This is a genomic window from Nostoc cf. commune SO-36, from assembly GCF_023734775.1.
GTDB lineage: Bacteria > Cyanobacteriota > Cyanobacteriia > Cyanobacteriales > Nostocaceae > Nostoc > Nostoc commune_A.
Genome location: NZ_AP025732.1, coordinates 4,865,743 through 4,921,799, shown reverse-complemented (window position 1 = coordinate 4,921,799; position 56,057 = coordinate 4,865,743). Strand labels below are relative to the sequence as shown.

At 40.7% G+C, this 56,057-nt stretch carries 57 protein-coding genes, 3 tRNA genes and 3 pseudogenes (2 of these 63 only partly in view); 35 read left to right on the top strand and 28 right to left on the bottom strand.

Annotation, left to right across the window (positions count from 1 at the left end; translation table 11 throughout):
- From ANSO36C_RS22305 to gyrA, 3 genes are all read right to left on the bottom strand, one after another.
- On the bottom strand, window positions 1-85 hold the 5' end (the start) of the coding sequence (locus tag ANSO36C_RS22305; protein WP_012412586.1) for a chlorophyll a/b-binding protein. The gene continues 101 nt to the left of window position 1, outside the view; 85 of the gene's 186 nt are visible here — the first part of the coding sequence; it begins with the start codon at window positions 83-85; its stop codon lies off the left edge, out of view.
- Between the two features lie 297 nt (window positions 86-382).
- On the bottom strand, window positions 383-694 hold the full coding sequence (locus ANSO36C_RS22300; RefSeq protein ID WP_251956285.1) for a GNAT family N-acetyltransferase: 312 nt from the start codon (window positions 692-694) through the stop codon (window positions 383-385).
- A gap of 301 nt (window positions 695-995) precedes the next feature.
- Window positions 996-3,482, bottom strand: coding sequence for a DNA gyrase subunit A (gyrA, locus tag ANSO36C_RS22295; protein WP_251956284.1), 2,487 nt, complete (start codon window positions 3,480-3,482; stop codon window positions 996-998).
- Window positions 3,483-3,770: 288 nt separating this feature from the next.
- On the opposite strand from gyrA, the gene ANSO36C_RS22290 reads away from it, so the two are divergent.
- Complete coding sequence (locus ANSO36C_RS22290) at window positions 3,771-4,169, top strand: response regulator (protein ID WP_251956283.1); 399 nt, start codon at window positions 3,771-3,773, stop codon at window positions 4,167-4,169.
- A 186-nt stretch (window positions 4,170-4,355) separates the two neighbouring features.
- Here the strand turns inward: ANSO36C_RS22290 and ANSO36C_RS22285 are convergent, their stop codons facing one another.
- Window positions 4,356-5,240 carry a tetratricopeptide repeat protein gene (locus ANSO36C_RS22285; protein ID WP_251956282.1) on the bottom strand — a complete coding sequence of 295 codons (885 nt, stop codon included), beginning with the start codon at window positions 5,238-5,240 and terminating at the stop codon, window positions 4,356-4,358.
- Window positions 5,241-5,562: 322 nt separating this feature from the next.
- On the opposite strand from ANSO36C_RS22285, the gene ANSO36C_RS22280 reads away from it, so the two are divergent.
- From ANSO36C_RS22280 to ANSO36C_RS22255, 6 genes and pseudogenes are all read left to right on the top strand, one after another.
- On the top strand, window positions 5,563-6,174 hold the full coding sequence (locus ANSO36C_RS22280) for a hypothetical protein (RefSeq protein WP_251956281.1): 612 nt from the start codon (window positions 5,563-5,565) through the stop codon (window positions 6,172-6,174).
- Window positions 6,175-6,275: 101 nt separating this feature from the next.
- Window positions 6,276-7,837 (top strand): annotated as a pseudogene (locus ANSO36C_RS22275) (efflux RND transporter periplasmic adaptor subunit).
- 23 nt (window positions 7,838-7,860) lie between these two features.
- A complete protein-coding gene (locus tag ANSO36C_RS22270) occupies window positions 7,861-8,226 on the top strand; it encodes a hypothetical protein (protein ID WP_251956280.1) in 366 nt (121 codons plus the stop codon).
- A gap of 31 nt (window positions 8,227-8,257) precedes the next feature.
- Entirely contained in the window at window positions 8,258-9,538 is a 1,281-nt protein-coding gene (locus ANSO36C_RS22265; RefSeq protein ID WP_251956279.1) for an ABC transporter permease, read from the top strand.
- Between the two features lie 65 nt (window positions 9,539-9,603).
- A complete protein-coding gene (locus tag ANSO36C_RS22260; protein ID WP_323374477.1) occupies window positions 9,604-10,275 on the top strand; it encodes an ABC transporter ATP-binding protein in 672 nt (223 codons plus the stop codon).
- A gap of 107 nt (window positions 10,276-10,382) precedes the next feature.
- Window positions 10,383-11,816, top strand: a complete 1,434-nt coding sequence (locus tag ANSO36C_RS22255) for a TolC family protein (RefSeq protein WP_251956278.1) — start codon at window positions 10,383-10,385, stop codon at window positions 11,814-11,816.
- Window positions 11,817-11,824: 8 nt separating this feature from the next.
- Here ANSO36C_RS22255 and ANSO36C_RS22250 read toward each other — a convergent pair whose 3' ends face one another.
- Window positions 11,825-12,643, bottom strand: a complete 819-nt coding sequence (locus ANSO36C_RS22250; RefSeq protein ID WP_251956277.1) for a class I SAM-dependent methyltransferase — start codon at window positions 12,641-12,643, stop codon at window positions 11,825-11,827.
- Between the two features lie 6 nt (window positions 12,644-12,649).
- Here ANSO36C_RS22250 and ANSO36C_RS22245 point away from each other — a divergent pair, with 6 nt between their 5' ends.
- A complete protein-coding gene (locus ANSO36C_RS22245; protein WP_251956276.1) occupies window positions 12,650-13,411 on the top strand; it encodes a class I SAM-dependent methyltransferase in 762 nt (253 codons plus the stop codon).
- Between the two features lie 77 nt (window positions 13,412-13,488).
- On the top strand, window positions 13,489-14,169 hold the full coding sequence (locus ANSO36C_RS22240; RefSeq protein WP_251956275.1) for a Uma2 family endonuclease: 681 nt from the start codon (window positions 13,489-13,491) through the stop codon (window positions 14,167-14,169).
- A gap of 195 nt (window positions 14,170-14,364) precedes the next feature.
- Here ANSO36C_RS22240 and ANSO36C_RS22235 read toward each other — a convergent pair whose 3' ends face one another.
- From ANSO36C_RS22235 to ANSO36C_RS22225, 3 genes are all read right to left on the bottom strand, one after another.
- The gene (locus ANSO36C_RS22235; protein ID WP_251956274.1) at window positions 14,365-14,661 is read right to left on the bottom strand and encodes a hypothetical protein; all 297 of its coding nucleotides are present in this window, start codon (window positions 14,659-14,661) and stop codon (window positions 14,365-14,367) included.
- 96 nt (window positions 14,662-14,757) lie between these two features.
- Entirely contained in the window at window positions 14,758-15,336 is a 579-nt protein-coding gene (locus ANSO36C_RS22230) for a Uma2 family endonuclease (RefSeq protein ID WP_251956273.1), read from the bottom strand.
- Between the two features lie 35 nt (window positions 15,337-15,371).
- Entirely contained in the window at window positions 15,372-15,839 is a 468-nt protein-coding gene (locus ANSO36C_RS22225; RefSeq protein ID WP_251956272.1) for a VOC family protein, read from the bottom strand.
- 75 nt (window positions 15,840-15,914) lie between these two features.
- On the opposite strand from ANSO36C_RS22225, the gene ANSO36C_RS22220 reads away from it, so the two are divergent.
- The gene (locus tag ANSO36C_RS22220) at window positions 15,915-16,388 is read left to right on the top strand and encodes a DUF4385 domain-containing protein (RefSeq protein WP_251956271.1); all 474 of its coding nucleotides are present in this window, start codon (window positions 15,915-15,917) and stop codon (window positions 16,386-16,388) included.
- Between the two features lie 33 nt (window positions 16,389-16,421).
- Here the strand turns inward: ANSO36C_RS22220 and ANSO36C_RS22215 are convergent, their stop codons facing one another.
- A complete protein-coding gene (locus tag ANSO36C_RS22215; protein WP_251956270.1) occupies window positions 16,422-16,676 on the bottom strand; it encodes a hypothetical protein in 255 nt (84 codons plus the stop codon).
- A 165-nt stretch (window positions 16,677-16,841) separates the two neighbouring features.
- Here ANSO36C_RS22215 and ANSO36C_RS22210 point away from each other — a divergent pair, with 165 nt between their 5' ends.
- Window positions 16,842-17,267, top strand: coding sequence for a hypothetical protein (locus tag ANSO36C_RS22210; RefSeq protein ID WP_251956269.1), 426 nt, complete (start codon window positions 16,842-16,844; stop codon window positions 17,265-17,267).
- A gap of 69 nt (window positions 17,268-17,336) precedes the next feature.
- Here the strand turns inward: ANSO36C_RS22210 and ANSO36C_RS22205 are convergent, their stop codons facing one another.
- Both ANSO36C_RS22205 and ANSO36C_RS22200 read right to left on the bottom strand, forming a co-directional pair.
- Window positions 17,337-17,960, bottom strand: coding sequence for a TenA family protein (locus ANSO36C_RS22205; RefSeq protein ID WP_251956268.1), 624 nt, complete (start codon window positions 17,958-17,960; stop codon window positions 17,337-17,339).
- 36 nt (window positions 17,961-17,996) lie between these two features.
- Window positions 17,997-18,767, bottom strand: a complete 771-nt coding sequence (locus ANSO36C_RS22200; protein ID WP_251956267.1) for a pentapeptide repeat-containing protein — start codon at window positions 18,765-18,767, stop codon at window positions 17,997-17,999.
- 261 nt (window positions 18,768-19,028) lie between these two features.
- Here ANSO36C_RS22200 and ANSO36C_RS22195 point away from each other — a divergent pair, with 261 nt between their 5' ends.
- Both ANSO36C_RS22195 and ANSO36C_RS22190 read left to right on the top strand, forming a co-directional pair.
- Window positions 19,029-19,295, top strand: a complete 267-nt coding sequence (locus ANSO36C_RS22195) for a type II toxin-antitoxin system HicA family toxin (RefSeq protein WP_251956266.1) — start codon at window positions 19,029-19,031, stop codon at window positions 19,293-19,295.
- Window positions 19,279-19,491: a type II toxin-antitoxin system HicB family antitoxin gene (locus tag ANSO36C_RS22190; protein ID WP_251956265.1), complete on the top strand. Its 213-nt coding sequence runs from the start codon at window positions 19,279-19,281 to the stop codon at window positions 19,489-19,491. Before ANSO36C_RS22195 ends, ANSO36C_RS22190 begins: the two co-directional genes overlap by 17 nt.
- A 177-nt stretch (window positions 19,492-19,668) precedes the next feature.
- Here the strand turns inward: ANSO36C_RS22190 and ANSO36C_RS22185 are convergent, their stop codons facing one another.
- From ANSO36C_RS22185 to ANSO36C_RS22175, 3 genes are all read right to left on the bottom strand, one after another.
- The gene (locus tag ANSO36C_RS22185) at window positions 19,669-20,262 is read right to left on the bottom strand and encodes a hypothetical protein (protein WP_251956264.1); all 594 of its coding nucleotides are present in this window, start codon (window positions 20,260-20,262) and stop codon (window positions 19,669-19,671) included.
- A 701-nt stretch (window positions 20,263-20,963) separates the two neighbouring features.
- On the bottom strand, window positions 20,964-21,872 hold the full coding sequence (locus ANSO36C_RS22180; RefSeq protein ID WP_251956263.1) for a hypothetical protein: 909 nt from the start codon (window positions 21,870-21,872) through the stop codon (window positions 20,964-20,966).
- A 373-nt stretch (window positions 21,873-22,245) separates the two neighbouring features.
- Complete coding sequence (locus tag ANSO36C_RS22175) at window positions 22,246-23,307, bottom strand: L-histidine N(alpha)-methyltransferase (protein WP_251956262.1); 1,062 nt, start codon at window positions 23,305-23,307, stop codon at window positions 22,246-22,248.
- A 211-nt stretch (window positions 23,308-23,518) separates the two neighbouring features.
- Here ANSO36C_RS22175 and ANSO36C_RS22170 point away from each other — a divergent pair, with 211 nt between their 5' ends.
- The 4 genes from ANSO36C_RS22170 to ANSO36C_RS22155 all read left to right on the top strand — a co-directional run bounded on the left by ANSO36C_RS22170 (window position 23,519) and on the right by ANSO36C_RS22155 (window position 28,047).
- The gene (locus ANSO36C_RS22170; protein WP_251956261.1) at window positions 23,519-25,297 is read left to right on the top strand and encodes an ABC transporter ATP-binding protein; all 1,779 of its coding nucleotides are present in this window, start codon (window positions 23,519-23,521) and stop codon (window positions 25,295-25,297) included.
- Between the two features lie 85 nt (window positions 25,298-25,382).
- Window positions 25,383-27,176: an ABC transporter ATP-binding protein gene (locus ANSO36C_RS22165; RefSeq protein WP_251956260.1), complete on the top strand. Its 1,794-nt coding sequence runs from the start codon at window positions 25,383-25,385 to the stop codon at window positions 27,174-27,176.
- Window positions 27,177-27,223: 47 nt separating this feature from the next.
- On the top strand, window positions 27,224-27,478 hold the full coding sequence (locus tag ANSO36C_RS22160) for a TIGR03643 family protein (protein ID WP_251956259.1): 255 nt from the start codon (window positions 27,224-27,226) through the stop codon (window positions 27,476-27,478).
- A 35-nt stretch (window positions 27,479-27,513) separates the two neighbouring features.
- Window positions 27,514-28,047, top strand: a complete 534-nt coding sequence (locus ANSO36C_RS22155; RefSeq protein WP_251956258.1) for a dihydrofolate reductase family protein — start codon at window positions 27,514-27,516, stop codon at window positions 28,045-28,047.
- Window positions 28,048-28,100: 53 nt separating this feature from the next.
- On the opposite strand, the gene trxA is transcribed toward ANSO36C_RS22155, so the two are convergent.
- Together trxA and ANSO36C_RS22145 are read right to left on the bottom strand one after the other, a co-directional pair.
- Window positions 28,101-28,439, bottom strand: a complete 339-nt coding sequence (gene trxA, locus ANSO36C_RS22150; RefSeq protein WP_251956257.1) for a thioredoxin — start codon at window positions 28,437-28,439, stop codon at window positions 28,101-28,103.
- 233 nt (window positions 28,440-28,672) lie between these two features.
- Window positions 28,673-28,984, bottom strand: a complete 312-nt coding sequence (locus tag ANSO36C_RS22145) for a hypothetical protein (RefSeq protein ID WP_251960409.1) — start codon at window positions 28,982-28,984, stop codon at window positions 28,673-28,675.
- Between the two features lie 360 nt (window positions 28,985-29,344).
- Here ANSO36C_RS22145 and ANSO36C_RS22140 point away from each other — a divergent pair, with 360 nt between their 5' ends.
- Entirely contained in the window at window positions 29,345-29,560 is a 216-nt protein-coding gene (locus ANSO36C_RS22140; RefSeq protein WP_251956256.1) for a hypothetical protein, read from the top strand.
- Between the two features lie 153 nt (window positions 29,561-29,713).
- On the opposite strand, the gene ANSO36C_RS22135 is transcribed toward ANSO36C_RS22140, so the two are convergent.
- The 3 genes from ANSO36C_RS22135 to aroB all read right to left on the bottom strand — a co-directional run bounded on the left by ANSO36C_RS22135 (window position 29,714) and on the right by aroB (window position 32,037).
- On the bottom strand, window positions 29,714-29,992 hold the full coding sequence (locus ANSO36C_RS22135; protein ID WP_251956255.1) for a hypothetical protein: 279 nt from the start codon (window positions 29,990-29,992) through the stop codon (window positions 29,714-29,716).
- A 259-nt stretch (window positions 29,993-30,251) separates the two neighbouring features.
- Entirely contained in the window at window positions 30,252-30,830 is a 579-nt protein-coding gene (locus ANSO36C_RS22130; protein WP_251956254.1) for a Uma2 family endonuclease, read from the bottom strand.
- A gap of 94 nt (window positions 30,831-30,924) precedes the next feature.
- Window positions 30,925-32,037, bottom strand: a complete 1,113-nt coding sequence (aroB, locus tag ANSO36C_RS22125; protein ID WP_251956253.1) for a 3-dehydroquinate synthase — start codon at window positions 32,035-32,037, stop codon at window positions 30,925-30,927.
- Window positions 32,038-32,213: 176 nt separating this feature from the next.
- On the opposite strand from aroB, the gene petL reads away from it, so the two are divergent.
- The gene (gene petL / locus ANSO36C_RS22120) at window positions 32,214-32,309 is read left to right on the top strand and encodes a cytochrome b6-f complex subunit PetL (protein ID WP_109007553.1); all 96 of its coding nucleotides are present in this window, start codon (window positions 32,214-32,216) and stop codon (window positions 32,307-32,309) included.
- Window positions 32,310-32,391: 82 nt separating this feature from the next.
- On the opposite strand, the gene bioB is transcribed toward petL, so the two are convergent.
- Window positions 32,392-33,399, bottom strand: coding sequence for a biotin synthase BioB (bioB, locus tag ANSO36C_RS22115; protein ID WP_251956252.1), 1,008 nt, complete (start codon window positions 33,397-33,399; stop codon window positions 32,392-32,394).
- A gap of 433 nt (window positions 33,400-33,832) precedes the next feature.
- On the opposite strand from bioB, the gene ANSO36C_RS22110 reads away from it, so the two are divergent.
- Window positions 33,833-34,408: a GNAT family N-acetyltransferase gene (locus ANSO36C_RS22110; RefSeq protein ID WP_251956251.1), complete on the top strand. Its 576-nt coding sequence runs from the start codon at window positions 33,833-33,835 to the stop codon at window positions 34,406-34,408.
- A gap of 567 nt (window positions 34,409-34,975) precedes the next feature.
- Here the strand turns inward: ANSO36C_RS22110 and ANSO36C_RS22105 are convergent.
- The 3 genes and pseudogenes from ANSO36C_RS22105 to ANSO36C_RS33955 all read right to left on the bottom strand — a co-directional run bounded on the left by ANSO36C_RS22105 (window position 34,976) and on the right by ANSO36C_RS33955 (window position 39,940).
- Window positions 34,976-35,941: a hypothetical protein gene (locus tag ANSO36C_RS22105; protein WP_251956250.1), complete on the bottom strand. Its 966-nt coding sequence runs from the start codon at window positions 35,939-35,941 to the stop codon at window positions 34,976-34,978.
- 742 nt (window positions 35,942-36,683) lie between these two features.
- Window positions 36,684-39,602 (bottom strand): annotated as a pseudogene (locus ANSO36C_RS22100) (GAF domain-containing protein).
- A 212-nt stretch (window positions 39,603-39,814) separates the two neighbouring features.
- Window positions 39,815-39,940: a hypothetical protein gene (locus ANSO36C_RS33955; RefSeq protein ID WP_267145331.1), complete on the bottom strand. Its 126-nt coding sequence runs from the start codon at window positions 39,938-39,940 to the stop codon at window positions 39,815-39,817.
- Window positions 39,941-39,979: 39 nt separating this feature from the next.
- Between ANSO36C_RS33955 and ANSO36C_RS22095 the strand changes: the two genes are divergently transcribed.
- From ANSO36C_RS22095 to ANSO36C_RS22080, 4 genes are all read left to right on the top strand, one after another.
- Window positions 39,980-40,372, top strand: a complete 393-nt coding sequence (locus ANSO36C_RS22095; protein WP_251956249.1) for a type I restriction enzyme HsdR N-terminal domain-containing protein — start codon at window positions 39,980-39,982, stop codon at window positions 40,370-40,372.
- A gap of 252 nt (window positions 40,373-40,624) precedes the next feature.
- Window positions 40,625-40,843 carry a hypothetical protein gene (locus ANSO36C_RS22090; RefSeq protein WP_251956248.1) on the top strand — a complete coding sequence of 73 codons (219 nt, stop codon included), beginning with the start codon at window positions 40,625-40,627 and terminating at the stop codon, window positions 40,841-40,843.
- A gap of 17 nt (window positions 40,844-40,860) precedes the next feature.
- Entirely contained in the window at window positions 40,861-41,088 is a 228-nt protein-coding gene (locus ANSO36C_RS22085; RefSeq protein ID WP_251956247.1) for a Txe/YoeB family addiction module toxin, read from the top strand.
- Between the two features lie 171 nt (window positions 41,089-41,259).
- A complete protein-coding gene (locus tag ANSO36C_RS22080) occupies window positions 41,260-42,393 on the top strand; it encodes a quinone-dependent dihydroorotate dehydrogenase (RefSeq protein WP_251956246.1) in 1,134 nt (377 codons plus the stop codon).
- A gap of 26 nt (window positions 42,394-42,419) precedes the next feature.
- Here the strand turns inward: ANSO36C_RS22080 and ANSO36C_RS22075 are convergent, their stop codons facing one another.
- On the bottom strand, window positions 42,420-43,148 hold the full coding sequence (locus ANSO36C_RS22075; protein ID WP_251956245.1) for a hypothetical protein: 729 nt from the start codon (window positions 43,146-43,148) through the stop codon (window positions 42,420-42,422).
- 323 nt (window positions 43,149-43,471) lie between these two features.
- Here ANSO36C_RS22075 and ANSO36C_RS22070 point away from each other — a divergent pair.
- From ANSO36C_RS22070 to ANSO36C_RS22050, 5 genes are all read left to right on the top strand, one after another.
- Window positions 43,472-43,601: transfer RNA gene (locus ANSO36C_RS22070), tRNA-OTHER, on the top strand.
- Between the two features lie 56 nt (window positions 43,602-43,657).
- Window positions 43,658-43,786 (top strand) — tRNA-OTHER (locus tag ANSO36C_RS22065).
- 53 nt (window positions 43,787-43,839) lie between these two features.
- A tRNA-OTHER gene (locus ANSO36C_RS22060) sits at window positions 43,840-43,965 on the top strand.
- Window positions 43,966-44,002: 37 nt separating this feature from the next.
- On the top strand, window positions 44,003-45,604 hold the full coding sequence (locus ANSO36C_RS22055; protein ID WP_251956244.1) for a TROVE domain-containing protein: 1,602 nt from the start codon (window positions 44,003-44,005) through the stop codon (window positions 45,602-45,604).
- 20 nt (window positions 45,605-45,624) lie between these two features.
- On the top strand, window positions 45,625-45,840 hold the full coding sequence (locus ANSO36C_RS22050; protein ID WP_251956243.1) for a hypothetical protein: 216 nt from the start codon (window positions 45,625-45,627) through the stop codon (window positions 45,838-45,840).
- Window positions 45,841-45,906: 66 nt separating this feature from the next.
- Here the strand turns inward: ANSO36C_RS22050 and ANSO36C_RS22045 are convergent, their stop codons facing one another.
- Both ANSO36C_RS22045 and ANSO36C_RS22040 read right to left on the bottom strand, forming a co-directional pair.
- Complete coding sequence (locus tag ANSO36C_RS22045) at window positions 45,907-46,560, bottom strand: hypothetical protein (protein ID WP_251956242.1); 654 nt, start codon at window positions 46,558-46,560, stop codon at window positions 45,907-45,909.
- A gap of 101 nt (window positions 46,561-46,661) precedes the next feature.
- Window positions 46,662-47,810, bottom strand: coding sequence for a helix-turn-helix domain-containing protein (locus ANSO36C_RS22040; protein ID WP_251956241.1), 1,149 nt, complete (start codon window positions 47,808-47,810; stop codon window positions 46,662-46,664).
- 151 nt (window positions 47,811-47,961) lie between these two features.
- Between ANSO36C_RS22040 and ANSO36C_RS22035 the strand changes: the two genes are divergently transcribed.
- Complete coding sequence (locus ANSO36C_RS22035; RefSeq protein ID WP_251956240.1) at window positions 47,962-48,621, top strand: exonuclease; 660 nt, start codon at window positions 47,962-47,964, stop codon at window positions 48,619-48,621.
- Between the two features lie 154 nt (window positions 48,622-48,775).
- On the opposite strand, the gene ANSO36C_RS22030 is transcribed toward ANSO36C_RS22035, so the two are convergent.
- A complete protein-coding gene (locus ANSO36C_RS22030) occupies window positions 48,776-51,052 on the bottom strand; it encodes a CHASE2 domain-containing serine/threonine-protein kinase (RefSeq protein ID WP_251956239.1) in 2,277 nt (758 codons plus the stop codon).
- A 697-nt stretch (window positions 51,053-51,749) separates the two neighbouring features.
- On the opposite strand from ANSO36C_RS22030, the gene ANSO36C_RS33950 reads away from it, so the two are divergent.
- The 5 genes and pseudogenes from ANSO36C_RS33950 (at window position 51,750) to ANSO36C_RS22010 (ending at window position 55,770) form a co-directional block, all read left to right on the top strand.
- The gene (locus ANSO36C_RS33950; RefSeq protein WP_267145330.1) at window positions 51,750-51,878 is read left to right on the top strand and encodes a hypothetical protein; all 129 of its coding nucleotides are present in this window, start codon (window positions 51,750-51,752) and stop codon (window positions 51,876-51,878) included.
- A 174-nt stretch (window positions 51,879-52,052) separates the two neighbouring features.
- Window positions 52,053-52,526 carry a LabA-like NYN domain-containing protein gene (locus tag ANSO36C_RS22025; protein ID WP_251960408.1) on the top strand — a complete coding sequence of 158 codons (474 nt, stop codon included), beginning with the start codon at window positions 52,053-52,055 and terminating at the stop codon, window positions 52,524-52,526.
- A 96-nt stretch (window positions 52,527-52,622) separates the two neighbouring features.
- On the top strand, window positions 52,623-54,227 hold the full coding sequence (locus ANSO36C_RS22020; RefSeq protein ID WP_251956238.1) for a 2-isopropylmalate synthase: 1,605 nt from the start codon (window positions 52,623-52,625) through the stop codon (window positions 54,225-54,227).
- A gap of 209 nt (window positions 54,228-54,436) precedes the next feature.
- Window positions 54,437-54,916: a GNAT family N-acetyltransferase gene (locus tag ANSO36C_RS22015; RefSeq protein ID WP_251956237.1), complete on the top strand. Its 480-nt coding sequence runs from the start codon at window positions 54,437-54,439 to the stop codon at window positions 54,914-54,916.
- Between the two features lie 181 nt (window positions 54,917-55,097).
- Window positions 55,098-55,770: pseudogene (locus tag ANSO36C_RS22010) on the top strand (SnoaL-like polyketide cyclase).
- Window positions 55,771-55,943: 173 nt separating this feature from the next.
- Here the strand turns inward: ANSO36C_RS22010 and ANSO36C_RS22005 are convergent.
- Window positions 55,944-56,057, bottom strand: partial view of a GNAT family N-acetyltransferase gene (locus tag ANSO36C_RS22005; RefSeq protein WP_251956236.1) — the 3' end only. It continues 324 nt past the right edge of the window; 114 of the gene's 438 nt are visible here — the last part of the coding sequence; its start codon lies beyond the right edge, outside the window; the stop codon is at window positions 55,944-55,946.

Genomic DNA, 56,057 nt, shown 5'->3' with positions numbered 1-56,057 from the left:
CTGCTTGTGGGGTAAAGCCCCAGCGCCAAGCGTTGCGATCTTCAATTACAGGAGTGGTGACTTTTGTTGTGCTTGCATTTGTCATGATTGAAACTCCAAATTTAATTTTTAAGGTTTATTGCCTTATGTAAACTAATATAACAAATATTTAAAAAAAAGCAACATTATTTATACTTTTGTTTTAACACCTTGACATAAATAGAGATAGCTATTTATACAGATTAAAACATCAGCCTTCGGTGAGATTTACTGAGACAGAAGAAATGTTATCTAGATTTTTTACTTTATAAACAATATAATCTTATTGAAATTAATTATCAAGTAATTGATTGATATTGCTTGACCTTTGTATTTTAAAATAAAAAGATATTGATAATCTAAGTCAGTAGTAGACAATTTCCATTTCTTTTGAAGTCGAGACAAAACCAACCTTCTCGTAGATACGTTTACCATCCTTAGTGGTATGAAGCCAGAGGCGTTTTGCCGCAGTTGCTCTGACAAAGCTGATAATTTCCTTTAATAATGCTGTTGCAATTCCCTGTCCTCGCCACATGGAAATTGTATAAACGTTCATAATATAAGCTTCTAAGCCTGAGAAATTGCCGTTGTAAGGGGGTCTTTGAAAAAATACCAAGCCGCTAGTGGCAACAATTTGATTATCCACTTCAGCTACCCAAGCGAAAAACTCACCCAACGGCATTTTTTCGCTAAGAGTACTCCAAGCAAAAAATGCTCAATTGTCATTGCGAGCGTTCGCGGAGCGTCTCGTAGAGAAGCAATCTTAGCCCTTGCGATTGCTTCGCTTTGCTCGCAATGACGGGTTTTGGATCATTTATTTTTTGGAACACTCTAAGATATTTTCGAGTTGCTTCTGCTAGGTTTGTGGTGTCAGAGTCACCTTTAATATCGCCAACTTGCAGGAGTTAGAGACGCAGTTGGATCAGCGCCTCTAAATCCTGCAAGTTGGCTTGTCGCAAGTTGAACATCACCCTAATTTACGATCGCACTTCAGCCACAGTGATAATTTTTTCATCACGGTTGAGTTGGAGGATGCTTTCACCTTTGACATCTCTACCTAAGAGCGGCACTGTATCCACAGGTATCCGCACTACCCGTTCCTTATTCGTCACTAAGGCTACCTCGCCAGATGCAATCGCTATGACCATACCAGCTAAGTTGTCAGTTTTGCTAGCAAATTTCAGCGCTTGCGTGCCTAAATCGCCACGATTAGCCGCTCTCAACTGACTCGCAGCCATCCGCTTGGCATATCCTTCTTGAGTAACTAGCAGCAGTTGGTCATCTTTACCGACAGTGACACAGCCAACCATTTGCTGATTTTTCAATAACCGAAATGCTTGTAAACCCATCGCTGTGCGACCCATGATCGGTAATTGTTCATCATTGGCTGCAAAGCGCAACATTCGCCCACCTGAACTAGCTAAAATTAGATGCGCCCCTGGAGCGGTGAACTGGGTAAATGACAATTCATCATCGTCTTTGAGCTTCAAAATCGTGATTCCGCGCCGAGTTAAGTTAGTAAATTCTCCCAGAGACAGACGTTTAATTCTTCCCTGTTTTGTTAAGAGAATCATCTGCCTAGTTTCAAGATTTTCCGGCAGCAAAAAGCGGCTGACTACAGCTTCTTGAGCGCTTTGAGCAGTACTACTAAGCATCGTAATCAAAGGTTTTCCCCGTGGAGAACGTCCAGTAGTAGGGGGAATTTCTCCCACATTCACCGGGTAGACTTTGCCGCCACCAGTTAGTATTAGCAAGTCTTTCCCTGTGTCAGTCAACACAGTTTGGATAATGAAGTCATTATCGTGCAGACCATTTTCAGCTTTTGATTTTCTTCCGGATGGCTGGGTGCGGCGGACATAACCCCGTTGGGTAAATTCTAAAACCGCTTCCTCTACTGGTTCAGAAGATTTAAGTTCCTCTTCCTCATCTGCTCTAGACTTCTGCTCCTCTGCCCTAGACTTTTGCTCCTCTCCGATTTTCGTTCGCCGGGGATCGCTGTACTTGCGCTTGAGCGATCGCAAATCTTTTTTCAGCGCCTTCAATAATTCCCGGCGATCGTTGAGTAATTGCTCCAATAAGTTAATTTGTCCACTTATCTGCTCAAATTCCTGCTGCAAGTTTTGCTGTTCTAAACTAGTGAGACGGCGCAACGGCATAGCGAGAATTGCATCTCCTTGTACCTCACTCAAATCTAGCTGGCTACAAAGATTAATTTTTGCCGTACTCCCATCGGGAGCTTGCCGCAAAATTTGAATTACCTCATCCAAATTCGACAGCGCTTTGAGCAAACCTTCCACCAAATGCACACGACTTTGGGCTTTCCCCAACTCGTAATTGTAGCGACGGTTCAGCGTCTCTTCTCGGAATCTCAAAAACTCCTGCAAGAGTTGACGCAAACTTAATTGGCGGGGTTGTCCATCTACGATCGCTAGAAGAATTGCCCCAAAAGTCATTTGTAAAGCAGTTTGGTGATATAAATGCTGGAGAACTTCTTGGGGATTGGTATCGCGTTTGAGTTCAATTACTACCCGCATCCCTTCGCGATCGCTCTCATCCCGAAGATCGGAAATTCCTTGCAAGCGTCCTTGATTTACTAAGTCTGCTACCTTTTCAATCCAGGCAGCCTTATTCACTTGATAAGGCAATTCTGTAATGATAATTGCCGTCCGTCGCTTACTTCCTCTACTGGCTGGAATTTCCTCTAGAGTCGCAACTCCCCGCAGCAGAATCCCACCTTTACCTGTGGTGTAAGCTTCCCGAATTCCCGTCTCACCAACTATTTCTCCACCAGTGGGAAAGTCTGGCCCTGGAATTAACTCGAATAATTTTTCATCTGGCAAATCTGGATTGTCGATTAAGGCAATTAACCCATCGACAACTTCCCCCAAGTTGTGTGGTGGAACATTCGTCGCCATTCCTACGGCGATACCAGAACAGCCATTGAGCAACAGAAATGGCAACTGAGCAGGTAACACCGTTGGTTCTTGCTGAGAATTATCGAAGTTGCCGACAAATTCCACAGTTTCTTCACCAATTTCTGTCAGCATTCCCTCATGGCTGATGGGTGCGAGGCGCGTTTCTGTGTAACGCATTGCTGCTGGCGGGTCATTATCGACACTGCCAAAGTTACCGTGTCCTGCTAGTAAAGGATAGCGGCTAGAAAAATCCTGCACCAGCCTAACTAAAGCATCGTAAACTGATTGGTCGCCGTGGGGATGGTATTTACCCAACACATCACCCACTACACGGGCACATTTTCGATAGGGTCTATCTGGTACTAAACCGAGTTCGTGCATTGCATATAGAATGCGGCGATGCACTGGTTTTAAGCCATCACGCACGTCTGGTAGCGCTCGCCCGACAATCACGCTCATGGCATATTCTAGATAAGACCGTTGCATCTCAGTGTGCAGGGCTGTTGGAATTACCTGTCCCGTTGAGAGAAGGTTTAACTGTTTTGCCATGAGTTTTTTCCCTGAAATTTAACTATATAAAAGCTGATGGAACTCAACACTGCGGCAACCACAGCATAACGGATCAAATAGGATTCATCACAAAATTTTGACAGTCACAGAAGAAAAAGCAGTAGTATCATCCTTGATGACGAGGATCTACATTGACTATTAAAAAGGATGCACACGAGTATAATCTACATAAACTTAGTAGCCATGATACTTATTTACCATGATTGCATTTCTTAATTTTGAATTTTGGAATTCTGGAATTTCCTCACCTCTATAACTAAAATTCTCATGAAAACTGTTTTAATTGTCGAAGACGATCTAATTAATGCTCGTGTTTTTTCCAAAATTTTGTCCAAGCGTGGCGGCTTGGGTGTTAAACACACTGAAAATGTCGAAGAAGTCATAAAAATTGCCCAAGCAGGAGAAGTCGACCTGATTTTGATGGATGTTTCTCTGTCTAGAAGTGTTTATCAAGGTAAGTCTGTTGATGGGATCAAGATTACACAAATGTTAAAATCTGATCCAAAAACAGCAAACTTACCTGTTATTTTAGTAACGGCCCATGCTATGGAAGGCGATCGCGAGAACTTTCTCAAGCAAAGCGGTGCTGATGGCTACATTTCTAAGCCAGTTGTTGACCATCAACAGTTTGTTGACCAAATCATTGCACTTCTACCCACAGACTAACACTGGGAATTAACGACTTAATTTCAGGAATACTTGCCCGCCAATATTTTTCGGCAACTATTTCCCGTACTTAGTTAGTATATATGTACTACGAAAAGATACTTTTAGGCAAGTGGGGAATGGGGAATGGGGAATGGGGAGAATAAAAAACTACCTCTTTGCCCCCTGCTCCCCTGCTCCCCACTCCTATTGAGTAGGCTGTTGCCCTGGGGTTGATGATGATGCTGGTTGCTGTAGGGCTGATTGAATACGGGGTAATTCTAGGAATTTTTTCGTATCAGACAGGAGGCGATCGCCCCAGAGATTTTCTTTGAGGAAATTCAAATTAGCATAGCGTGAATCGATACGGAGTGCAGCTTCTCCCAAAGTTAGTCCTTGTTGGGTATCGCCTTTAGTATACAGTGCCACAGCCAAGGCCAATAAAGGTTCTGCGGCTTTCTTATCAAGGGTTACAGCCGATTGCCATCGCTTAATCGCGTCGGGGATATTACCCTGTTCGTAGTTGATTAAGCCAATATTGTTAAGCGCCGGCCAGAATTTTTTATCTTGAGAGACTGCCTTATCGTACTGTGCGATCGCATCTGGCAATCGACCCAGCATAAAGTAAGCATTACCCAAATCGAATAACCCCTCTGGATCATTGGGTTTTAACTTTAAACCATCTTGATAATTGACAACAGCAGCCTGGTAATTTTTCTGCTGAAAATTAGCTGATCCCAAAGCAAACAAAATATCACCATTTTTGGGGTTGATAGATTGCGCTTTTTTCAGACTAGCGATCGCCCCGTCAAACTCTTTAGTTTGTATTTGCAATCCACCTAAGAGCAACCACACTTTATCATTCCCAGGAGCCAATTGACTAGCCAGCCGCGCTCGTGGCAAAGCTAATTCAACCTGTTGGAACTGAGCTAGTTGAGCCGCCTCTTGTGCCAAGCTCAACCCCTGCTTCTCTAACTTTGTCGCATCTAGTTGCAGTGTATGGGGTATTAATGCCTGCGCGTTAGCGGCTTTTGGCATACTCCACAAACTACAGATCATTAGAAAAGAAATCAAACGAACATGTTTAGGCACACTACCGCCTTTAAGCCACTAATCAAAGAATCTTTCAGCTAGCTTAAACGATCTCTGCTGTTGACGGTAGCAAAATCTCGCCAATCTTGGGGAATGAGCATTGAAAAACTGGTGACTTTGGTCATACATCAGTCTGGAATTACTAATGACTTTGGTCATACATCGGTTTCAACTTTTTGATCAATAATTATTATGTATGAATTTATACGACGAGGTAAATATTAAACACTTTGATTGATGTCAAAACCAAAGTAACTGTCTAAAATTGCTGAATCCAAACCTCAGCAGGGTAGAACTTTAATGTAAATAAGGAGTCAATTTCATGTTGAAACCAAAGCGTGTATCGATAGTTTTAGCTGCTGCTGCTCTAATCATTGTTCCCACTCTCTTGACTGCGCCTGCAAGTGCCCAGACAAAAGTCTACGTTGTTGGCGATCGCGATCAAAATTGGGATCGCGACAACAGACCCTATCCTGTAGAAGTCATAAACCCTGGAGACAGGGGCAATTGGAACCGTAACGGCAGACCCTATCCTAGAGAAGTCAGAAACTCTAGAGACAGGGATAATTGGAACCGTAACGGCAGACCCTATCCTGGAGAAGTCAGAAACTCTAGAGACAGGGACAATTGGAACCGTAACGGCAGACCCTATCCTGGAGAAGTCAGAAACTCTAGAGACAGGGACAATTGGAACCGTAACAACCAACCCTATAGCAGAGTAGTCAGACTTGGCAATGGTGATATCAGATATCCCAATGGGCAAATTATTCCTGCTAGATCCATAGTCAGACTGCGTAATCAAGGTTATTACAGACTTCCTAACGGAGATATTCTTCTTCCTAATCAGGAAGTTGTTCCATCTGGAAGATTAGTGAGAGTGCGTGATGATTACTTCAGACTTCCTAGTGGATTGGTACTGCAAATAAACCTTTAAAACACTAAAAACTCAAAATCATTGTCAGTATAGGGCTACCAGGCTATAGTTTTAGCCGTGAATAACTAGCTCGGTAGCCGTTCCTTATAGAAAAAATGGATATGAAAATTGATACATCAAAAGCCGTAGATTCACCAATTTTAGTTCCAGAGGTAAAGAAAAAAAGGGCAGACGTAATTGGCTCTCTTGGCTAATTGCTTTTTGCCTTTTGGGGGGAATTGGCTATGCAGTTTATTACCAAGTAGCTGTTGTTTCCAGGCAAGAAGCCAGCCGTCGGGTACTGACAAGACCTGTACAAAGGCAGAGTTTAACAATGACAGTTTCAGCAAACGGAACGGTGAAGCCTGAACGGTCAATTAACCTCAGCCCGAAAAATTCCGGCATCTTGAAAACACTGCTGGCCAAGGAAGGGGATCTCGTCAAACAAGGACAGATTGTCGCTTACATGGATGATTCTAACCTGCGGGGACAACTTACCTCGGCTCAAGGACAATTGGCACAAGCCGAGGCGAATTTGCAAAAAGCGATCGCAGGGAATCGTCCTCAAGATATTGCTCAAGCCCAAGGAGTATTAGACGAAGCCCAGGCAAATTTACAAAAGGTACAAGCAGGTAATCGCTCTCAAGATATTGCCCAAGCACAGGCACGCTTGCAAAGCGCTCAAGCTGCCCTTCGCCAAGCAGAAGATGATTTGGTTCGTAATCAACAACTTTACAATGCAGGCGGTATTTCCCTTCAGACTCTTAACCAAAGCCGTTCTAATCGTGACAGCGCCCAAGCTAACGTAAATGAAGTACAGCAAGCACTGGGGTTGCAAAAAGCCGGGTCACGTCCAGAAGACATCGAGCAAGCCCGAGCTGTGGTGAAGCAGAGACAGCAAGCTTTGGCACTTGTGAAAGCGGGTACACGCCAAGAAGATATTGACGCAGCCCGTGCCCAGGTAACATCTGCTCGTGGTTCGCTGCAAAACATCCAAGCTCAAATTAATGACACGATTATTCGCGCCCCTTTTGATGGTGTGGTGACAAAGAAGTTTGCTGATCCCGGTGCTTTCGTGACACCCACAACCGCTAGTAGTGAAGTAGCTTCTTCTTCTTCTTCTTCAATCTTGTCTCTAGCTTCAACAAATGAGATTGTCGCCAGTTTAGCGGAAACAAACATTTCCAAAATCAGCCTTGGTCAAAAAGTCTCGATTCAAGCAGATGCCTACCCAGGAAAAACCTTTGAAGGTAAAGTCAGCCAAATCGCTGCCCAAGCAATAGTCGCGCAAAACGTCACCAGTTTTGAAGTCAGAGTATCGCTTTCAGACCCAGAAAGGCTACTGCGGTCTGGGATGAATGCGGAAGTAGATTTTCAAGTCGGTCAAGTTGAAAATGCTTTAGTAGTGCCAACCGCCTCAGTCGTGCGCCAACAAAATGCCACAGGTGTATATGTGCCTGGAGCAGATAACAAACCTGTATTTACTCGCATTGAAACTGGCGTCACTGCAAATAACTTTACCGAAGTTAAGTCTGGATTGACAGGAGACGAGAGGGTATTACTCAGTTTCCCTCCAGGATCACGTCCGCAATCAACACCACGAGGAGGAGTTTTGCCTGGTCTAGGCGGAGGCGGAGGAGGAAGAGGAACTGGTGGTGGTCGTCAAGGCGGTGGTTCCCCTTAAAGTTAGTTTTAAATCAATACGGTTTGGCTCAACTGCCGAGTAAAAAGGCTCAACTGCCGAGTAAAAAGGCTCAACTGCCGAGTAAAAAGGCTCAACTGCCGAGTAAAAAGGCTCAACTGCCGAGTAAAAAGGCTCAACTGCCGAGTAAAAAGGTTCAACTGCCGAGTAAAAAGGTTCAAATACCGAGTAAAAAGGTTCAACTGCCAAATTCAGAGGTGGTAATGAATACAAAACTCAGCTTGACTTTTGACTTTTCCGTTCGCGTAGCGTCCCGTAGGGAAGGGGCTGACTTTCGCCTTGCGGTACTAGGCTTAACTCTTTTAACGAACCGCAATTTCTACGAGACACCACCTGAAGGACGCCAAAGAAGAGAAGGAAGAAATGCTTAACTGAATTGTATTGAGTTTCAAATAAAACTTTATGTTTAAGATATTTAGCGGCTCTAAGAAAGCTAAGAATACCCGCACAGTACCATTGTTAGAAATTTTGACAATGGCGGCAGAGACTCTGTGGAGTAACAAATTACGCACAGGTTTAACGATGTTGGGCGTGATTATTGGGATTTCTTCAGTCATTGCGATTACTTCTGTTGGTCAGGGAGTGCAAAAGGGGGTTGAACAACAGATACAAGCATTGGGTACAGATGTGATCCAAATTTTGGCGGGTGCGGCAAGAAGCGGAAATGTCCGTCAAGGGGTAGGTTCTAGCAGTACCTTGACTTGGGAAGATGCAAAAGCGATCGCTACACAAGCGCCATCAGCACAGATGGTTTCTGCCTATCTCCAACGAAACGCTCAAGTGGTATATGCAGGACAGAACACCTCAACAACCATTTATGGCACAGATTTGAATTATCCAGAAGTTAGAAATACCCATCCCCAACAAGGGAGATATTTTACTCAAGAAGAACTAGATACTACCGCACAGGTTGCCATTCTTGGCCCTACAGTTCAAAGAACACTTTTTGGACAGAGTACCAATGTCATCGGTGAGAGAATTCGCATTCAGGGAGAAGCTTATGAAGTGATTGGGGTGATGGAACCTAAAGGTTCTCAGGGGCCGATGGATCGAGATGACCAGATTTTCATTCCTCTAACTAGTATGTCGAAGAGACTAGTTGGAAACAATGCCCTGGTAGGCGTTTCTGTAAATGGAATTTTAGTCAAAGGTGCTAATCAGGAAGAATTAGAAGCCGCTCAGTTTCAAGTCACCAATCTCTTACGCCTGCGTCACAACATTTATCCGCCACAAGCTGATGATTTTCGGCTGACCAATCAAGCTGATATTGTTAGTACCTTCACTAATATTGTGGGTTTATTTACAGTGATGGTAGTTGCGATCGCCGGAATTTCTTTGGTGGTAGGTGGAATTGGTATTGCCAACATTATGCTGGTTTCCGTGGTTGAGCGGACGCGAGAAATTGGGATTCGCAAAGCCGTAGGAGCCACCAATTCGGCAATACTTAATCAATTTTTAGCTGAAGCGATCGTTATTTCCATTGTCGGCGGACTTATTGGCATGACAACTGGCGTTTTATTAGCTTTTATAGCTGCAAGCATTTTCAAATTTCCGTTTGTAATTTCTTTATTATCGATTATTGCTGGTTTTGTACTCTCATTAAGCGTTGGCTTAGTCGCCGGGGTTATTCCAGCACGGAACGCATCTAAATTAGATCCGATAACTGCTTTAAGAAGTGACTAAATAATTCGTAATTCGTAATTCGTAATTCGTAATTCGTAATTCGTAATTCGTAACTACTAATTCTTATGCCAACAATGATTTGGATGGAATCTATTACCAAAACTTACCACTTGGGAGAAGTTAGTGTTCCCATACTCAAGGGAATTGAACTCTCCATTGAGGAAGGGGAATATGTTTCCATTATGGGTGCGTCAGGTTCGGGTAAATCCACGCTTATGAATATTTTGGGATGTCTGGATCGTCCGACGACTGGAGACTATATTTTTGAAGGCAGAAACCTAACGACTTTTGATGATGATGAATTAGCCTATATCCGTAACCAAAGAATAGGTTTTGTTTTCCAACAATTTAACCTATTGGCGCGGGCGACAGCACTGGAAAATGTCATGTTACCAATGGTTTATGCTAACTTGCCTAAGCCAAAACGTCGTGAAAGGGCATTAGAAGCCCTAGACAAGGTAGGATTAGGGGGACGCACAGCTAACCGTCCTAGTCAACTATCTGGGGGACAACAACAACGGGTAGCGATCGCTCGTGCTTTGGTCAACCGACCTGCATTGGTTTTGGCAGATGAGCCAACAGGAGCTTTAGATACTGAAACTTCCCATGAGGTGATGAGTTTGCTGACTGAACTTAATGACCAAGGAATCACAATTGTGATTGTCACCCATGAGCCAGATATTGCTGCTCAAACCAGAAGAATTATTCGAGTTCAGGATGGTTTGATTGTCGGCTAATTTGTTAATATCAACCCTATAACGGAGAATTTAAAATTTAGACGTAGAGCCATTAGGATGAAAACTTTTGATTTTATCCTTAAATAAATCCAATTAATGACTAGATTATGAATTTCAGCTTATTCTTCGTGCGTTCTACCTGGGTTAGCCTAGCCTTAACAATGGCCTTGCCGTCAAGTATCGCTATTCTTCCAAGTTTAGCAAGTGCAGCAACTCCCCCAAAACCGCCAAATCCCTCAAGTCGTGTACAGGTTCCTGATTACCTCAACCCCAATCCCAATCCTCTGCAATTTCCTACCAAACCGGAGGAAGTAAAGATTCAGGGAACTGTGCCAATCAGTTTGGCACAAGCTTTGGAACTAGCAAAGCGCAACAATCAAGACTTACAGATAGCCATATTACAGGTAGAACGCAGTCGCTCGGCGGTACGCGAGTCCCAAGCTGCCTTGTTTCCTACTGTGGGAATCGACAGTAGTCTAACTAATAGTGGGAATGCCTTTACTAGCAACTCATCTCAAGCCAGCACCTCTTTCAATGGTTCAGCACAACTGAATTATAATCTTTATAATTCTGGGAACCGACAAGCTACTATCCAAGCAGCCGAGGAACAGCTAAGGGTAGATGAATTAAATGTTGAAAGTCAGTCTTTGACAATTAGCTTGAATGTCACCACCCAATACTACAATTTGCAACAAGCCGATGAAGAAGTAAGAATTAATCGGTCTGCTGTGGAGAATGCCCAGGCTAGTTTGCGGGATACTCAAGCCAGAGAACAGGCTGGAGTGGGTACGCGGTTTGATGTGCTACAATCTCAGGTGAATTTAGCAAATGCCCAACAACTACTGGTTAATGCTATTTCACGGCAGCAAATTGCCCGTCGTCAGCTTGCAACTCTGTTAAGTTTGTCACAATCAGTTGATATCAGCGCAGCAGATCCTGTGCAATTAGTGGGACTTTGGCAGCCAACACTGGAAGAAACTATTGTCAGAGCTTTTCAAAATCGTCCAGAACTGCAACAGCAATTAGCACAACGTAATATTAACGAGCAACAGCGACGACAGGCGCTTTCACAGCTAGGGCCGCAAATTAGTTTGGCAGGCAATTACAACCTGCGAGATCGGTTTGATGATAGTGTTAGCATTAATGATAGCTATTCAGTAGGAATTCAAGGAAATCTAAATTTGTTTGATGGGGGAGCCGCAAGAGCAAGGGCGGATCAGTCGAGAGCTAATATTGCGATCGCAGAGACTCAATTTGCTAGCCAGCGCGACCTAATTCGCTTTGATGTAGAACAGTTCTACTCTCAATTGCAATCTAATTTAGATAATGTGCAGACTTCTACTGTGGCTTTAAATCAAGCCAGAGAAGCTCTGAATTTAGCAAGGCTGAGGTTCCAAGCTGGTGTGGGTACTCAAACAGAAGTGATCGCTGCTGAAAATGACCTGACAACAGCAGAAGGTAATCGAGTCACAGCTATTTTAGATTACAATCGCGCTCTAGCTAATTTGCAAAGATCGGTCACTTTCAGGGGTTCGCGCTAAGGTAAAACTTATTTTCGAGCGCGAACAAAGAACTTTGTCGTGTCTTCCCAAATACCTCGATCAGTTGCTAGTTTCTCAATTTCTGCTTTGTACTCAACTTGCAACTGATTTAATTGTTTTTGTGATAATTTTGACAACAAAGGATTACCTTTAAAATTTATATTCATTGCGATCTCAGATAATTCTTTATCCCTTAGAGGGCGATAACGTCCCGATGGCTCAATCTTAATTTCGATATCTCTAAAACCTGCCTGAATGAGCAAATTACGACATTTCTCTGGAGTCCCAAGAGTTTCAAGGATATGTGGTAGCGATACATCTAAAACTTTAGCGCAGACACTCTGCTGAAGAGATGCCATATAAGCAGTTTCGGGAGGACAGGTAAATGCCACAAATCCTCCTGTTTTCAAGAAGCGATACCACTTTTGCAAAATAGCAAGGATATCAGGAAAAAGTACAATTGCTTCACAGCAAAAGACAACATCAAAACTACTATCACTAAAGTGGAAATATTCTGCATCTGCCTCAATCAACTCAATATTTTCTAACTTTGCTGCGGCAATCTTCAGTCTTGCTTGATGCAACATTCCAGGAGTCATGTCAATCCCAATCACATAACCCTCAGAACCAACTTTTTCAGCTGCGGGTATCGCCAATAAACCTGTTCCAGTCGCTACATCAAGGATTTTCTGCCCCAGTCCTAGCGGTACAAATTCAAGTAAAATCTTGGCTTCTAAAGGATGGCGAGTACCTTTCTCATGGTCATAAGTCGTTCTACTACCATAAAATTCTTTTAGTTTCTGCTTATAATTATCCAGATCAGTCATAAACAAATGTCAAAATTTCTCTACTTTATAGTAACTTTTGTTGTGATATTAAGTTGCTTGCTGCTGAATCCAACGCTGACAGTACAAGCCGCGACTTCATCCCGCACTGTTTACGAACAACGGATAATCCATAGTCCAGATGGTATCGGCAAATATTACATGGGGCGCGAAATTGCCAAAGTTATGGGATACACTGGCGCTGGCTGGCTAGAACGTCCAAGTAGAGAGGGAGAAGAACAGCCAAGTAAGGTAGTTAACGTCCTCAATCTGAAACCTAATGATGTAGTGGCAGATATTGGCGCTGGTACAGGTTATTTAAGCTTTCGCATCGCGCCTTTATTAACAGCAGGGAAAGTGTTGGCTGTAGATGTTCAGCCCGAAATGTTGGAAATTATTGAGTTATTCAAAAAAGAGAAAAATATCACCAATGTTGAGCCTGTTTTGGCAACTCTTAGCGACCCCAACTTACCTTCTGAAAGTATCGATTTGGCGTTGATGGTAGATGCTTATCATGAACTTGAGTATCCCCAAGAAGTGATGCAAGGAATTGTCAAAGCACTTAAACCAGGTGGCCGGGTGGTGCTGGTTGAGTACCGGGGTGAAAATCCCTTTATTATGATTAAAGGTCTGCACAAGATGACTCAAAAGCAAGTCCGTAAAGAAATGCAAGCTGTTGGTTTGGTTTGGCGGGAAACTAAAAACCTGTTACCTCAACAGCATTTAATGGTATTTGAAAAACCTGATTCTAGCGATTTATTAACAAAATGAGGCTTGGGTAGTATTTCCGTAGAAAAATATGTACCAAGCCATAATTAAAGTAAGACTTCTTGCCAGAGCAGAAAATCATGGTCAACCTATCACTCAAGCAACGAATTCCTCCTTTAGAAAATGGCGATCGCCTCACTCGCTACGAATTTGAACGGCGATATCAAGCAATGCCCCATCATCAAAAGGCAGAATTAATTGAAGGAGTTGTATATTTGGCATCCCCATTACGCTTTGAAAGTCATGCTGAACCACATGGTCATACAATCACTTGGTTAGGAGTTTATGAAGCATCAACTCCTGGTGTGAGATTGGGAATTGAGCCAACAGTCCGCTTAGATCGAGACAATGAACCGCAACCAGATGGAGTGCTATTAATTACACCAGCAGCTAACGGGCAATCTCGTTTGAGTGATAATGATTACATTGAAGGTGCGCCAGAACTGGTAATAGAGATAGCAGCTAGCAGTGTTGCTATTGATTTACATGACAAGAAAAAAGTCTATGGTCGTAATGGGGTAAAAGAATACATTGTTTGGCAAATATTTGAAAACAAATTAGATTGGTTTCGCCTGCAACAAGGAGAATATATCTCTTTAGAAGTGGACGCGGATGGGATTATCAAAAGTCAAGTATTTCCTGGCTTGTGGTTATCAATGTTTGATTTACTTGCTGGCAATATGCAGCAAGTATTGGCTGTGTTGCAGTTGGGATTAAATTCGCCAGAACATCAAATATTTGTGCAGCAGTTGTCTAGTTAAGCTGTCGCGCATTTAATTTGCACAACTAGGGCGGGCAAGATGCCCACCCCACAAGAGATTCATTTTTTTGAGGATGCAAATTAAAAGATTTTTAGCTTAGAATTCAGGAGTCAGAATGGGCTAAACGCCCCGCTATCGCTAACAGGAGTCAGAATAGTTAAAGAATCAGGAAAATATTTGATGACTATTTTGCCATCAGTCTATTTTTTGGGGAATGAGACTGGCGCTTTTGGTTACACTATCCCAAACAATCCAGCTAACAGAATTATCTAAATCATCAGGGCTGTTTGAAACTTTAAAATATAGCTTTTCTTCACGTTTTCTTTCAATGGCAAAGTCGGCATTTTGAGCATAAGCGACTATAAAACCTTTGTCTCGCAAACAATACATCGCCCAGGCTTTCAATGATTGCTTGTATGGTTCGTGTGGAATTGGCGGTTTTGCGATCGTGTCTTCAATTACTTTAAATAGTTGCGTGAGTTTCGCGGTCATAGTAAATCAAGTAGTGTTTTTTAAAGAATTGTTGCCACTTTAGGCAAATATGATTTCTCAATTTTGTTTTATCCCTTTGAGTATTTTAAAACATTATCATACCCAAATTTTTTTCAGATTTAGTACAAAATCAGGTAAAACACTTTCTCCAGAAATAGTTTGAGGTGATTTTACAACTTCCACATCTTGTCCAGGACGATAAATTTCTACCTCCTGTTTTTTTCGATTTATTAGCCAACCTAAACGACACCCATTTGACATATACTCATACATTTTTTCTTGAACTTTTTTCAAAGTGTCAAATGGTGACATTATTTCAATTATAAAATCAGGACATAAAGGAATAAATTTCTCTTTTTGTTCTATTGTCAAACTATCCCAACGATATTTTTCTACCCAAGAAACATCAGGAGAACGGTCAGCACCATTTGGTAATGTAAATCCAGTGGAAGAATCAAAAACTTCACCTAGTTGCTTTTGTTCATTCCATGATGCTAATTGCAGAATTAAGTTAACATTACTTCTTCCAGTTTCTCCTCCAGTCGGTGGCATTATGACTAGTTCTCCTTGGGCATTGCGTTCTAATTGTAAATCGGGGTTTTCTTGACACAACTGATAAAACTGCTCTCTTGTCAGTTTAAGAATTGAATTCAGGTTTAATGTCAGTGCTGTCATAGAAGTATTGCCCGTTTTTACTGACAAATAATTATTTAATGGACTTCTGGATCGCAACGAATTTCAATCATAAAGCCATCTGGATCGTAAAAATATACTCCTCTACCAGTAGGACGAGTGACTGGGCCGTGTGCGATCGCTATTTTATTTTCTCTGATCACTGTCACCGCGCGATCGAATAACTGCGGATCGATGTCAAAGGCTAGATGGTAGGCTCTAGTGAAGGTCTTTTCTGGATCTGGATTTGGTGGTGATAGTTCGGGTTCCCCAAATAAATCTAGAATTGTACCATCGGGGGTGATGAAGTTGGCTACTTTTCCAGATGCGACAAGTTCCACCAGGGTTGCGGGTACTTCGTCGCCTGTGAGTTCATGCAAACCCAGGATTGTGCCATAAAAGTAGCGCGAAGCTTGCATATCCTGGACGTTGAGCGCAATGTGATGCACTTTACGCAGGTTTCCTGGCGCAAGGACACTGTTCACGGATTGGGTGCTAGATAGCATAATCAAAGAAATCTCAATACTTAGATAGAAGTTGAACTTTTTTTTAAAGTTTACTATTTCTAATAAAAATCTATCATGGCTTTTGATTATTCTTTAGACTTTAAAATTATTGATTTTCGCCAACATCCTGAACTCTATCGCGTTGGGAAGGGTGAGCAGGGTGTACTTTTGGTTGAACCATACAAATCAGAAATTCTTCCTTACTGGCGATTCAAAACTCCTGAGATTGCTAGAGAGTCGAGTGAAAAAATTTACGAGATTTTTCTTGATTATTTAGAGAAAGATGATTTTGTCGGCGCAGATATGGCACGAAAGTTTATCCAAATGGGTTATACTCGCTCTCGCCGTTATGCTAATCATAAAAGCGGCAGAAAGTATAAAAAAAATTCGGAAGATTCAAATTCCAAAAAAGAAATTCTTCCCTATGAAGTAGACCCAGTGAAAGCGGAATCGGCAGCAATATTTAAAGCCAAGTGGGTAGAAGCAAAGACAAATGAGAAATATCAAGAGCTTTTAGCCAAACATAAACAGATGTATGAGCTAGAATAAAACACTTTTCCCCACTCAGCAATCCAACAACAATCATAATTGCCTAAGCGATCGCATTTGCTTGTTGAGCGACAGTATTTGCTTGTTGAGCGACAACATTTGCTTGTTGAGCGACAACATTTGCTTGTTGGGCGATCGCATTTGCTTGTTGAGCGACAACATTTGCTTGTTGAGCGACAGCATTTGCTTGTTGAGCGACAGCATTTGCTTGTTGGGCGATCGCATTTGCTTGTTGAGCGACAGCATTTGCTTGTTGAGCGACAACATTTGCTTGTTGAGCGACAACATTTGCTAATTGTGTTCATCTCCAAACAAGAAACAAATATAAATTAGTAAGTATAAACACATGGTAAATCTTAAATATCAAGTCTAAATTAAATCCATAAAATTACTCTTCTCACGCAGAAGCGCACGCGAGTATGTTGAAATAGAAGTATTCCAGGAATATCTCCCATGTCTTTAAAAACTCGCGGTTCTGCTGCTGTAGACAAAGCTCAACGCCGCCTCGCCCTACTCAAATCTATCAATGGGAATCTAGATTTAGGGCATGGACTAAGCATTGAGGCTTACACCCGCCTTATTGATAACACCCGTGCCACGCTAGAAGCTTATAATACGCTTTTGTCTAATCTTGATGAATCTCGTAAGACGATAACTGAAATGGAGGAAACACTCTCGGAACTTTCTGAAAGGATGCTTACTGGAGTTGCGACTGTCTACGGTAGAAACAGCATGGAGTATTCAAAGGCAGGCGGCTCTACCCGAAAGCGGAGTACTAGTCAAAAATCTATTTCACAAGTTCCTTCAGTTGTTGCGGTTCTGACAACTCAACCTACCCAAACTACAACTAACGGCAAAGGCAGCTTGAGCAATGTCTAATTTTATTTTACCTAATAGAGCAGCTATTATTCGTTAAGTTCATAAGGTAGCACAGCTAGTTGCGCTACCTTACTCCAAAATCCACGCAGCTTGAAAAAAGTCGCGTTCGCAAAACATCGCATAACGATAGGTTGAATGCACAACAGAATTAGTAGCGGCATAATTGTCAACCAAATTTTCTAATTGTTGTGTTAGTGGTTGAAAATCTGCACTGCTGTAAGTACGAATCCAGTCTGCATATTGATGATTAGGAATGCCGTTAGCAGCTAACTTTTCTCCCAAAAAGGCATACAAACGCATACAGGGAGACATCGCCGCAGCAGTTAAGCCTACATCTCCACCCCAAGCAGTTGCTAACAAAAAGTCAGTATAGTGGCGGGTAGCTGATGCAGGTTCGACAGAATGCAAATTTACTCCCCACTGAGAAGCATAACCACTATGCAACCGCAGTTCTTCTAAAACTCCACTAGCTAGGTTATGAAATGTGGTGAAACCCAACCAGTCTGGTGCTTTAGCTGCGGCGATACTGTACGCACGGGCAAAAGCTTCTAAAAAAAAAGCATCTTGCCCTACGTAGTAAGCAAATTTAGCTTGCTCAAGAGTACCATCGCCAATGCCTTGAACGAAAGGATGCTTTAGGCAAGCTTGGGCTAAGTCTTGATTTGCTGCCCATAATTCCTGAGATAAAGTCATTTGTTATTTGTCATTTGTCATTTGTTATTATCCCCTTTAAAAAGGAAAGAACTGGAGTAAGACTGAGCCTAGACTTCCTAAAAAGTCAACAAAACTGGGGCTACCAGCACTCACTTTTTCATTTACGGGTGTTTGCAGTTCTTTAATAAAAGCTTGGGCTGTTTGGGTTCCAGGGGTATTGCTTTGGGATGTAAACAACTTTTCAGCAATTTGGGCATCTTGAAATGCACCTTGTCTATCTAGTATTTGGTAACGGGCGACACCGCGAGCTAAATAAGCACCCGCATATTCTGGTTTAATAGCGATCGCTTGATTAAAATAACTGATTGCTTGTTGTTGGTTGCCTTTTTGCCCTTCTGCTACACCCAAAGCATAAAATTCTTCTGGTGAAGCAATTTGTGATGGTATGCCAACTGCACCCTGAAAGTTAGCACCATTCAGGTAAGCACCAGTCAGTTCTGCATTTGCTAAATAACTATTTCTCAAATCAGCACCCGTCAAATTTGCTCCATTAAATTTAGCTTCGCTCAGGTTAACACCAAATAAACTAGCGCCACTCAAGTTTGCACCCCGCAAATCTGCGCCGCTCAAGTTTGCACGGCTGAGGTTAGCACCTGTAAGATTAGCACCGCTCAAATTAGCTCCAGATAAGTCAGCCATCACTAAACCTGCACTGCTCAAATCACAGTTTTGACATTGTTTAGTTGCTAATAACTGTCTAACGTGTTCAGAATTTGCTGCTTGTACGGTTGTTGTCAAACTAATCGTGGTTAAAAATACAGCTGCACCTAGAATTTGCTTTTTCATAATCGTGTAATATTTCTTACTCAATACTAAGATTAACTGAGATGGATTTATACCTCAGCATTATGATATGAGCAATCTCAACAATTTGCCCTCTGTAGTTGTCTATATGACTGATAAATTGGTGATACCTTTCCTGCGGAACGCTACGATAAAGGATTGTAGAAAAGTAGCGAAGCTATACTAGTTCTATAGTTTTGCTTTTGTATAGCCTGATTTTAAATAAATATGAGACTATAGAAACATTAAGACAGTTAGAAAAACGTGAGTCAGCAAGACAAAATCTTAGAAAAAATTCTCTCTGGGACTTCTGATACAGAAATCCCTTTTGCCCAACTGTGGCAACTTTTATATAAATTAGGGTTTGAGGAACGGATTCGTGGCGATCATCGTATTTTTATCAAAGCCGATGTTGAGGAAATATTGAACCTACAACACAAAAAAGGAAAAGCCAAAAGCTATCAAATTAAACAAGTTAGGGCAGTGATTATCAAGTATAAGCTAGGAACTAAAAATGATGTTTCGGTATGAAATTATTCTCTACTGGAGTGAATTAGATCAAGCCTTTATTGCTGAAGTACCAGAATTAGCAGGCTGTGCTGCTGACGGCGATAGTTATCAAGAAGCCTTACATAATGTAGAGTTAGTTGTGCATGAATGGATAGAAACGGCTAAAGATTTAGGGCGTCCAGTTCCTCAACCTAGACCGCGTTTGATGTACATTTAATGTATACACAAGCTCAATCCAAGTGATTTGTTAGTTTTATCATAAATATTTGATCTGCCCTAGATGTTGAACAAAATGAAACCCAACAAACTACTGAAAATGTTGGGTTTTGTTCCTCAACCCAACCTACAATTCTTCTTATAGTTTAGTGCTGATGATGAAGGCAGAATTTGCCTGTTACTGCTTTTTGTCTAGTGGAACCAAAATGTATGTTGTCTGGTCATTAGGTATATTAGCGTTCTCACTAGCAGATAGAGTGTCATCCTCAACTCCACTCTTGTCTACGTCCACTGTACCTTTTACAGTGTCTTTAACACCTTCAGTTGCACCCTTAACAATATCCACTGTATTTTTTATAGTATCGTTAACGCCTACAGCTGTACCTTTAACAGCATCCACTGTATCTATTGCAATGCCGTTAACGTCCAAAGCTGTATCTTTAACAGCATCCCCTACATCTTTTACAGTTTCGTTAACACTGTCAGCTACAGTCTTTATTGCGTTTCCTACAGTTTTTACAGTTTGATTAAAACTCCCAGTGGCACCCTTTACCGCATTTCCTACATTTTTTACAGTTTTGTCAACTTTTTCGGTTGTACCCTTAATAGTTAAAGCCGCAGCTAGCGCACCCAATGTAGCACCAATGAGCGCTCCAAACGCTACTTTAGCTAAGTCATTATTCGTGCTTTTACCTGCTGTATAATTATTGGCTTGATCTGTAGACATATCAATATTTCCTTCAGGCTGTGAAAACTGTTGATTTCCATTCATAATAATCTTCTCTTTTGTAATAAGACAGAAAAACAATACCTAGACGTTTTTTCTTAGTCTCCCAGAGTTTAAGTTGGAAAAACGTAAGTTGTCTAGTAACCAATAATTCATGAATTTTCTATGTTTGCAAGTAGTCCTTAAAGTAGAAGGAATAAATATATAGCGGTTCCCGATCTAGTGAGGTACGTTTTCAAAGCTACTAACCTTGATAAAAAAGATTTGGGTGTACTTTATCTGCTTAGGAAACGCTATATGTCCTTTGAAAAAAGCAACTATTGCTTATCCTTAATCTTTAAAAACTGCTTTATTAGACTTCTCTCAGCTACAAACTCAGAAAATTATTGGTTTGCAATCCTATGCGTCTGTTTCTAAGAGTTACTAAAGCCAAGCACTTTTTTCTGAAAATGAGTCTTCTTTAACAGAAGCTATTGGTATTCATTCATTTATAGACATAAGGGACTTTTGAAAAACCCCCTTTGTCTGATCTGAATCTGGAATATAGAACAATACGGTTCAGTTAAGGCTAAAACTCTGTTATCAAAGTCAATTTTTTAACGAACCGCCAAGGCGCAGAGGACGCAGAGACAAGAAAGAGAAGGAAAAAATTGCTTAACTGAACCGTATTGGAATATAGAAGGTCGAGGTACGGTCTATATCTCCTATACCAATTTCATCATTCTTGATTTACGGGTTAGTTGCAACTATTTCCGCTTATGTTGATTGCTGTAATTTTCAGATGGTTTAACATTTTCTGCTGTATCCTTTGCTTTGTCCGCAGCACTTTGTACAGCTTCATTAGCACCTTCTGCTGTACTCTGTACTGCGTCTAGTGTTCCTACAGTGGTTTCCTTGGCTACGTCAGCAACATTTTCTGCTGTATCTTTTGCCTTGTCCGCAGCACCTTGTACAGCTTGATTAATACCCTCTGCTGTACTTTGTACTGCGTCTAGTGTTACTACCGTGGTTTGCTTAATTCCCTCAACGACATTTTCTGTTGCATCCTTTACTGTATCCCCAGCAACTTGTACAGCTTGATTAACACCCTTTGCTGTACTCTGCAATGCGTCCAGTGTTCCTACAGTAGTTTGCTTGGCTACGTCAGCAACCCCTTCTACGGTGTCGATTGTACCACCTACAACAGCTTGGATAGTACCCTCAGCGACACTCTTTGCCGCGTCCCCTAGACCTTTTGCAGTTTGACCAAGACCATCACTAATAGTCTTTGATGCGTCTCCTATACCTTTTACAGTGTGCTTAAAGCCTTGACCTACTCTTTTACCAGCGAAAGCGCCAGCTAATGAGCCTAACGTAACACCAATGAGTCCTCCTATTAGCGCTCTATTTAATGTAGTATTGCTACCTCCGTTTGTTGGACGAACATCGGATTGAGGCTTAATTGTAGGAGCATTTGCAGGTCTAGATACTCCAGCATCTATAGTTGTGTCAGTTGAACCAGTATAAGATTGACCTGCTGTTGTACGGTTAGCATACTCGATTCCAGATGCTCCAGCATCTATGTTTGTACCAGTTGAATCAGCATAGGATTGACCCGTTGTCGTGCGGTTAGCATTTTCAACCTGTTTGTCTAAAGCTTGCTTACTCTCAACCATATCAATAATCTCCTTCGTTAAAACCAGATAGCTGTTAGTTATTTCTAATGCCTAATCTAGCTAGCACAGAGCGCAACTTAATCGCTCTAAAGAAATACATATAAGGTGAAATGAGCAGCTCCGAAAGTTACGTGATTGGACTTGATGAGCCGCCGCTCCCAATACCTGATCCTCAGTCACTTCTAAATATCTCTGTAGCTGTTCTAAATTTTGATGCCCTGAGATTCCAGAAAAACCTCACGAATCAAAGCCGCTTGTACTTCTAATTTTTTAGTTGACCAAATTGCCTTCTGGCTTTTCCAATGGGAGGGTTAAGGTCGGGTAAAATCTTGGTTAATCAGCTATTTCAGGTTTTTTATTTAATCCACGTTCCTTAATTACTAGCAACCTTACAAATCACCATGATATGTGATTTGTTTTTGTCAGTACTATAGTGCAGAAGTTGTAGTCCAGAACGTTCTATTTCTTGTAATAATTTAGGCATTTCATACTTGTGATGTCGCCAAATAGTAATTTCTTCACCTTCAGATATTTCAATATTTTTATCTATCCCCATCCGACTAAAATTTATAGTATAATCATGAAGGAATTTAAGATTAGCGACTATACTATCTATTCTTAAATCATATTTTCTTATAAGTTCGCAATCTTCAGATTTAATCCCAATCTTATTTTTAACCCACCCATATATTTCGTCTACATGATACTTGCAGCCACCTCTAACTATGCCATTCCACTGCGAGTTAGAACCAATTTCATTAGTGAATACTAGAAAATCATTTTTCCCCATGCTATCTCTAAAGTTTTTGAGTACCTTATCTCTATTTTGATGATTGCCAATGGTAACTCCTAAGTGTAAAAATATTTTTGCTGTGTCGTCATTCTCATGAATAAGTTGATTTTGAAATAAAATTTTGGGTACGCAGCTATTTTCTATGTCAATTGGTGAACTGATAAAGTCAACCAAAGGAAACCATTTTGTAAAATTATTTTTAGATACATGAAGTAATTCTTCACTAATATCTAAGGCAATATATTTATTAACCTTGCCTAATTTATTTAGTTCGCGGATAAATTTTTTCACAGGATATGAATTTCCTGCACCGACGTCTACAATGTTGACTTTTTTCCCAGTGGGGATATTGCTATTCAAATATTGAAAATTATCTTTTAGAAGGTCAATTTCTACATTAACTCTTCCATACCATCTAGGAATAACATATTTTAGATAAAAATCGTTCCAACTTTTTGCACCTCTACCTTTATAAGAATACTTTAAAGGTATTTCTCGTCTAACTTCTAATGCCTCAATTATCTCTAAAACTTCTTCTTTTGAAAAAAGAGCGTAGAATTCAGAACTTGGCTTTGCTATGTGACTGATTATAGTTGAGATATCTGAGGGAAGTTGGGAATTACTATGAAAATTTTGAGCCATTATTCTTGTTCTTTGGTTTTCTTAGATATTGAATTCGATTAGCCGCAATGCTTGCCAAAGAGGTATTCTCCCATGCCACTGTGCCAAAACTCAGAATTTCCACCACAAATAGGAAAGTACTCAATGTCTCACATTCGCCACTGTCTAATGGCTAATTGTTTTTTTACAATCAAAGTACGATAATCTTCCAAAGATACAGGGGTGAATTGCAGTGGTTCAGCAACCAGAACTCCAAGAAAATTCGTCGATCCGGTCAACCCAGCGTGTGCTTAGGAGTTTAAGCACTTACCGATGGACTTCGCTGGGAGCATTGGTTAGCCTGTTGCTGTTGACGCTTGCCAACGCACTAACTCCACAACTATTTCGGTGGGGAATTGATGAGGGTATCACGCAAAAAAACCTCCAAGTTGTACTATATAGCGCCGCCTGGATGGTAGTTGCGGCGATCGCTCGTGGTGTATTTAACTTTGGACAAAGCTATTTAGCAGAAGCAGCATCTCAGGGTGTTGCTTATGACCTGCGAAACAAAATTTTTAGCAAAATTCAAAATCTTAGTTTCAGCTTTCATGACCAAGCGCAGACTTCCCAACTACTAACCCGTGTCACCAGCGACATTGAGCAAATTCGTAGCTTTGTTGGTACTAGCTTAATTCAGGTTGTGGGTTCAGTTGTCACATTGGTGAGTATTTCGGTGGTTTTGCTAATAATGAACTGGCGATTAGCACTGATTAGCCTAACAGCAGTGCCTATAACCGCATGGTTAATGGGACGATTCATCGGCAAAAATAACAAACTTTTTCGGCAAGTACAAGAGCAACTGAGCAATCTGAATGCTGTATTGCAAGAGAACTTACTAGGAATCCGGGTAGTAAAAGCCTTTGTGCGGGAGTCAACGGAAAGATCGCGTTACACAACTCTGAATGATGGCCTAGTCAAGGCAAACATGAAGACCATTAGCGCCATCCGTGGTACTTTCCCCTTGATCTTTTTGCTGAGTAATTTGGTAACACTAGCAGTTTTCGCTTACGGGGGAGCGCAGGTAATTGGGGGTAGATTCTCCATTGGCGAACTGGTGGCGTTTAACTCTTATCTAGCGTTGATTCTCCAACCGATTTTGTTGATTGGATTTGCAGCACCCGCGATCGCTCAGGCAGCAGCTTCTGCTGAACGTGTCTATGAAGTTGTGGATGCAGAGGTAGAAATTCGCGATCGCCCCGGTGCTGTCCCCTTTACTACCTGTGGTGGTAGAATCACCTTTGAAAATGTTTGCTTTCGCTATCCAGGAGCCAGCACTGAAACTCTCAAAGGAGTTTCCTTTGAAACAAAGCCCAACGAGCTAATCGCCGTTTTAGGGATGACTGGTTCGGGAAAAAGCACAATTATGAATCTGATTCCCCGCTTTTACGATGTCACAAAGGGAGCAGTTCGCATTGACGGACGAGATGTAAAAAGTTTCACACTCAAAAGCCTCAGATCGCATATTGGGATTGTATTTCAAGAAACCACTCTCTTCTCTGGCACAATCCGCGAAAATATTACCTACGCCAAACCCGATGCAACCTTAGAAGAAGTGATTGAAGTTGCAAAAACTGCCCAAATGCACGATTTTATTAGCGGTCTACCCGATGGCTACGAAACGATTGTAGGTGAAAGGGGCGTGGGCTTATCTGGTGGACAAAAACAACGAATTGCGATCGCTCGCACTTTGTTAACCGATTACAGCATTCTGATTTTGGATGATAGTACCTCGGCTGTAGATGCCAAAACTGCTGCCCAAATTCAAGCCGAATTAGATGACTTAATGCACCAAAAAGCTTGTACAACCTTTGTAGTCGCTCAACGCATCAGTACCGTCCAGAATGCCGATCGCATTTTTCTCATGGATAAAGGACGATTGGTAGCACAAGGCACTCACGAGGAATTGATGCAAAACAGCCCACTCTACGGTGTGATTTTGGAATCTCAAGTAAAACCAAAGGAGAAAAAATGATCCCCAATTAGCATAATTAATTTTTTTGCAGCCTTGTAATAAAGACTTTTAATCTAAAATCCAAAATCTAAAATCCAAAATTTTTATGAGAGGCACTATTCCCGTTGTTGCATCTGAGGAAACGAGTCCGCAACTTTCCACCCTGCGGCGCTTTTTACAATACGTGCTACTCTATCGCAAAGAAATTCCCTTTGCCATAACATTAGTATTAATTGGGGCGATAACCCAGTCAGTTGGGCCATTCTTTCTCGGTTGGTCGATTGATCGTCTGATTGCACAAGGTAATTTGCAGGGACTGCTGCTGTTATTAGGGCTATTAGGGCTGAACTATGGGCTTGGTGTCTTGGCAATTCGCGGTCAAATTGTTCGAGTCGGCTGGATTATGCAGCGAGTGCTGGCTCAACTAAGGCAAGACATTTTTATTAAAATCCAAAGTCTACCACTCAGCTTTTTTGACCGGAGTGAAGCAGGCGATTTAATGAGCCGCTTACTGAATGATGTCAATACTGTGAATCAGGCATTTGGATTGACGATTGCCCAAATGCTAGGCAACAGTTTCAGTTTGGTGGGCATTGTAATTGCGATGCTGTCAATCAACCTCAAACTAGGTTTGTTGAGCAATCTGGTGGTGCCATTAATGATTTTTACCACAAGCTTATTTGCACGTTGGGCGAGAGCGAGATTTCGCATTACCCGACAAACTATTGGGGAACTTTCTGCCAAGTTGGAAGAAGATATTGGCAGCGTACGAGAAGCACAGGCATTTAATCGTGTAGAGATGAATATTGAAGAATTCGACGTTCTTAACGCCGCCAATAGAGATGCCAACGTTGAAGCTGTGGCAATTACTTCAGCCTTTTTGCCCTCCATCGATTTTCTCAACACACTAGCAACCGCAGGTGTACTAGCTTATGGTGGCTATCTGGCGGTAACGGGAGCTGCAACAGTGGGTGTGGTGACATCCTTTTTACTTTATGTCCAGCAATTCTTCCGCCCTATTCAGATTCTCAGCCAGTTTTACACCCAAGCTCAATCTGCCTTTGCCGGGTTAGAGCGAATTTTTCTATTATTAGATGAGCCGTCAAAACTCCAAGATGCACCCGATGCCACAGAAATGCCGCCTATTCAAGGTGAAGTGAGGTTCGAGAATGTCAAGTTTGCCTACAACCCAGATCAACTGGTTCTTAAAGGAGTGAATTTGCACGCCTATCCAGGGCAGATGGTTGCATTAGTAGGGGCGACCGGTTCGGGAAAAAGTACAATTATTAATTTGATTTTGCGCTTCTATGATGTATCAAGTGGTGCAGTAAAAATTGATGATATTGATGTGCGTAGCGTGACTCAAGCAAGTCTGCGCCGTCAAATTGGCATCGTTTTACAAGACAATATTTTGTTTACCGGCACTGTCGCCGAAAATATAGCTTTTGGCGCTCCTTACGCCACTCAAGCTGATATCGAAGCAGCTGCACAACTAGCAAATGTACATGAGTTCGTTACCTCATTACCACAGGGTTATACAACTCAATTGGGCGAACGGGGCGCACCTCTGAGCCAAGGACAGAGACAACTAATCAGTATTGCTCGTGCGGTATTAATTAATCCCCGAATTCTGATTCTGGATGAAGCCACCAGTAGCATTGATACCCGCACAGAAGCGCTAGTACAAAGTGCGATCGCTCGTTTGCTCCAAGGTCGTACCAGTTTCGTAATTGCCCACCGCCTCAGTACAGTTACTCAGGCAGATCAGGTATTAGTAATTCAGCAGGGAGAAATTGTAGAACAGGGTACTCACGCCGAACTCGTCAATCAGCAGGGTGTTTATGCCAACTTGTATGCTCTGCAACTGGGTACAGCAGACACAACGGTTCTTCAAAACTAAAAGTAAAATATATATATAGCTCTAATTTATCAATTGCTAGCAAAAGAATGAAGCTACCTGACCTTGATTCACAAACCATCGATCGCATCATTGAAATGGCATGGGAAGATAGAACATCTTTTGATGCTATTGAGGCTCAATTTGGGCTGCTGGAGAAAGAGGTAATCGCCCTAATGAGGCGCGAAATGAAGGAATCTAGCTTTAAGATGTGGCGAGAACGAGTCACCAAACGCAATACAAAACATTTATCTAAGCGAGAATTTATTGCAGGTCGGTTTAAATCGCACAATCAAAAAACGTAAGTAATTGGGTTAAAACTACCAAATTCAGAAGCACAATGACGAAAGTTACACTCTACATTGCAGCTAGCTTGGATGGCTACATTGCTCGCAGCGATGGCGGAATTGATTGGCTATCAATCCTTGATATAGAAGGTGAAGACTATGGTTACGGTGATTTTTACGAATCGATTGATGCGATCGTCTTAGGTAGCAAGACGTATGAAGTAGGGCTTGGATTTGATCAATGGCCTTATCCAGAAAAAAAATCTTTCGTATTCACCCAGCGTCATCTGCAATCTGATCGTGAGGACGTTGTATTTGTTTCTGGCTCAGTAAAACAGGCATTAGCAGATATAGAAGCTCAAGGTTTAGAAAACATCTGGCTAGTTGGCGGCGGAGAATTAATCAATTCGTTTCTTCAGCACAGCTTGATTGACGAATACATTATTTCAACTATTCCAATTATCTTAGGTGGTGGTATATACCTTTTTCCACCACCCACCCCTGAAGAAAAATTGGAGCTTATTAGCTCAAAACAATATCCAAACGGTTTACTGCAAACACATTATAGGCGAAAAGTAAAGATTTAAAATAATTCGTAATTCTGAATGATGTTCTCTACGAATTACGAATTACGAATTAGTTAAACAAGCTTCTGAACAGCGTTGCTAAAGTCTTCGTAAGGAGAAACCCCCACTATGGTTTCTGCTAAAATACCATCTTTGAAAATTAAAACCGCAGGAATACTGCGAAGACCGAATTTCTTGAAAATTGGCTTATTCCTGTCAACATCTACCTTAACGACTTTAGCGCGACCTTTGTATTCTTCAGCAAGTTGATCCATTAAGGGACTAACGAGGCGACAGGGGCCACACCAAGTAGCAGTAAAATCAACAACAACAACTTTCTCTTCACTTCCATTTAAAACAACATCAAATTCACTTTCTTCAACGTAAGCAACTATGTCAGTATTAGTAGACATTTTTTAATTCCTGAGTGTAAAACTAAAATTTCAGCAAAAAGCTAACTATATAAACTATACTCCTTTCTGACGTGTTAGATTCACCAGTTACCTACATTCATTGGTAAAACCCCGCAACTGAATTTTGCTTACTAGCGTATATTTAATAACTTACAATCTTTTTCTGTAGAGTGCGATCGCACCCTACAAATCGACACTAATCCAATAACTCATGCTTTCAAGACGTAGAAGCATCAATAGTCATCCTCTTGATCAAACAGTTCTAACAACCCAATTGTGCCTACAAAAAAAGTATAAGTAGCATATTTTATTGGCATCTTTTTTCTTGAAGGTGCATAAAAAGCTGCTATAATACCTTCGATAAAATGGCTCGTCATCGCAAAGCGCTCAATCCAAAAAATTGGATTAAGGCTGCTTGGTACATTAGTATCAGTTATTAGGGCATAAATATTCCACGATTCCAATCCAATTGCGCTTGTTATAAGCACTGTAGATATAATTTTCACAATAGTATAAATCTTTTTCTTGATAAACTTGAAGTCCATACTGTTCACAAAAATAATGTCTAATATATCTACAAGACTTGGTAAACTAACAAATCAGTTAATGTGTATTATCTAAAAGTTAGCCCTAAGCCAACTAATCTTATCTCATGACTTCTATTTTTGTAAAAATATAGATGAGGTACAGGGATAAATTAGCACAGCTAGCTGTGCCCTTAGCAGTATCCTGTACGGGAACCGCTATATTAAGCTAATATTCTCAAAATGCTAAGAATAAAACAGAGAAAAAACTATGAGCAATTAAGATTAGATAACCAGATATTTAAAAAATGACAAAAGTGTGGAATAATACATAGGTGAAAATTTAACTGCACTCCATAGATTGATAATAAATGTAAAGCTATGATTGCTCAAAATTACAATTCAATTCATATTGAAAACAACTTGCTGAAAAAAATCAAAGTTAAAGAAAATCAACTCAAAATTGCCCAAGAATCTAATATGATTCATGTGGCAGAAGAATTGCAAGATCAATTATTAAAGCTACAGGGTCAATTATCAGAGCCGCAAGAGCAAGACGTTGAAATTCAAGCGTTAATGACTTTGCTAGACGACTAAAATTGTAAAATTCTGTTACAAATTTTATTCCTCTCTTATTAAGAAACAGAGTACAGTAATTTTTATCGCTAGGAATGTAGCTTCTGTGCTACAGCTTAAAAATTAACAAGACAACAAGTGTAATCTAAAGAGTCATCGAAGGATGATTTTTGCTTAGATAAAACCTTTAGGTTTTTGCTGAATCTGTGGTTTTTCAGTTTGCGATACTGAATCAATCTTAAGAATTGGTTTAATTGGGCTTAGTTTCCTTCGCCTAAGAATTTGAATTTCTCTCTCAAATGAATCTTTTCCTTGTCGAAAAAAGTCTTGAGAACTAGATGGAACCAAGTCACGGGATAAATGTTGAGCTTGTGCTGGAGTCAAAGTTGGAACAGCTTGTTGAGCATTGGCAGAAGTCTGTACAGCCAACAAAAAAGCTGTTGAAAGCAACAAGGGTTTTATTTTTATACGTCTGTTGAATATCAGGTTTAACATGATTGATACATCTGTTAAGTGAGTTCTGCTTCAAACCATCTTGCATTGGTCTGACTATAAACAAAATACACTTATTGGGTTGCTAATTACCTCCTACAAATGGATGAATTAACCAGCTTTAGTACAGCGCTGCGTCAATCAAGCTACAATCTAAATTAAGCTTGAAGTTTCGATGGATGTTGAAAGCAAGATAATTGTGCTAGATGCAAAAAGTGCGTTATTGAGCATCTAATGGTATTTTCGCCTTTTGAAATACCTGCTCAACAGTAAATTCTAGTCCCTCGAATAAAGAATCTGTAATTAATTCTTCTCCCATATAAGTTTGTGGCGCTGCATCTGGATAAAAAACAGTAATGCTTCTGGCTTTACTATCTAATACCCACACCCGCAGCACCTTAGCATCTAGATAGTCTTTGGCTTTAGCTGCCATTTGTCCAAAAGTTTGTCCAGGCGAAATAATTTCAATGACCAAATCGGGAGGAACAGAACATACTCCTTCTTGATTCCAATCCGGGGGTAAACGTTCATTAGAAATATACAAAATATCCGGTATTGGCATCCAATCTCGCCCTCGACGAGTTAATGCGACAGCTAATTCTGGGCAAACTTCTCCTTTATCTTCACAGCATTGCTCAATAAAGTTGAGAAGGGCGCGGGTAAGTTTAGAGTGGAATTTTTTTGGTGACATTTTAAGAATGGCTTGACCATCAACAAGTTCATAAGTTATATCTCCCTCACCTGTTGGAAGATTTAAGAACTCTTGCAAAGTTAATTGATTCTTAGCTTGGAGTATCATGGCTCATTAATTCGTAATTCGTAATTCGTAATTCGTAATTGAAGAATAGAGCAACTAAATTTTATTCTGACTCCTGAATTCTTCTTTAAATTATTCACATTCCCTGCAAAACTTGCCGAATGATATCTGATGGCACGTCATCAGTAATTGTCACTACACCAATCTCTGTTGGTAAAACAAACCGCACTTTCCCCGCTTTGACCTTCTTATCTAATTGCAACGCGTCAATAATTGCTTCAATATCTACCCCAGATGGTAACTGAGTCGGTAAACCTGCTTTTTGAATTAAAGCATTTTGACGTTCTGTGTCTTCTTTTTGCCACATTCCCAATTCCACAGCAATTTGACCGGCTGCTACCATACCAATGGCTACCGCTTCACCGTGATTTACTAAACGATAACCAGTCAAACTTTCTACTGCATGACCGATGGTATGTCCATAATTGAGAATTGCCCGCAATCCGCCTTCTTTCTCATCTTTGCTAACAACATCAGCTTTAGCTTGACAAGAGCGCGTTAGTATGTATGTTATTAAGTCAGGTTTTACATAGCGGAGTTGGTCGAGGCGTTTACTTGCTTCCAACTGGGCAAACAATTCGGCATCCCAAATCACACCATACTTAATAACTTCTGCCATTCCTGCCCGAAACTCACGCATAGGTAGAGTTTTCAATACTTCTGGGTCAATCAAAACCAAGCGCGGTTGATGAAATGCCCCAATCAAGTTTTTCCCGTGAGGATGATTTACGCCAGTTTTGCCACCAATTGCCGAATCCACCATCGCTAAGAGAGTAGTAGGTACTTGGACAACATTAATGCCGCGCAGCCAAGTTGCGGCTGCAAAGCCAGTCATATCGCCAATTACACCTCCGCCCAAAGCCACCATCGTAGCAGAACGTTCTAGGCGGTTTTCTAAGGCGGCATCATAGAGTTTTTGGATGGAATTGAGGTTTTTGTAGCGTTCACCAGGTGGTAAGGTGCAGCTAGCAACCTCAAATCCAGCAGATTTCAGGGATGTAATTGCTCTTTCCCCAAAATGCTTAAAAATAGTAGGATTAGAAACCAGCAATACCTTCTTGCCTAGCTTGAGACTAGCCATCTGCTGACCGAGTTGATCTAAACTCGAAGGTGCGTTAGCGTAGCTCAACGAAGTTATCGCAATCTCATAAGACTGGTCTGGTAAATTCACATTAATTACAGAAGTCATTGCCCAACCCCTAACAAGCGCCCGTGGGCTGTATTGTATCGCAATCTGGGAGCAGGGGAAGCAGGGGAAGCAGGGGAAGAATAATTAATGACTAATGCCCAATGCCCAATGCCCAATGCCCAATACCCAACAACTAATGATTCAATAGATTTAGGAAGTATTGTGGAGAAAAATAAATGTTTGCAATTGCAGCTTACATTGGCTTTTTAGCTTTATTCTTTGGTTTGGCTGTCGGTCTGCTGTTCGGTCTACGGACTGCCAAGATAATTTAACCAAGACTTTTGTGGGGCGGGCATCTTGCCTGCCCTCAGTTGACTAAGGACGGGCGAGACACCCATCCTACAATAAAGATATTTATCCTACAACAGCCGGACTTGTTACCTTCTCTTGCCTTTGGGAAGGCGATCGCATTCCCAAACCAAGTAAATTCAGCATTTCTCGATCGCTATCATAATCTGGACAGGGAGTTGTCACTGTCAACATCTTGTTGTCGTCGCTAGAAAAGATAGAATTGGCTCCTGCCATAAAGCAGAAAGCTTGCTCAACTTGAGAAAGTCTAGCCCTACCTGCACTCAGACGCACATCGGAAGCTGGCATTAAAATTCTGGCTGTGGCAATCATCCGCACAATATCCCAAATGGGGACATCAGGCTGATTTTCTAAAGGTGTGCCCGGTACTTGTGAAAGAATATTAATTGGCACAGACTCTGGATGCGGATGTAAGTTTGCCAGAGTTTGTAACATTCCAACCCGGTCATCGACAGTTTCGCCTAAACCCAGGATACCGCCGGAACAAACAGTAACATTTGTCTGACGGACATTCTCGATTGTGTTCAAGCGATCGCTATATGTCCTCGTGGTAATAATTGTGCTGTAATATTCCTGCGAGGTATCTAAGTTATGGTTGTAAGCGTAAAGTCCCGCTTCTTCCAATTTCTTGGCTTGATTTGCCGTCAGCATACCCAGAGTGCAGCACACTTCTAAACCCATTGCGGTTACATCCTTGACCATTTCCAGGACTTCCTCAAATTGTGAGTTATCCCGCACTTCGCGCCAAGCAGCACCCATGCAGATGCGGCTAACACCAGTTTCTTTCGCTTTCTGGGCGATGCTAACTACCGTTTCCTTTTCTAGGAGTGCTTCCGCCTTTACCTCTGTTTTATAGCGGGAAGATTGGGCACAGTAGCTGCAATCTTCTGGGCAACCTCCCGTTTTAATAGATATAAGCTTACAAACTTGTATTTTTGTTGGGTCATGATATTGGCGATGCACGCTAGCAGCTTGATAAATAAGCTCTAGCAATGGCGTGTTGTATATCGCGCGAATCTCTAATTCCTGCCAATCGTAGCGTATTCCCACCACATCACTATCCTTCTTGTAGACTGGGTTAAATCAAGAGCTGTTTTTAGGTTGAATCTCCTGCGGTACAGCGTTTGGGCAAAGCGATTTTATCGAAGTTACGCCGCGTTCTGTGCTTTATTACCCATTGGCTCTCAATCCTTCCGCTCTAGATATTAGACATCAGCTTATCAAGATTTTGGTTGAATGGCAGATTACCAGTAAAAATACTCATGGATTGGAGGTTGAGAATTGCCAGGACACAACTGGCGCATATATCTTTTGTTGGTCAGCAACAAAACAGGCACAAGAAGCATTCTTGCTTAGTCTGCGGAGGTGGATTTTGCCTGTGTAGCTGTGAATTCTATTGACCTAGCTGCTGCTAAACCGCAGGGTATGAGAGAATTTATAAATTTAGAGAATGTTTTGAGAAGAGATCCCGCCGATTAAGTCGTTTATGATATCAGAACTGCCAATAATTGCAAGCGATCGCCTGTTCTTGCGAGCGGCTATCCATGAAGATATACCCCAAATTCTCAAATACTTTATTGATAATAAAACTTATCTTACTCCATTCTATCCTCTTTGGGCTGATGGTTTTTTTACTGAAGAATATTGGCAGTATCAGATAGAAAATAGTTTTCTGGAATTTATCAACGGGCAATCGTTAAAACTATTTATTTTTACAAAAAAAAATCCTACGGTAATTATTGGAACCGTAAATTTTAGTAATTTTGTCCGAGGAGCCGCTCATTTTTGCTATGTAGGATATAGCCTTGCTGAAAATAGACAAGGTAAAGGATATATGACAGAAGGGCTAAAAGCCGCAATTGAATATCTCTTTCAAGAGTTAAACTTTCACCGAGTTATGGCTAACTATATGCCTCACAATCGACGTAGTGGCAATGTACTCAAAAGGCTCAATTTTGTCATTGAAGGATATGCTAGAGACTATTTATTAATTAATGGGCAATGGGAAGATCATGTTTTGACAAGTCTCACAAATCCTAACTGGCAAGCACCTAAATTTTAACAATGTAAGTTGGTTGAAGATTTTCTGGATACAATGTCTACAAATTCATGCCTAATTCAGAGGGTTATAGTCTGAGAGTAAATGATCTAAAACCTTGCTTTCGGAAGGATTTAAAGATGAAGCAGATGTTCCGAATTTTTGTAATTTATGATAGACAAAATCACGTTCAAATGTTTCGATACGTTCTTCTAAGTATCCATAACATAAGCTAGTCCATTGGGACGGTTAAGACCGCGTTCCCAGGAAGTTGGGATCGCAGCAGATGCAGTCTGCTCTAAACGATAAAGACTCAATCCCAATTCTTGAGCCGTCCGTTGTTCAAATTGATCTAACTGCCGTTTGTAGAGTTCTTTGATTGTCGCTGTAAGTATCTAGTTTTTATAAGTAGTTGAATAGATTGAATAGATTGAATAAATTTAAAAATAAAAATTTAGCTAGTCTTTATAAAAAGTACAGCTAGTTTTACAAATAATACTTTTTCCTCTTTAGCTCCTTTTACTTTTCCCCTTCTTCAACTCTTGCAAAAGTACTTTTACAAGAGTTGAAGAAAGAGTATCCTAACGACTGTTATTCATTAACAATCGTAAAGCCTTCATAATCAATGGCTCCACTTGCAGCACTTGGTAAAGGAACTGTACCGAGTAAAGTAGCGGTTGCAAAGCGAGCACCATTAGCACCACCAGCACTACCTAAACCTAAACCTGATGCAGCAAGTTCATCTTGATAGCCTGTGATCTCGTAGACAGCACCCGTTTCTAGCAAAGCCAATAATCTTTGAGAACCGCTGTTAGTAAATGCCAGCCCAGAATCGGCGTTGACATTCAGAGGTTGCCCTGAAGGAGTTCTCAGAGTGATCGGCGCAGATAGCTCACCAGTGAGCAAATCTACTTTGTAAAGCTGCGCTCCATCTCCATCAGCAGTGCTGAAATCGCTAGCAAAAGCGCGAGTTCTACCAGGGTTGAGATTGTCGATAGCTAATCCATCGGCAAATTTTCCAGGGTTGGTAGCTTGAGTTCCTTGTCTTTGTGCAGCTGTAGTAGGTGCGCCAAAGCCGTCTACAAGGCTAATAGCTCCAGGGGTAGCTGTAGTAACTTTATAAAGAGAGCTACCTGCACTACTGCCGCTATTATTCCCTGAAATGTTGTATAGAACAATTGGTTGACCAGCTGCTGAAAAGTCACGTCCAAAGTCAGCACCTGAGTCAAACCCAAAACGACGTAGGTCAGATGGTGTTGGTGTTGGTGACGAACTAGCTGGAGCAAAAGGCTGATCTACATTATTGACCCGAATAACAGAACCAGCTGTTGTAGAACCAGAGGCACGTGCTTCGTTAATTGCACTTACCCTTCCGGTAGTGGGGTTAGTTCCCAAACCTTCTAGGTCTGCGTTTGGAATATTCGCAGCATCGATTTCGCCTACTTTTAGGAGACCAGTACTAGGGGAGCTTATGGGAAAGCGGTAAACTGCGAATTGTTCTCCACCTCGGCTAGGATTGCTATCCGCATCTCCAATGGTATAACCGTAAAGAACCATGAGAATTTTCTCCTTGTTGAAACCTGTTAAACTTTCGGGAAAATTCCAAATATGCAGTATTTCAAATGTGCAAATTGGTATCTGACTAAAAGTCTTTAACGACACAAACAAGAGCTAAACTTCGCAGGGCGAGATTTAAGGTTAGTGTGCGTTATCTTACTTTGCTTATATAGCCAAGAAGCTTGCAAGGCTGAAATATTACTAAAATTTTGACTGTAAACAGGCTAAGACAAATTAACTCAATTTGCTCATTTTGTGAAAGTAAAGTATGTGAGAACTTGATGTCGAGGTAAAAATTTCAAAACTACATCAAGTTACACTTACAGCACATTCTTTGAAAATTTATCATTCCCAATTCGGATTAAATGAACAGAGATTTAAGCGTCTTTAATTTGCCCATCAAAAGTCAAAATTTAAGTTTAAGAACTGTATTTGGAGTTATCTTAAATAAAAGAATATTTGAGTAATATTAAGAAAAACTTTTCTAACTGTTAAGGTTTCATAGCATTTTGGTTAAAGTTTAATAGTTACTACCTGTTTCCACACGCTGATATGCTTCTTTTATCTTTTCAAAAAAAGACTCTTGCAAAAGTGTTTTGTGGTATGATTAATTTTTTTATTTGTCAATTGGCGATTAGGACTTTAGTTAGCAGTGAAATTTTGGAGAGCCAAACAGCTTACTTCAAAGAAATTTAAACGACTCATCGGAGTAAGCCATCAAACCTTTCAGTTAATGGTTGAGTTAGTTAAAGACTAACGGCAACAACAAGCGACTGACTACCCGATTATCTGGTAATTGATAGAAATTCAACTCTCCCCCTAGTTCGTGCATGAGGTTTTGGCAGATCACTAGATGTAAAGCTGGTGGTTGATCAAGGTTTGAGGGAGCAAGCACATCTTTTGGTGTATTATCATGTAGTTCTGTGAGTAATTGTGGTTCGATCGCACCGTTATATGTAATCGAGAGTTCTAACGATGTATGATGTTCATCTCCTAAACTTGTAGAAGAATACTTTGTATTTACTGGTTTGGAGGCATCTAAACGCCGACACCAAATATCAATTCTGCCGCCGATTTGAGAACGGTTACAGGCAGTAACCAACAATTCATGGATAACTAACTCAATTTTGACAATATCACCAGCGATCGCCATTGCAGATTGAATGCTGGAAGTGGCAACACCTCTGACTAATGAAGAATTATTGGGCGATTCTTGCTCGTCAATTGGTTGTCCCAAACCATGTACGCCAATCCACAGCTTTTGTTGTTTAAGGTGATTTTCGATCCGTTCGAGCGATCGCTTCAGTAAACTGGCTATGGACATGGTTTCCCAACTGATATGTAGCTGCCAGTGTTCAAGTTTTAGCATTCCATTCATGGAAGCGGTTGTATGGTCTAACTGCCGCAGCAATAGCTGGTAGCGCATCTGATTCAGTTCATTAGCAGGAATCCCTAAGTCATGTATTTGCTTAAGAGAGTGCGTCGTTATTCTTTGAATTTCCTCTAGACGACGATGTTTATACCAGTTAAGTTGTCTTAATTCCTCAGTTGTGGATTCTAGAAGTCGGGTAATTTGCTTTTGACGACGCCACCAAGCTAATTGAGAAATTAAAGTTGCGATCGCACTGAGGTTTTGTTCTGACCAGCGACGCTCTTGATAGTCTACTAACAAGACTACACCTGTGATTTCATAATCAGCAGTTGTACGTAATGCCATCACAAAAACTTGACTTTTGTCCGGAATATTCAACCATTTCCGGGTTTCTGGGAGCAAATTACCCACTTTCAAAGTTAGGTAACTCTCTGTGGCAAGTGCCCACTGAATTAGGGCTTCAGCCTGAATAGAAATAGATACATCAGAAAAAATCCCAAATTGGCTATTGTCACTTACTCCAGGGATAATTTCTGCCCAACTTTCACCAGGTGTCCACGATAGCATTACCGCTAGGGGACAACCCAAAATTGATGCTATTTGTTCGAGTGCTGTACGTTCTAAATGCTTTTTCTCTACCTGAATGCTGTTCTGGGATTGTGTCAATACGCGTAGGCATTGCTCAAATGCCTGGGAAGTTTTTTGCTGCTGGGTAGTGCGGTTGTGTAATTGCCACTGACGAACAATTACACCAATCTGTTGACTGACAGCCCACAACAATTCTTTTTCCAGGGTTGTCCAAGAACGATGGGTTTCATGAGTAATGACTAAAAGTGCTGCTGGTATATGCTCATGAGTGCATTTACAAACAAGTAGCGATCGCACACCATTCTCTAACAACGAGGGACGCCAGTTAAAAAAGCGTAAATCTTCATCTAAGTTCTCAACTTCTACCGCTTGAGTTGAACGTTGCAAAAGCTGCCCATCTAATTCTTTGAGAGTATTCAGGGTAAATGTAAATGACCGGCGATTATGCGGCTGACTTTGGTAAGTAAATTGATAATTCTTTTGCTCAGGGTCATACTGCAAAAGCAAAAAGCGGGTAGCACCTAATCGAGCTAAAAACGCTTTTAGCACAATTATGTAAAGTTGTCTGAAGGTCATGTTCGCTATAAATACCTTGGGCAACTTGGCTAGTCAGTTGAGCATCCTCTTGAATCTGTTTGATAGTGCTTTCCATGCTTTCGGTAGGTGCAACTAGAGAAATTAAACCAGCAACACCCTGAACGAAATTTCTGTCTGTGTCAGTCCAGATGCGAGGTTGATTGCTTTCCACCGCCAGAAAACCGACTAAGTTCTTTTGCCAAATAATCGGCGCTGCCAAGAGCGATCGCACCTTTAGCCGTTCCAGCAATTTTGCCGTAAAATGGCTCTTTAAAGAACTGCGGGCATCACCAATGGAGACAATTTGGTTAACTGCCAAAGCATAATAAAAGTCGCTCAAGTCCTGTACAGTCATTCCTGCTGCTTGCTGACTGCTAGAATTGCGATCTATTTTGACCATTTGATTGCTCATCCGACACCAAAAGTAGCGCCCTTCCCGCTACAAACCAGTAAACATTTGTCCGACTGGGGGAAACAAATTTATGAGTTGCTTGCACTGCGGCTTCAAGTCTTTGATTCAGGTTACTGAGAGTGCGTAAATTTTCTAACCAATTCTAATAATGGTTCGTCGCTTCGCCTGGTTTGCTTTTGCTGCTTATGCATCTCATTTTGATAAAGCACTGCCCCCAGTTCACCTAAAACCATCATCAAACGTGCTTTGGTTTCTCCAGTCAGTAAGTAGCCCCAGCGTTCTGAACCCAATAACACCAAGCCTAAGCAACGGTCTTTATAACGAATTGGTAAAATAATCGTTCCTTGGATGTGGAATTTTGTGGCAACTTTGTGCCATTCGGCGGCGCGAATTTCAGTTTGCAAATCAGCTACACCCAAGGGATGTTGTTCAATCACCACCTGCTCTAATAAATCCCCAGGGCTGAGAACAACCCTTTGCCGTAAAAAGTTCATGTCCCGATCAGGTGTAATGCCCCCTTGCCCAAATAATATGTGATTCAGGCGATCGTAAAGAGCAATCCAAATCAGTCTGTAGTCAAACTGTTCTTTGAGATAAGAAATAGTGGTTTCAATCAGAACGTCAACATCATCTTCTTCTCTAAGGCTCTGAAGGACGCGCCCCAATGAGAGGATCTGCTGTTCGGCGGCTATAGGTTTTTGTGGCTGCCCCATCTGATTTATTGGTTAATTATAACTTGTAATATATAAGATGCCCAGAAAAGCACCCTGAGTAATATTGCCACGGGTGTTTAATATTGAACCTGGACAGCTTAATAGGAGATTATGTACCCAGAACGACTTAACAGTAACAATACCTTCACCAAAAAAGAGCCTACAAAACAAAAATTTTAGCCAAACTAGCAAAATGACCCATACATGAGCATTTAGCTGACAGCGAATGCCGTAAGCATAAGTTTTGCGTGCATGACCATAGCGATCGCGCTGAAGGTTTTGAGTTCGTCAAATTTTTCACCTCTATTGATTTCTGGCAGTGCTTTGGCTTCCTGCATTTCATATATGATCGTTAAATCAGCGTAAACAAGCAATAAATGATTACTCAAGACAACTTTAAATCTCTTTTACTATCGCTAGGTTTTAAGGAAAATGAAGATGTATTATCAAAGCATTTTTCGCATACTGAAGGGATACTCAAGGTAGATTTTAATAAAAAAGAATTAATTTATCCTGAAGATTATGGATTAATTATTAATGAGCGTCAGACTTGCAACTTCTACCAAAATGAAAATTTTGTTGTTTTTGAGTGTGTGCATCGACTTTTAGGAAAAGGATATAAACCTGAACACATAGAACTTGAACCAAAATGGAAAGTTGGGCATGGTGCTAGTGGAGGTCGTGCTGATATTTTAGTAAAATATCAACAAGGAAAACCAATCTTGATCGTTGAGTGCAAAACTGCTGGTAAAGAGTTTGAGAAAGCTTAGTTTCAGAAGTGGAAAAATTAGAGCAAGAAATTACTAAAAACCAGAAGATTGTAGATGAATCTCCTAATCTTAAGCAACAAGTAATGAAAAGATACTTATAAATGATTTTTGAGTTTCCTACATTTGACGTAAGTGCGCTTAAGTAATGGTGATAGGCGAACGCATTGAGATTTTGTTATTAAGCGATCGCTTTTCAACGAATTATCAGATATGCTAGAACATAAACGTAGCCTATAAAATCTACTAAACCTTATGGATACCCATCAAGAAACCGAATATGTCTTAGGCAACTCGCATCTAATGCAACAGATCGAGCAATTCAAGCATAATTCCCAAAAATCACACCCTAACCAACCAATCCATTCGATTGATTTCGACTACATTCTAAATAATCCAGAACTGATTCCACAAATTCAATTACTAATCGAAACCCACAAACAGCAGCATCATGCGATCAATCGTATTTCATGAGGACACTCTGCAAACCTATGAATATTTCAGAGAAAACTAATAAAATTATTCACAAAAAATTGTTTAATATTATCAAAGAAATGCAAAAAGGAGATCCCACACAAGGAACAGGAAAACCTGAAGCTTTGAAGTATGAATTAGCTGGATATTATTCAAGAAGACTATCTGATAAAGACCGATTAATCTATAGTTTTGATGAAGAAAATATATACATTATTGCGATTGGTGGGCATTATGAAGAATAAACTGAATCGTAGTTGCGATCGCTGTTGAATATTGCGGACTTAAGCGATCGCTAAAATCAAAAAATGTTCTCGCTTACCTCACTACATTGAATTATTATCCACTTGTACAGAATTCTGGAGTTAATTATGACTGCTGAATTCTGAGTTATTCTTTATATTTATAGTAAGTTAATGAATATTTATAAGTTTGCTATTCGCCCGCTTTTGTTCAATCTGATAAAAACTGATTCAGAGTGGTTACACCAGCAGACGATTCGTACTTTTAGCTGGCTATCGCAAACCCCTGATAGTTGGGCAAACCAACGCTTACAAAAGTCTTTATGTCTGTACGATTCACGCCTAGAACAAAATTTGTTTGGGCTAAACTTTCCAAATCCTGTAGGGTTAGCGGCTGGCTTCGACAAGGATGGAGTAGCTGCTAGCATTTGGTCTAACTTGGGTTTTGGCTTCGCGGAATTAGGAACTGTAACTTTTCACGCACAGCCAGGAAATCCGCCTCCCCGTTTGTTTCGACTGCCGTTGGATAAAGCTGCTCTTAATCGGATGGGCTTTAATAATCGCGGTGCAGCAGCAATGGCGGCACGTTTGGCGCTAGAAAAGCAGAAATTAACCCAGTCAATACCCATAGGGATAAATTTGGGTAAATCTAAGATAACTCCTCTAGAAGCAGCCGCACAGGATTATCTCGATAGTTTTCGCTTACTCAAGGATTTGGGAGATTATTTTGTTGTTAATGTTTCTTCTCCCAATACACCAGGGTTGCGATCGCTCCAAGATGCCTCTATGCTAAGTGCCATCTTAGATTTATTACAACAAGAAAATAATACACAAAAACCAGTTTTTGTCAAGATAGCGCCAGATTTATCATGGGAAGCGATCGCTGACATTATAACTCTTGCTAAAACCTACCAACTGGCAGGAATTATCGCCACTAACACCACCATCAGCCGTGATGGACTGAAAACCCAGGTAATTGACCAAACGGGCAAATCACCCCAGGATGAAGCTGGCGGAATTAGCGGTGAACCATTGCGCGATCGCTCCACTGAGGTAATTCGTTTTATTTGGCAGCAAACTCAAGGGCAAATCCCGATTATTGGCGTTGGTGGCATCTTTTCTGCTGAAGATGCTTGGGAAAAAATTACTGCTGGTGCTAGCTTGATCCAGGTTTATACAGGCTGGATTTACGAAGGCCCACTGATGGTAAGCCGAATCCTAGAAGGTTTACTTTCCAAGCTAGAACAAAGCGGATTAAATTCCATCAACGAAGCTGTGGGTTTACAAACAAAAATTCCAAAATTCTAATTACGAATTACGAATTACGAATTGTTTTACCCTTCTTCATCCACTGGGAAAAACTCCTTAATTTTTTCCGAGTATGACCAGGCAATACCATCAGGGTCTTTGCTGCGACTCCATTCAGGAAACTCTGGATCATTTCGCCGTTTATAAACCGTACTGGAATAGACATTTAACCGTTTAGCAAGTTCAGATTGGATGAGAGAGCCAAAAATTAACTGTTTTTCCAGCGATCGTTTAGCTTGCTCATGGGTTGGCTGTGGTGGTGATTCGGTTTCTGCTTCCTCCTGTGGGATTGGTGGTGGTGGTGATGCTAGGAGCGATCGCGCAGTTTTAGTAACTGGTTGAGCCGGAAGTTCTTTAACAGGTTCACTACTATCAAGAATATTACCGAGAATACTGGCAGTTATAAAGTAATAAGACTGCCCTGCATCTTCAGAGTTGACTATACTAGCTCCAAATTCCGAGGCTTTACTATCCAAGTAGCGTTTTGCCGTTGTTCCCGGAAAATTGCCCTTAATTGCCAAGTCCATTGGCGTAAGTCTGCCCTGATTTTCGCGAACTAACTGATGAAAAATTGGGTTAACTCGATGAGTCCACTGTTGCCATTGATATTCCTGCCAAAGCTTGAAGCCAATTACCAGAACAATTAGTGCCAGTAAAATTCTCCAAGTGGTAACTAGGAAAATAATCAAAAACGAGATGGGCAAAAGTAGAACGAGAAAAGCCTTGCCGTTATCTTCTATGGGTTTTTCACTCATGCCGATTTTTGCCAAGTGAATTTTGGGAAATAATACTATCTATATTGGCAAAAATTGGGGCACTTTTTTGTATATTTTGGCAAAGTTGCGGCAAATTTATTGGCAAAAGCTATCTTCAGTAGGTGTTATAGGCTTATTACCCTTTTGCTTATCTAACATCGGACTGCGATGCCTACGGCGGTAAACTACGCGCAAAAGTTTTTACCAGAGGAAATAAGAGGGTTTTTAACTCAACCAACAACTCTATAAATTAGCTTACCAGCCCCTTGACAACAAATAATACATATACTACATTAATAATACAAGTCAACTTTACTTGATATGTGGTGGGTAGCTCAGTGGTTAGAGCGCCTAAACATCCTTATTCAACCCTTGCCTGAAAAGGCCGACGAATTGAGGGTTATCGCCTGCCAAGCGGGAGGTCGCGGGTTCGATTCCTGCTCCACTACACCAAATCTAGTGCTGAAATTTAAATTTTTAATTTTTAATTTTTAATTTTTAATTTTCATGTGGCGGGTAGCTCAGTTTGGTAGAGCGCTAAACATCCTTGTTCACCCCTTGCCTGCGAAGGCCGACGAATTAGGGTTATCGATTAGGGTTCGAGAGGTCGCGGGTTCAAATCCCGCTCCGCTACACCAAATAATTTTGGATTAAATTTAAAATCCAAAATCCAAAATCCAAAATTTTCATGTGGCAGATAGCTCAGTTGGTAGAGCGCCGAAAAACATCCTTGTTCACACCTTGCCTGCAAAGGCCGACGAATTAGGATTATCGCCTGTTAAGCCGGATGTCGCGGGTTCGATTCCTGCTCTGCCACCTTTCATTTTTGCCCCCAAGGGCCGGGAGATGAAACGATGAATTACAATTTTTTCACTAAAAAGAAAACAACTATACCCCAAAATCAACCTATCCCCGGACGAGAAGCAGAAATGGTTCAGGGACGTTCTGGCGGCTTTATGTTTGATGCTGGCATTTGGAAAATGCTGCGTCGCTGTCTTTTGGTTGGCACAGCAAAAAGCACTTACTACGCAGGAAAACAGGAATTAACTGAAGATTTTGTGGCAGTTGTAAGACTTGCTGTTACTGAAAATCCCAGCCGTGTAGCAGAAGAAATTCTCTATGCTAGCGATGGACGCGCCATCAATAACAGTGCGCCTATATTAGCTTTGGTGTTGCTCTCGATGGATAAAGCACCAGAAGCAAAACAGGCGTTTGGTGAAATCTTTGGGCAAGTTGTCCGCACTGGTAGCCACTTCTACGAATGGTTGAATTACACCAAATCTCTGCGGGGATTTGGCAAAGTAGTACGGGAAGCTGGTAAAACTTGGCTCTCAAGGGAAGATGTCAAAGGGTTAGCTTATCAACTGTTGAAATATCAACAGCGTCAAGGCTTCTCTCACCGAGATGCGTTGCGGTTATTCCATGTCAAACCGCCTACAGAAAATCACCGTCAACTATTTGAGTGGGTAGTTAGAGGCTGGGAAGAATTGCCAGCAGATATCCCTTCAGAGGCGTTGGCGCAGATTTGGTGGTATGAGTGGCTCAAGCGGAATCCAACTCAAACCCATGAAGCTATTTCCCAAGGACGCTTAACCCACGAAATGGCTGCACCCGTGGGCAAAATGGATCAGCTTGCTTGGCAGTTGCTATTTCAGGAAATGCCAATAGGTGCAATGTTGCGTAACTTGGTTTCTTTGACTGAACTGGGTGTGTTGCGAGCTGATGAAAGTGCCAACTTGCTGCAAGTGGAAGCAGTTCTTAATCGTAGAGAACATCTGCGTAAAGGTCGCATCCATCCGATTGATGTTTTGAAAGCACTCAAAACTTATGAATCTGGTGGAAGATTAGGACGCAGTAAGAAAACTTGGAATCCAGTTCCTCGAATTGTGGACATTTTAGAAAAGGCGGTTGAACTGTCTTTTGATGTTGTGCAACCCACAGGTAAAGTATTCATGCACGCCGTAGACATTTCTGGTTCTATGGGTAATTTGGTTGCGGATATGGGACTGACTTGTTGTGAAATTGCCACCGCAATGGCATTAGTAACAGCAAAAGCAGAGAAAAACTACATGATTCGCGGCTTTGCTACCGAATTCCGTGAATTAGATATTACTGCTAAAGATAGTTTTAGTTCTGCGGTTCGCAAAGCTAGCAACCAAAACTTTGGTGGAACAGATGCATCTGTAGCTTATGAATGGATGATTAAGAATAAGTTCAAGGCGGATGTTGTCTGCTTTTGGACTGACTCGGAAAGCTGGGCTGGGTATAAGCACCCAAGTCAAGCGCTGAAGGAGTACCGCAAAAAGGTAAATCCTAACGTCAAGGCGGTGTATGTCACCTTGACACCTTACCAAATTACTTTGGTAGATCCTGAAGATTCGCTGTCTTGGGATTTGGCAGGGTTCGACCCAGGTACGCCTCGGATCATCCAGATGCTAGCTACGGGTGAATTGTAGATATTGCTGAAGGGTAAAGGATGAAAAACTTTATCCTTCATACTTCATGGCGGGTTATCCTTGTTCGCAACTTGCCTTTCGGGGACGAAGAATTTAGGGTTATCGGTTACGTCTCCACCATTGTGGGGATTAGCGGGTTCAATCCCCGCACCCGCCTTTGTTTGATTTTTACCTCACGCCAAGAAGAAGGCGATTTAATTTTTGAATGGTCGTTTTTCTATTTCAGCGATGGGTAAGAGTAGGGTGTCTTCGATGTGCGATCGGATTTGTCAAACTTGTGAGTTAAAATTCTGCTAATTAAGTCAAAAATGTTGGTATGAATGTACTGTATATTCTTCATTTATTCTTAGACTATAAATTGCTTGTTTTACTTCCTCAATTTGTTGCTCAAACGACAGATTATCAAATATTTGTACTACTTTTTCTAAGTTTACTTTGATTTCATCAAAAGCTTCTTTAGTTTCGTTATTTTTTGTAATTTGATGTAAAAACATTTCCGTAAAATCCTGACATTCAGCTAAAGAGCAAAGTAAATTAATCATTAATTTATGCTCTTTAACTCTTATCGCTATCAACAAAGCTGTTTTAAAAAAACATTGGCTTACTTTCAAACTTCTTTGGTAATACTCAAATTTCTTAGTACTTTCCTTAAAATTTCCTTCCCTTTCATCGATTATTCCTAATACTTGTGTATTTAATGCAAATTTATAAAGTACTATGCCTAAGTTACTGTAACACTCAACATATTCAAAAACCATATTTCTGATAGCTTTGAAGAAAGGATTATCTAATACTTTTGGTTTTTGTCTTAACTCTTGAAAACAATCTAATTCATAAAATTCCATAGCATGATGAACAACTTCTAAGGCAATTGTTTCCTGTCTAGTAAGTTCTTGTTTAATTGCTGTTTCTGCATTTTCTATATTTAGATACATTTGTTCTTCAATATCATTCACTTTCGTAAAACTAATTTTTGGGATAATTATTTGGTAGCTATTAGATATTAATGTAGATAAAAATATTCCGGCTTCAGCGTGAGATTGTTTCCAATCATCTGTTAATTAAGTCTTTCTATCGCTTCTTGGCGGATAACTTCATATAAATAGTATCCTTCACTGCTAAACTTCACTAAAGCCCTGTTTTTTAACTCCCTGATAATTCGACGTTGATTTCGCTCATTTTGCTCATCCCAAAGTAAGCAAAAAATTCCTTTTTCAGATATTACAGATATATATTGATAACGGTAACATCCTAATCTACATAAAAGTCCATAGGCTTGGACATTATCTCGTTTAAATTTATCAAACTGACGTTTAACAAGATTCTCTAACTTTGCATTGACTAATAAATCGTTTTTGTATTTATGCCAATATGCATTTAAATCATTTTTAAACTCCTCGCCCTTAATATCGGCACAAATAAGAGACATAGCCTCAGCATTTCCACCATAGGCTTGGTTCATTTCACTAATAGCATTTATGTCTATATTAATATTATTAATTTTGAAAAAATCTTTCCATGCGTCTACTTTCAAACCTTCCAAGTGATAAGGTTTGATATCCTCTGATTTTAATCTATCATCATCCAGTGGCTCACGACTTGTAATAAGTGTAATTGATTTTACACTAGTATCAGCTAGCGATTTTAATAGTTCTACATAGTCGCTTTGATGTGGTTCTATGAATTGACCATTTATAAGAGATGATTCTAAGTTATTAATTAAAAAGCCGATTTTTTGAGTCTGAAGCTCACTTTTAAGTTGCTCCAGCATCGTTGGGAATTTTAGTTCCAACATTTTTAAACCTTGACGCTCAAACCATTTTTTAGCTAACTTAGTTTTGCCTACACCACCCTCTGCCTGGATTAAGATAACTTTTGCACCTTCGTTAACAAAATTGTTGAGGTGTGCGATCGCTTCCTCACGCCCCACAAAATCATAATTTTCTGATGTTGGATTTTGATGTTCCTCTGTTTGAGATTTGCAAACTGGAATATCAACTATCTCTTGCCAATTTAGACCGAGCCTTTTACAAATTTCTTCAAAATTGAGGCGTTCAATTGGTATCACACGAAAGAAATTGGTAACTGTTGCGCGAGACAGTCCTAAATCTCTTGCTAAAGCAGTCTTATTTAAATTATTACGGATCAAAGCTTGATTTGCTTTTGCGATACCTTGTGTAGATGCTTGAAGCCCTCGTTTGGTCATATTCTAACTACGCAATTTTTAATCATTTTAACTGAGCTAATTAAAAGTCATACACACTCATACACCAAGTCAGACGCTCTGGATAGCTTACTCAGACACAATCTCAGACAGCAGCCCTCGAAGCTAGTTGATGTAGTCATTCACAACACTTATGAAATCTACCTACATCAACGGACGATGCTACTATCAAGGCAATGGTGGCGTTCTTCTTCCTGCTGTCACCACAGTTTTAAAAGCGACACAGCCACCAAAGTCTCTTGCCGCCCTTTCCTATTGGCGTAATAAAGTTGGCGATGCAGAAGCAAATCGAATTGCAGCTAACAGCCGCCGTCGAGGAAATGCTTTACATCAGTTAATTAAAGAACACCAGCGAGGTTACTCGCCCAAACCTGACAGCAGCCTGATTCAGCCTTACTGGGATAGCGTTCAATCTGTGTTAAATCAACTTAGCGATGTTCAACTGGTTGAGCAACTTGTGCCTAACTATCAGGAACTTTACGCCGCAAAAGTTGATTTAGTTGCTCGTTATCAAGGTGTTCCCCATTTAATTGAATGGACTACAGCCGAAGAACCGAAACTGAGAATTGATAAGCTTTATGACAAGCCTTTACAACTAGCTGCTTATGGTGGTGCGATAAATCGGTATTATAGCGATCGCCTCTTGAACTGCAAAATTAACCATGCTCTCATTGTCGTAGCCTTGCCAGGTGAAGAAGCAGAAATTTTTGAATTTGACCGTGCAAGGCTAATTCATGTCTGGCATCAATGGCTTAATCGGCTGAATTTTTTCTTCAGTGCAGTTGCTGCGTAGAAGTGCGATGTAATATAACTTAGCAATAATTGAGCGATCGCTGTTCCTTTTGAATCGAATATTATCCCCGTGTCGTTCTCAAGGAGTTTCTGAGGATGGTTCTGGGCAAGATTTTGTAGAAGTACCTAATTCATCTAAAGTATTCATTAATAAATCATTTTGGTGGGATATGGTATCCGTATTGGGAATCTACTAAATCATCAATAGCTCCAATAGCTCTAAGATCCTCAAGAGCCTCTGATGCTGATTGATATCGCTGTTTGAAGTCATTCAACACCATCTTACTGAGAACCTTAGCTAGGGAGTGGCTTACCTGAGTGCGATTGCTCCATTTTATCTCTCCATCAGCATCTCTATTTAGCTCACGGGGTGCAACACCAGTCAAGGCTTTAATCCCAAGCATCCCGACTGCATAGATATCACTACTGTAGTGTGGACGACCAAAACATTGTTCGCTTGGTGCGTAACCCTGAGTTCCAATACCAATGGTGAAAGGGCTTTGTTCTTGATCGTCAAGCGGTTTTATGGTGGCGTCCTTTACTGCACCAAAGTCAATTAATACTAGTTTCCCGTCTGAATGTCGCCGCATGATGTTGCTGGGTTTAATATCTCGGTGAATCACATTGTTTTTATGGACAAATGTTAATGTTTGCAATAAGTCTCTGACAATTTTGATCGCCGCAATTTCATCAATTGCTCTACCTTCTAGCAATTCCTGTTTTAAAGGATGACCGATGATCCGTTCTTGCACTAAATAAAATTCATCATCTTCTTCAAAATACGCCAAAAGTTGAGGGATTTGATCATGAATTCCCAATTTTTCTAGTGTTTGCGCCTCTGAATTAAATAAGCGTCTGGCAAGTTGTAAAGCTTCTGGTTTAGTGCTGGCTGGTTTTAGCTGTTTGACTACACATTGCGGATTACCAGGACGTTGAGTATCTTCGGCAATGTAAGTTTCACTAAATCCACCAGAACCGAGAACTTTGACAATTTTATAGCGTCGAGCCAAGATTTTTCCTGATAAGGCTATATCTCGTTGCTGGATTAAGTCTTGCAAGTCATTTTGTTGACTGATAATCTCTTGAACAACGGCGGAAGTTTTATACCTCTGAAAAATGTCTACTAATTGGCGTTTTCTGATGCTTTCTCTGGCTACTGAGGTTCCTAAGTAGGAAAGTCCGGTCATGGCGATCGCTATCATTGGTACAGTAGTAGGAAAAATTAACTGACCATAGACAAATAACCCATAACTAATTCCTCCCCAAGTGCCAGACAGTGCGAGGCTATACAGAAATCGATTGATACTAAGCTTGCGTCTACTAATCATTAAGGTTGTACTACCAACTAGCATTAGTACAAACAAACCCTGCAATGGTAGACTGCGAATTGCTGGAGCGATCGCTTTACCTGACATCAAAGTTGCGATCGCATTGGCGTGAATTTCCACGCCGGACATGGGTTTATTGCTATTGCTAACAGCGACTGGATGATAATCATTATTTAACTGATCTGTTGCACCAATCAGCACGATCTTGTCTTTAAAGAAGTTTCCCTGCTGCAAATAGGTGTTCCAGTTTTCCGGTTCGAGTACGTGCCAAAAGGGTATTTGCTCAAATGTACCCGCAGACCCCCAAAAATAAATGCGATCGCCCTTTGGCGGAGGATAATTTACTTGTGCTGCCGTGAGTGCTGCTTCATCAAAAGAAGCTAGCTTCTCCATCAAACTATCTTCAGCAAACGACTTAGAAAACTCGTTTGCCAATCGATGAACTTTTCCATCCACCTCCACAGGGAAATTAACTGAGCCAATGGAAACTGACCCTGTGCGAAATATTTTTTGTGGGTCTGTCAGTTGCATAAAAGACCCTTGATGCGTCTGGGAATTTTCGTAAACGGCTGCTAAGGCAACTTTGCTGCCATATTTTTGCAATGCTGTCTGCAATTGGCGATCATCAGTAGCTCCATAACTACTTGGCATATCAAAAACCACATCTACTGCTACAGAGCGGGCGCCTGCTTTGATTAATTTTGTAATTACTTGGGCATAAGCAGCACGTTGATAAGGAAAAGATTTCAGTGTTTCTAAGTAGGCATATTGTTTTGGATCTGTTTTATAGTACTGTGCGGGAACTGATATTGATTGATCGTCTATTGCTAAAATTACAATGTCTGCTGGAGGCACAATCGGCCCACGCAGTTGAAAAAAGCCAGAAAGCGTCTTTTTTTCTATCAATTCAACCAAATCCCAACCAGAAGCACTCAGCAGTGCTGCCCCCATTACCCAAGCGCCACCAAGGAGATGACCTAAGCGAAGCATCCACCGAGACTGGCGAGCCGATGCTGTCGAAGTTACTTTTGTCGGTTTACTTGACAGTTTATTGGCAGCAGAGACATAGTTTTTAGTTAAGGTAGATGTAGGTTCTTCTGCCATGTCGTGTTACTGATTGATTTAAGTCCAACACTTTTATTTATTCAGACCACGTTTTAGTGTAAGCATATTGAAATAACAATTAAATGACAATCTTATACATTTGTAAAGTATCTTTTATTCATCAACAAACTTTTATTGGCAGAGCTAGCCCCCAAGAGATTCGTATTCAAGCACTACTTAACTTATTTTTGTGTCGAATGAGTTTCAACTGGTAATTGTCTCACAGATCAGAGCCGGATATACTCTGATTGTGTATTTAGTTGTGACAAAATTTTACTCTCACCCCACCAACAAGTATGTTTTTAACTGGGTGTTTTACCGAAAGCTGTCCCAAGTCAGTCTTTTGTCTCTGGCGCAATATTGGTACTACCCAAAAACCTTATCCTGATAGTGAGCGAAACAGTTACGAGCAATGAGTCTGCTAAGTTAACACATTGCACATCATTGTTGAACAACTTTAGTCATTGGTACAAGAGCAAGCTAGTTGAGTCGAAGAAAAAAGAAACAAGTTCTTTATTCAATCCCGATTATTTTAGTTATGAGCGAAGACTCAGCACCGATTAAACGCCCTACTATCGCTAACAGGACTCGGCATTCAGCACTGCTGAATGCAAAACTTAAAGATAAGCATTAACTTATGTCCTACCGTCAGCCTATTCTATACCTCTTTAGGAGTAAACTTTAATGTTAAGCAGCGATGAATGCTGTTACTGAGTCAATTTTATTGGTAGATTTTGATCGCCGGGTAGCTCTTGTAGTACTGGAGGTGAATAAGGTTAGCACCCAGGATCTCAACTCCAATGTTGTAGACGTTTTCATGCCTTGAAAGAGGTAGGATAAAAGCTATAGATGAAGAGCTATCTTATAAAGATTAGCAAACAAGGCATTTGAAAATTGCTATAATTTATTGTTCCATCTAAATTCATATATATATATTAGGTGTAAATTTGTATGGGTTCTCCAAGTGAATCGTCTGTCTATTTTTGTAGACGGAAACAATATGTTCTATGCTCAACAAAAAAATGGCTGGTTTTTTGACCCACGGCGAGTCTTAGAATATTTCAAACATGAGCAATCAGAAACAACATTAATTAATGCATTCTGGTACACTGGCTTAAAAGACCCACAAGATCAGCGAGGTTTTAGAGATGCTCTAATTAGTCTAGGATATACAGTTAGAACTAAAATTCTTAAAGAATACTATGATGATACCTCCGGTCGTTACTCGCAAAAAGCGAATTTAGATATTGAAATTGTTGTAGATATGTTTAATACAGTAGACCAGTATGACCGAGTAGTATTATTCAGTGGCGACGGAGATTTTGAACGAGCAATCGAACTATTACGCTCAAAAAATACACATATTACAGTAGTCTCAACTGAAGGAATGATTGCTAGAGAACTACGCAATGCTACTGATAGATATATAGATTTAAATGATATCAGAGATCAAATAGAAAAAACCGAAGGTTAGTAGTCTTAGCAATTATTTACAAAAGTTAAGAGTAAAAGAAAAACTAAGGTTGAAGATATATTACACCCTAAGCAAACACTAAACAACAAACAGCAGATGACAAACAAAACAGATCGAATCATCATTTTTGATACAACATTGCGAGATGGAGAGCAATGTCCCGGAGCGACTTTGAATATAGACGAAAAGCTAGTTATTGCCAAGCAATTAGCGCGTCTGGGTGTAGATGTAATTGAGGCAGGCTTTGCCTTTGCAAGTCCCGGAGATTTTGAAGCAGTCAAGAAAATTGCTCAAATTGTCGGCACAGAAAACGGGCCAGTAATTTGTAGTTTGGCAAGAGCCATTAAAGCAGATATTGAAGCGGCTGCTGAAGCCTTAAAACCAGCAGTTAACGCCAGGATTCACACATTTATTTCCACTTCTGATATTCATTTAGAGTATCAGTTGCGGAAGTCACGGGCAGAAGTACTAGCGATCGCCCAAGAAATGGTAGCTTATGCCAAGTCCTTCATGAGTGATGTAGAATTTTCACCGATGGATGCGGCTCGTACCGATCCAGAATTTTTGTACCAAGTATTAGAGGCTGCGATCGCAGCTGGTGCAACAACAGTTAATATTCCCGATACTGTGGGTTACACAACCCCTAGCGAATTTGGAGCCATGATTAAGGGCATTATTGAAAATGTCCCCAACATCAACCAAGCGATTATTTCCGTTCACGGTCATAATGATTTAGGTTTGGCAGTTGCTAACTTCTTAGAAGCCGTGAAAAATGGCGCACGGCAACTAGAGTGTACCATCAATGGCATTGGCGAACGCGCCGGAAATGCATCATTAGAAGAATTGGTGATGGCATTGCATGTGCGGCGGCAATATTTTAATCCTTATCTCGGTAGACCAGAAGAATCTCAAGAATCCCTGACAAATATCGACACCCGACAAATTTATAAAACCTCACGCTTAGTTTCCAATTTGACGGGAATGTTGGTACAACCAAATAAAGCGATCGTCGGGGCTAATGCCTTTGCCCATGAGTCAGGAATTCACCAAGATGGTGTGTTAAAAAACAAACTGACTTATGAAATTATGGATGCCCAATTGATTGGTTTAACAGACAATCAAATAGTTTTGGGCAAACATTCAGGCAGAAATGCTTTCCGGACTCGGTTAAAAGAATTGGGCTTTGAACTGTCGGATACTGAATTAAATAAAGCATTCGTCAGATTCAAAGAAGTAGCAGATAAAAAGAAAGAAATTTCTGATTGGGATTTGGAAGCGATTGTTAACGATGAAATCCAACAAGCACCCGATTTATTCCGGGTAGAGTTAGTGCAAGTTTCCTGTGGTAGCAACGCCCGTCCTACTGCTACAGTTACCTTGCGTACCCCAGAAGGCGAAGAATTAACCGATGCTGCGATCGGTACTGGGCCGGTGGATGCAGTTTATAAAGCCATCAACCGTGTGGTGAATGTGCCTAACCAATTGATTGAGTTTTCTGTACAGTCGGTAACAGGTGGTATTGATGCCCTTGGAGAAGTGACGATTCGTTTACGTTATGAATCTAAAGTCTTTTCTGGTCATGCAGCGAACACAGATATCATCGTCGCCTCAGCGCAAGCTTATGTAAATGCGTTAAATAGGTTGTATGCATCTTTGCAAACTCAAAAAAAGCCAGAGGAAGTATCTGCACAGAAAGTCTAAGATCGTATCTGTCAAACTGTCCATAATACAAGCACCGCATCTTGTTTTTAACTGATGCTAAAAAACTCCTTCCCAATTTGGGAGGGAGTTTTAGCGGTTCCCATTAAGATGCAGTACAAAACTATATCGCAAGGTGTAGGGAATATGTCGTGTCCTTACATAAGCGAGAAACGGTACAGGTGTGGATTCCAAAAATTTGTTGAAAATTTATGCTAACAGAAGAACAAATCACTATTAGAGAAGCCACAATCAAAGAAAACTCACTGATTGCAAAACACTCTTACCAAATGTGGTTAGATATTGGTGTTGATGAGAGTAATATCCACCTAGAGTGGGAAAACATTACCCTTCAATTCATAGAAAAAGCGCGTCGGGATTTATTTTATCAAGCTTTTGTTGCAGAGGTTGATAATACAGTTGTGGGTTCTGCAAGTTGTCAACTATTTGCAGGTTTATACCCAAATGTTTTTAAAGATGAATACCGCAAATTTGGATATATTTGGGGTGTTTACGTTGAACAATCTTACCGCAGACAAGGCATAGCCAAAGACCTAACTAATAAAGCAATTGAATATTTAAAAGCGATCGGTTGTACACGAGTGGTTCTTAATGCCTCGCCATTGGGTAAACCCGTTTACTCTAGCCTCGGTTTTGCTGAAGGGAATATAATGCAATTAGATTTGATTTAAGTACAGCAATTTTTTTGCAGACTAAAAAGCTTCTAAATTCAATAGGATAAGTTTCTAGCTCAAGGAGCTTTATGCAATATTGATTTGATTATTAATATTGTTTGCTTTTTTAGATTTTTATATTTACTTATATCCATAAAACTTTATTCTAAGAAACGACGTTTATAATCAGTCAGCTTGTATGAGTAGCGAAAAAACTACAGAATTGCCACTCTGGGTACAAGATAGAGATATAGTCATTGCTCATGATGAAGAAGTACAGTGGCGAGAAGGAAAACGCCCGGATTATTCTTACACCAATGAATTTCTTCATCAAGAAAGTAAATTTCAACATCCGGAAGGTTCTTTAGAAGCGATCGCTCAAAACTTAGTCCGAAATTTTGAGATGGAAGCTTCTAATAAATCTAATCCCTGAACAGTGGCTTTCGATTGTTACTGATAAGTTTAAAATGAGTACCAATGGAGGGCAACAATTCACTGCTCAGGATGTCGCAACTGAAGGGACTTATAACCTATTTTTGGGTGAAAGTGAGCAGTATAGCTCTGAAACAGAAACCTTTGAATCGTCATTTCAAGTTTTTCACAATGCTTTTCCTAATGGCTTCCTTTGGGAATTAACAGAAATCCTTTCGGGGCCGCCTAATGTAACCTTTAAGTGGCGACATTGGGGAACATTTAATGGTTCCTACAAAGACTATACGCCCACAGGGGAAACCATAGAAATAGTAGGAATTAGTATTGCTCGTGTGACTGATGATTTGAAGATTGAGTCTTTAGAGCATTATTTTGATAATAATGTCTTTCTTCAGAAATTAACAGCAGGTGGTTGTCCTTTTCATTCCCCAAATCAGTAGATTTGGCGACTAGAAGTCGCGGCTATACAAACAAAACCTGCCTCCGCAGGTTAGCCAAACTTTGATTTTGTGTTAGTCCAGCTGCATGGACTACCCTGCGGTAAGCAGCAAAGCGCATATATTTGTGTAGTAGCGACTTCTAATCGTTTGATACTTTTAAAATATCCTCTGACTCATGATTGATCAACATTAGAATTTAAACGCATCATGATTTTTTCCGGCTCTGTCAAATTTTTAAAACCATAACGGCGATAAAGTCCATGAGCATCTTTTGTCCCTAACAACCA

Bases quoted from the DNA above. Each gene is read 5' to 3' on its own strand.
- ANSO36C_RS33955 (WP_267145331.1), bottom strand. From the start codon at position 39,940: ATGCAGGAAGCCAAAGCACTGCCAGAAATCAATAGAGGTGAAAAATTT.
- ANSO36C_RS22235 (WP_251956274.1), bottom strand. From the start codon at position 14,661: ATGACCGCGAAACTCACGCAACTATTTAAAGTAATTGAAGACACGATC.
- ANSO36C_RS22155 (WP_251956258.1), top strand. From the start codon at position 27,514: ATGACGAAAGTTACACTCTACATTGCAGCTAGCTTGGATGGCTACATT.
- ANSO36C_RS22075 (WP_251956245.1), bottom strand. From the start codon at position 43,148: ATGAGTGAAAAACCCATAGAAGATAACGGCAAGGCTTTTCTCGTTCTA.
- ANSO36C_RS22110 (WP_251956251.1), top strand. From the start codon at position 33,833: ATGATATCAGAACTGCCAATAATTGCAAGCGATCGCCTGTTCTTGCGA.
- ANSO36C_RS22175 (WP_251956262.1), bottom strand. From the start codon at position 23,307: ATGGCTCAAAATTTTCATAGTAATTCCCAACTTCCCTCAGATATCTCA.
- ANSO36C_RS22080 (WP_251956246.1), top strand. From the start codon at position 41,260: ATGAATATTTATAAGTTTGCTATTCGCCCGCTTTTGTTCAATCTGATA.
- gyrA (WP_251956284.1), bottom strand. From the start codon at position 3,482: ATGGCAAAACAGTTAAACCTTCTCTCAACGGGACAGGTAATTCCAACA.
- ANSO36C_RS22145 (WP_251960409.1), bottom strand. From the start codon at position 28,984: ATGGACTTCAAGTTTATCAAGAAAAAGATTTATACTATTGTGAAAATT.
- ANSO36C_RS22215 (WP_251956270.1), bottom strand. From the start codon at position 16,676: ATGTTGTCGCTCAACAAGCAAATGTTGTCGCTCAACAAGCAAATGCTG.
- aroB (WP_251956253.1), bottom strand. From the start codon at position 32,037: ATGACTTCTGTAATTAATGTGAATTTACCAGACCAGTCTTATGAGATT.
- ANSO36C_RS22040 (WP_251956241.1), bottom strand. From the start codon at position 47,810: ATGACCAAACGAGGGCTTCAAGCATCTACACAAGGTATCGCAAAAGCA.
- ANSO36C_RS22180 (WP_251956263.1), bottom strand. From the start codon at position 21,872: ATGGTTGAGAGTAAGCAAGCTTTAGACAAACAGGTTGAAAATGCTAAC.
- ANSO36C_RS22185 (WP_251956264.1), bottom strand. From the start codon at position 20,262: ATGAATGGAAATCAACAGTTTTCACAGCCTGAAGGAAATATTGATATG.
- ANSO36C_RS22245 (WP_251956276.1), top strand. From the start codon at position 12,650: ATGTCAAAATTTCTCTACTTTATAGTAACTTTTGTTGTGATATTAAGT.
- ANSO36C_RS22190 (WP_251956265.1), top strand. From the start codon at position 19,279: ATGATGTTTCGGTATGAAATTATTCTCTACTGGAGTGAATTAGATCAA.
- ANSO36C_RS22140 (WP_251956256.1), top strand. From the start codon at position 29,345: ATGATTGCTCAAAATTACAATTCAATTCATATTGAAAACAACTTGCTG.
- ANSO36C_RS22165 (WP_251956260.1), top strand. From the start codon at position 25,383: ATGAGAGGCACTATTCCCGTTGTTGCATCTGAGGAAACGAGTCCGCAA.
- trxA (WP_251956257.1), bottom strand. From the start codon at position 28,439: ATGTCTACTAATACTGACATAGTTGCTTACGTTGAAGAAAGTGAATTT.
- ANSO36C_RS22205 (WP_251956268.1), bottom strand. From the start codon at position 17,960: ATGACTTTATCTCAGGAATTATGGGCAGCAAATCAAGACTTAGCCCAA.
- ANSO36C_RS22220 (WP_251956271.1), top strand. From the start codon at position 15,915: ATGGCTTTTGATTATTCTTTAGACTTTAAAATTATTGATTTTCGCCAA.
- ANSO36C_RS22260 (WP_323374477.1), top strand. From the start codon at position 9,604: ATGCCAACAATGATTTGGATGGAATCTATTACCAAAACTTACCACTTG.
- ANSO36C_RS22035 (WP_251956240.1), top strand. From the start codon at position 47,962: ATGAAATCTACCTACATCAACGGACGATGCTACTATCAAGGCAATGGT.
- ANSO36C_RS22240 (WP_251956275.1), top strand. From the start codon at position 13,489: ATGGTCAACCTATCACTCAAGCAACGAATTCCTCCTTTAGAAAATGGC.
- ANSO36C_RS22265 (WP_251956279.1), top strand. From the start codon at position 8,258: ATGTTTAAGATATTTAGCGGCTCTAAGAAAGCTAAGAATACCCGCACA.
- ANSO36C_RS22200 (WP_251956267.1), bottom strand. From the start codon at position 18,767: ATGAAAAAGCAAATTCTAGGTGCAGCTGTATTTTTAACCACGATTAGT.
- ANSO36C_RS22160 (WP_251956259.1), top strand. From the start codon at position 27,224: ATGAAGCTACCTGACCTTGATTCACAAACCATCGATCGCATCATTGAA.
- ANSO36C_RS22015 (WP_251956237.1), top strand. From the start codon at position 54,437: ATGCTAACAGAAGAACAAATCACTATTAGAGAAGCCACAATCAAAGAA.
- ANSO36C_RS22020 (WP_251956238.1), top strand. From the start codon at position 52,623: ATGACAAACAAAACAGATCGAATCATCATTTTTGATACAACATTGCGA.
- ANSO36C_RS22255 (WP_251956278.1), top strand. From the start codon at position 10,383: ATGAATTTCAGCTTATTCTTCGTGCGTTCTACCTGGGTTAGCCTAGCC.
- ANSO36C_RS22030 (WP_251956239.1), bottom strand. From the start codon at position 51,052: ATGGCAGAAGAACCTACATCTACCTTAACTAAAAACTATGTCTCTGCT.
- ANSO36C_RS22250 (WP_251956277.1), bottom strand. From the start codon at position 12,643: ATGACTGATCTGGATAATTATAAGCAGAAACTAAAAGAATTTTATGGT.
- ANSO36C_RS22230 (WP_251956273.1), bottom strand. From the start codon at position 15,336: ATGACAGCACTGACATTAAACCTGAATTCAATTCTTAAACTGACAAGA.
- ANSO36C_RS22280 (WP_251956281.1), top strand. From the start codon at position 5,563: ATGTTGAAACCAAAGCGTGTATCGATAGTTTTAGCTGCTGCTGCTCTA.
- ANSO36C_RS22290 (WP_251956283.1), top strand. From the start codon at position 3,771: ATGAAAACTGTTTTAATTGTCGAAGACGATCTAATTAATGCTCGTGTT.
- petL (WP_109007553.1), top strand. From the start codon at position 32,214: ATGTTTGCAATTGCAGCTTACATTGGCTTTTTAGCTTTATTCTTTGGT.
- ANSO36C_RS22095 (WP_251956249.1), top strand. From the start codon at position 39,980: ATGATTACTCAAGACAACTTTAAATCTCTTTTACTATCGCTAGGTTTT.
- ANSO36C_RS22050 (WP_251956243.1), top strand. From the start codon at position 45,625: ATGAAAAACTTTATCCTTCATACTTCATGGCGGGTTATCCTTGTTCGC.
- ANSO36C_RS22130 (WP_251956254.1), bottom strand. From the start codon at position 30,830: ATGATACTCCAAGCTAAGAATCAATTAACTTTGCAAGAGTTCTTAAAT.
- ANSO36C_RS33950 (WP_267145330.1), top strand. From the start codon at position 51,750: ATGAATGCTGTTACTGAGTCAATTTTATTGGTAGATTTTGATCGCCGG.
- ANSO36C_RS22210 (WP_251956269.1), top strand. From the start codon at position 16,842: ATGTCTTTAAAAACTCGCGGTTCTGCTGCTGTAGACAAAGCTCAACGC.
- ANSO36C_RS22225 (WP_251956272.1), bottom strand. From the start codon at position 15,839: ATGCTATCTAGCACCCAATCCGTGAACAGTGTCCTTGCGCCAGGAAAC.
- ANSO36C_RS22090 (WP_251956248.1), top strand. From the start codon at position 40,625: ATGGATACCCATCAAGAAACCGAATATGTCTTAGGCAACTCGCATCTA.
- ANSO36C_RS22055 (WP_251956244.1), top strand. From the start codon at position 44,003: ATGAATTACAATTTTTTCACTAAAAAGAAAACAACTATACCCCAAAAT.
- ANSO36C_RS22025 (WP_251960408.1), top strand. From the start codon at position 52,053: ATGTTCTATGCTCAACAAAAAAATGGCTGGTTTTTTGACCCACGGCGA.
- ANSO36C_RS22085 (WP_251956247.1), top strand. From the start codon at position 40,861: ATGAATATTTCAGAGAAAACTAATAAAATTATTCACAAAAAATTGTTT.
- ANSO36C_RS22105 (WP_251956250.1), bottom strand. From the start codon at position 35,941: ATGGTTCTTTACGGTTATACCATTGGAGATGCGGATAGCAATCCTAGC.